This window comes from Kordia sp., from assembly GCF_022447245.1.
In the GTDB taxonomy this organism is placed as follows: domain Bacteria; phylum Bacteroidota; class Bacteroidia; order Flavobacteriales; family Flavobacteriaceae; genus Kordia.
The window spans coordinates 1-57,671 of the sequence record NZ_JAKVBC010000031.1 but is presented as its reverse complement, the minus strand read 5'-3'; the positions used below and the strand labels follow the sequence as shown (position 1 = coordinate 57,671).

58 protein-coding genes (1 of these 58 running past the window's edge) are annotated in these 57,671 nt (G+C 33.5%); 22 read left to right on the top strand and 36 right to left on the bottom strand.

Annotation, left to right across the window (positions count from 1 at the left end; genetic code table 11):
* The 3 genes in view from MK119_RS18355 to MK119_RS18345 are tightly spaced (at most 19 nt apart) and all read left to right on the top strand, a layout consistent with a single transcriptional unit that may run on beyond the window.
* Nucleotides 1-1,519, top strand: partial view of a YfhO family protein gene (locus MK119_RS18355; RefSeq protein WP_290681821.1) — the 3' portion only. 959 nt of this gene lie to the left of the window's left edge; 1,519 of the gene's 2,478 nt are visible here — the last part of the coding sequence; its start codon lies off the left edge, out of view; its stop codon occupies nucleotides 1,517-1,519.
* Nucleotides 1,520-1,534: 15 nt separating this feature from the next.
* On the top strand, nucleotides 1,535-2,818 hold the full coding sequence (locus MK119_RS18350; RefSeq protein ID WP_290681818.1) for a glycosyltransferase: 1,284 nt from the start codon (nucleotides 1,535-1,537) through the stop codon (nucleotides 2,816-2,818).
* A gap of 19 nt (nucleotides 2,819-2,837) precedes the next feature.
* Nucleotides 2,838-3,431, top strand: a complete 594-nt coding sequence (locus MK119_RS18345) for a hypothetical protein (protein WP_290681817.1) — start codon at nucleotides 2,838-2,840, stop codon at nucleotides 3,429-3,431.
* A gap of 58 nt (nucleotides 3,432-3,489) precedes the next feature.
* Here the strand turns inward: MK119_RS18345 and MK119_RS18340 are convergent, their stop codons facing one another.
* Both MK119_RS18340 and MK119_RS18335 read right to left on the bottom strand, forming a co-directional pair.
* Complete coding sequence (locus MK119_RS18340) at nucleotides 3,490-4,716, bottom strand: hypothetical protein (protein WP_290681815.1); 1,227 nt, start codon at nucleotides 4,714-4,716, stop codon at nucleotides 3,490-3,492.
* Between the two features lie 397 nt (nucleotides 4,717-5,113).
* A complete protein-coding gene (locus MK119_RS18335; protein ID WP_290681813.1) occupies nucleotides 5,114-5,758 on the bottom strand; it encodes a hypothetical protein in 645 nt (214 codons plus the stop codon).
* 404 nt (nucleotides 5,759-6,162) lie between these two features.
* On the opposite strand from MK119_RS18335, the gene MK119_RS18330 reads away from it, so the two are divergent.
* Genes MK119_RS18330 through MK119_RS18320 form a run of 3 tightly spaced genes read left to right on the top strand, consistent with a single transcriptional unit; the run spans nucleotide 6,163 to nucleotide 7,831 of the window.
* Nucleotides 6,163-6,351 carry a hypothetical protein gene (locus MK119_RS18330; protein ID WP_290681811.1) on the top strand — a complete coding sequence of 63 codons (189 nt, stop codon included), beginning with the start codon at nucleotides 6,163-6,165 and terminating at the stop codon, nucleotides 6,349-6,351.
* A 30-nt stretch (nucleotides 6,352-6,381) separates the two neighbouring features.
* The gene (locus tag MK119_RS18325) at nucleotides 6,382-6,669 is read left to right on the top strand and encodes a hypothetical protein (RefSeq protein WP_290681810.1); all 288 of its coding nucleotides are present in this window, start codon (nucleotides 6,382-6,384) and stop codon (nucleotides 6,667-6,669) included.
* Between the two features lie 43 nt (nucleotides 6,670-6,712).
* A complete protein-coding gene (locus MK119_RS18320) occupies nucleotides 6,713-7,831 on the top strand; it encodes a DUF3667 domain-containing protein (RefSeq protein ID WP_290681809.1) in 1,119 nt (372 codons plus the stop codon).
* Between the two features lie 45 nt (nucleotides 7,832-7,876).
* On the opposite strand, the gene MK119_RS18315 is transcribed toward MK119_RS18320, so the two are convergent.
* On the bottom strand, nucleotides 7,877-8,011 hold the full coding sequence (locus tag MK119_RS18315; RefSeq protein WP_290681808.1) for a hypothetical protein: 135 nt from the start codon (nucleotides 8,009-8,011) through the stop codon (nucleotides 7,877-7,879).
* Between the two features lie 259 nt (nucleotides 8,012-8,270).
* Nucleotides 8,271-11,051 (bottom strand): excinuclease ABC subunit UvrA, encoded by a 2,781-nt coding sequence (gene uvrA, locus MK119_RS18310; RefSeq protein WP_290681807.1) that lies wholly within the window; start codon nucleotides 11,049-11,051, stop codon nucleotides 8,271-8,273.
* Between the two features lie 305 nt (nucleotides 11,052-11,356).
* Here uvrA and MK119_RS18305 point away from each other — a divergent pair, with 305 nt between their 5' ends.
* Nucleotides 11,357-11,938, top strand: coding sequence for a sigma-70 family RNA polymerase sigma factor (locus tag MK119_RS18305; RefSeq protein WP_290681806.1), 582 nt, complete (start codon nucleotides 11,357-11,359; stop codon nucleotides 11,936-11,938).
* A gap of 214 nt (nucleotides 11,939-12,152) precedes the next feature.
* Here MK119_RS18305 and nth read toward each other — a convergent pair whose 3' ends face one another.
* On the bottom strand, nucleotides 12,153-12,818 hold the full coding sequence (gene nth / locus MK119_RS18300; protein WP_290681805.1) for an endonuclease III: 666 nt from the start codon (nucleotides 12,816-12,818) through the stop codon (nucleotides 12,153-12,155).
* Nucleotides 12,819-12,865: 47 nt separating this feature from the next.
* Between nth and bcp the strand changes: the two genes are divergently transcribed.
* Nucleotides 12,866-13,327 (top strand): thioredoxin-dependent thiol peroxidase, encoded by a 462-nt coding sequence (bcp, locus tag MK119_RS18295; protein WP_290681804.1) that lies wholly within the window; start codon nucleotides 12,866-12,868, stop codon nucleotides 13,325-13,327.
* A gap of 256 nt (nucleotides 13,328-13,583) precedes the next feature.
* On the opposite strand, the gene MK119_RS18290 is transcribed toward bcp, so the two are convergent.
* The 4 genes from MK119_RS18290 to MK119_RS18275 all read right to left on the bottom strand — a co-directional run bounded on the left by MK119_RS18290 (nucleotide 13,584) and on the right by MK119_RS18275 (nucleotide 15,887).
* Nucleotides 13,584-13,853: a hypothetical protein gene (locus MK119_RS18290; RefSeq protein WP_290681803.1), complete on the bottom strand. Its 270-nt coding sequence runs from the start codon at nucleotides 13,851-13,853 to the stop codon at nucleotides 13,584-13,586.
* Complete coding sequence (locus MK119_RS18285; protein ID WP_290681802.1) at nucleotides 13,834-14,094, bottom strand: hypothetical protein; 261 nt, start codon at nucleotides 14,092-14,094, stop codon at nucleotides 13,834-13,836. The genes MK119_RS18290 and MK119_RS18285 overlap by 20 nt, the downstream gene beginning before the upstream one ends.
* Nucleotides 14,095-14,214: 120 nt before the next feature.
* The gene (locus MK119_RS18280; RefSeq protein WP_290681799.1) at nucleotides 14,215-14,343 is read right to left on the bottom strand and encodes a hypothetical protein; all 129 of its coding nucleotides are present in this window, start codon (nucleotides 14,341-14,343) and stop codon (nucleotides 14,215-14,217) included.
* Between the two features lie 80 nt (nucleotides 14,344-14,423).
* Entirely contained in the window at nucleotides 14,424-15,887 is a 1,464-nt protein-coding gene (locus MK119_RS18275; protein ID WP_290681796.1) for a TonB-dependent receptor, read from the bottom strand.
* Between the two features lie 165 nt (nucleotides 15,888-16,052).
* Here MK119_RS18275 and MK119_RS18270 point away from each other — a divergent pair, with 165 nt between their 5' ends.
* The 3 genes from MK119_RS18270 to MK119_RS18260 all read left to right on the top strand — a co-directional run bounded on the left by MK119_RS18270 (nucleotide 16,053) and on the right by MK119_RS18260 (nucleotide 18,409).
* Nucleotides 16,053-16,817 carry an MBL fold metallo-hydrolase gene (locus MK119_RS18270; protein WP_290681793.1) on the top strand — a complete coding sequence of 255 codons (765 nt, stop codon included), beginning with the start codon at nucleotides 16,053-16,055 and terminating at the stop codon, nucleotides 16,815-16,817.
* Nucleotides 16,818-16,830: 13 nt separating this feature from the next.
* Nucleotides 16,831-17,361 (top strand): hydrolase, encoded by a 531-nt coding sequence (locus MK119_RS18265; RefSeq protein ID WP_290681790.1) that lies wholly within the window; start codon nucleotides 16,831-16,833, stop codon nucleotides 17,359-17,361.
* A gap of 850 nt (nucleotides 17,362-18,211) precedes the next feature.
* The gene (locus MK119_RS18260) at nucleotides 18,212-18,409 is read left to right on the top strand and encodes a hypothetical protein (RefSeq protein WP_290681787.1); all 198 of its coding nucleotides are present in this window, start codon (nucleotides 18,212-18,214) and stop codon (nucleotides 18,407-18,409) included.
* Between the two features lie 243 nt (nucleotides 18,410-18,652).
* On the opposite strand, the gene MK119_RS18255 is transcribed toward MK119_RS18260, so the two are convergent.
* The 5 genes from MK119_RS18255 to MK119_RS18235 form a co-directional block, all read right to left on the bottom strand.
* Nucleotides 18,653-19,306, bottom strand: coding sequence for an alpha/beta hydrolase-fold protein (locus MK119_RS18255; RefSeq protein ID WP_290681784.1), 654 nt, complete (start codon nucleotides 19,304-19,306; stop codon nucleotides 18,653-18,655).
* Nucleotides 19,307-19,317: 11 nt separating this feature from the next.
* Nucleotides 19,318-19,644, bottom strand: coding sequence for a hypothetical protein (locus tag MK119_RS18250; RefSeq protein ID WP_290681781.1), 327 nt, complete (start codon nucleotides 19,642-19,644; stop codon nucleotides 19,318-19,320).
* Nucleotides 19,644-20,897, bottom strand: a complete 1,254-nt coding sequence (locus MK119_RS18245; RefSeq protein ID WP_290681777.1) for a dihydroorotase — start codon at nucleotides 20,895-20,897, stop codon at nucleotides 19,644-19,646. Before MK119_RS18245 ends, MK119_RS18250 begins: the two co-directional genes overlap by 1 nt.
* Nucleotides 20,894-22,840 carry a BatA and WFA domain-containing protein gene (locus MK119_RS18240; RefSeq protein ID WP_290681774.1) on the bottom strand — a complete coding sequence of 649 codons (1,947 nt, stop codon included), beginning with the start codon at nucleotides 22,838-22,840 and terminating at the stop codon, nucleotides 20,894-20,896. Before MK119_RS18240 ends, MK119_RS18245 begins: the two co-directional genes overlap by 4 nt.
* Before the next feature lie 175 nt (nucleotides 22,841-23,015).
* Nucleotides 23,016-23,390, bottom strand: coding sequence for a hypothetical protein (locus MK119_RS18235; RefSeq protein ID WP_290681771.1), 375 nt, complete (start codon nucleotides 23,388-23,390; stop codon nucleotides 23,016-23,018).
* Between the two features lie 391 nt (nucleotides 23,391-23,781).
* Between MK119_RS18235 and MK119_RS18230 the strand changes: the two genes are divergently transcribed.
* On the top strand, nucleotides 23,782-25,899 hold the full coding sequence (locus tag MK119_RS18230) for a LodA/GoxA family CTQ-dependent oxidase (protein WP_290681768.1): 2,118 nt from the start codon (nucleotides 23,782-23,784) through the stop codon (nucleotides 25,897-25,899).
* 174 nt (nucleotides 25,900-26,073) lie between these two features.
* Nucleotides 26,074-27,168, top strand: coding sequence for an FAD-dependent monooxygenase (locus MK119_RS18225; protein WP_290681765.1), 1,095 nt, complete (start codon nucleotides 26,074-26,076; stop codon nucleotides 27,166-27,168).
* A 606-nt stretch (nucleotides 27,169-27,774) separates the two neighbouring features.
* Here MK119_RS18225 and MK119_RS18220 read toward each other — a convergent pair.
* On the bottom strand, nucleotides 27,775-28,917 hold the full coding sequence (locus MK119_RS18220; RefSeq protein ID WP_290681762.1) for an alpha/beta hydrolase-fold protein: 1,143 nt from the start codon (nucleotides 28,915-28,917) through the stop codon (nucleotides 27,775-27,777).
* Nucleotides 28,918-29,064: 147 nt separating this feature from the next.
* Between MK119_RS18220 and MK119_RS18215 the strand changes: the two genes are divergently transcribed.
* The 3 genes from MK119_RS18215 (at nucleotide 29,065) to MK119_RS18205 (ending at nucleotide 31,847) form a co-directional block, all read left to right on the top strand.
* Nucleotides 29,065-30,621, top strand: coding sequence for an FAD-dependent protein (locus MK119_RS18215; protein ID WP_290681759.1), 1,557 nt, complete (start codon nucleotides 29,065-29,067; stop codon nucleotides 30,619-30,621).
* A gap of 326 nt (nucleotides 30,622-30,947) precedes the next feature.
* Nucleotides 30,948-31,370 (top strand): hypothetical protein, encoded by a 423-nt coding sequence (locus tag MK119_RS18210; RefSeq protein ID WP_290681756.1) that lies wholly within the window; start codon nucleotides 30,948-30,950, stop codon nucleotides 31,368-31,370.
* Nucleotides 31,371-31,586: 216 nt separating this feature from the next.
* Entirely contained in the window at nucleotides 31,587-31,847 is a 261-nt protein-coding gene (locus MK119_RS18205; RefSeq protein ID WP_290681753.1) for a hypothetical protein, read from the top strand.
* Between the two features lie 418 nt (nucleotides 31,848-32,265).
* On the opposite strand, the gene MK119_RS18200 is transcribed toward MK119_RS18205, so the two are convergent.
* Nucleotides 32,266-33,027 (bottom strand): TIGR02757 family protein, encoded by a 762-nt coding sequence (locus tag MK119_RS18200; RefSeq protein ID WP_290681751.1) that lies wholly within the window; start codon nucleotides 33,025-33,027, stop codon nucleotides 32,266-32,268.
* 63 nt (nucleotides 33,028-33,090) lie between these two features.
* On the opposite strand from MK119_RS18200, the gene MK119_RS18195 reads away from it, so the two are divergent.
* On the top strand, nucleotides 33,091-34,101 hold the full coding sequence (locus tag MK119_RS18195) for a carboxypeptidase-like regulatory domain-containing protein (RefSeq protein ID WP_290681749.1): 1,011 nt from the start codon (nucleotides 33,091-33,093) through the stop codon (nucleotides 34,099-34,101).
* On the opposite strand, the gene MK119_RS18190 is transcribed toward MK119_RS18195, so the two are convergent.
* The 6 genes from MK119_RS18190 to MK119_RS18165 all read right to left on the bottom strand — a co-directional run bounded on the left by MK119_RS18190 (nucleotide 34,096) and on the right by MK119_RS18165 (nucleotide 41,787).
* Nucleotides 34,096-35,943: a cytochrome c peroxidase gene (locus MK119_RS18190; RefSeq protein WP_290681747.1), complete on the bottom strand. Its 1,848-nt coding sequence runs from the start codon at nucleotides 35,941-35,943 to the stop codon at nucleotides 34,096-34,098. The genes MK119_RS18195 and MK119_RS18190 overlap by 6 nt on opposite strands.
* Before the next feature lie 3 nt (nucleotides 35,944-35,946).
* Nucleotides 35,947-37,416, bottom strand: a complete 1,470-nt coding sequence (locus MK119_RS18185) for an alkaline phosphatase PhoX (RefSeq protein WP_290681745.1) — start codon at nucleotides 37,414-37,416, stop codon at nucleotides 35,947-35,949.
* A 231-nt stretch (nucleotides 37,417-37,647) separates the two neighbouring features.
* Nucleotides 37,648-37,896 carry a hypothetical protein gene (locus MK119_RS18180; protein WP_290681742.1) on the bottom strand — a complete coding sequence of 83 codons (249 nt, stop codon included), beginning with the start codon at nucleotides 37,894-37,896 and terminating at the stop codon, nucleotides 37,648-37,650.
* 263 nt (nucleotides 37,897-38,159) lie between these two features.
* A complete protein-coding gene (locus MK119_RS18175; RefSeq protein ID WP_290681740.1) occupies nucleotides 38,160-38,525 on the bottom strand; it encodes a hypothetical protein in 366 nt (121 codons plus the stop codon).
* Between the two features lie 61 nt (nucleotides 38,526-38,586).
* Nucleotides 38,587-39,255, bottom strand: coding sequence for an ABC transporter ATP-binding protein (locus tag MK119_RS18170; protein ID WP_290681737.1), 669 nt, complete (start codon nucleotides 39,253-39,255; stop codon nucleotides 38,587-38,589).
* A gap of 51 nt (nucleotides 39,256-39,306) precedes the next feature.
* Entirely contained in the window at nucleotides 39,307-41,787 is a 2,481-nt protein-coding gene (locus MK119_RS18165) for a DUF5916 domain-containing protein (RefSeq protein ID WP_290681734.1), read from the bottom strand.
* Between the two features lie 219 nt (nucleotides 41,788-42,006).
* Here MK119_RS18165 and folE point away from each other — a divergent pair, with 219 nt between their 5' ends.
* Entirely contained in the window at nucleotides 42,007-42,603 is a 597-nt protein-coding gene (gene folE / locus MK119_RS18160) for a GTP cyclohydrolase I FolE (RefSeq protein WP_290681731.1), read from the top strand.
* A 9-nt stretch (nucleotides 42,604-42,612) separates the two neighbouring features.
* Nucleotides 42,613-43,926 (top strand): DUF885 domain-containing protein, encoded by a 1,314-nt coding sequence (locus MK119_RS18155; RefSeq protein WP_290681728.1) that lies wholly within the window; start codon nucleotides 42,613-42,615, stop codon nucleotides 43,924-43,926.
* A 130-nt stretch (nucleotides 43,927-44,056) separates the two neighbouring features.
* Here MK119_RS18155 and MK119_RS18150 read toward each other — a convergent pair whose 3' ends face one another.
* The 5 genes from MK119_RS18150 to MK119_RS18130 all read right to left on the bottom strand — a co-directional run bounded on the left by MK119_RS18150 (nucleotide 44,057) and on the right by MK119_RS18130 (nucleotide 46,662).
* Nucleotides 44,057-44,575, bottom strand: a complete 519-nt coding sequence (locus MK119_RS18150) for a hypothetical protein (RefSeq protein WP_290681725.1) — start codon at nucleotides 44,573-44,575, stop codon at nucleotides 44,057-44,059.
* Nucleotides 44,576-44,672: 97 nt separating this feature from the next.
* Entirely contained in the window at nucleotides 44,673-45,335 is a 663-nt protein-coding gene (locus MK119_RS18145; protein WP_290681721.1) for a pyridoxamine 5'-phosphate oxidase family protein, read from the bottom strand.
* A gap of 172 nt (nucleotides 45,336-45,507) precedes the next feature.
* Entirely contained in the window at nucleotides 45,508-45,837 is a 330-nt protein-coding gene (locus tag MK119_RS18140; protein ID WP_290681717.1) for a hypothetical protein, read from the bottom strand.
* Nucleotides 45,838-45,850: 13 nt separating this feature from the next.
* Nucleotides 45,851-46,141, bottom strand: a complete 291-nt coding sequence (locus MK119_RS18135) for a DUF1272 domain-containing protein (protein ID WP_290681714.1) — start codon at nucleotides 46,139-46,141, stop codon at nucleotides 45,851-45,853.
* 2 nt (nucleotides 46,142-46,143) lie between these two features.
* A complete protein-coding gene (locus MK119_RS18130; RefSeq protein WP_290681711.1) occupies nucleotides 46,144-46,662 on the bottom strand; it encodes a DinB family protein in 519 nt (172 codons plus the stop codon).
* A gap of 80 nt (nucleotides 46,663-46,742) precedes the next feature.
* On the opposite strand from MK119_RS18130, the gene MK119_RS18125 reads away from it, so the two are divergent.
* The gene (locus MK119_RS18125; RefSeq protein WP_290681708.1) at nucleotides 46,743-48,227 is read left to right on the top strand and encodes a PLP-dependent aminotransferase family protein; all 1,485 of its coding nucleotides are present in this window, start codon (nucleotides 46,743-46,745) and stop codon (nucleotides 48,225-48,227) included.
* A 60-nt stretch (nucleotides 48,228-48,287) separates the two neighbouring features.
* On the opposite strand, the gene MK119_RS18120 is transcribed toward MK119_RS18125, so the two are convergent.
* Complete coding sequence (locus MK119_RS18120) at nucleotides 48,288-48,662, bottom strand: GNAT family N-acetyltransferase (protein WP_290681705.1); 375 nt, start codon at nucleotides 48,660-48,662, stop codon at nucleotides 48,288-48,290.
* A 5-nt stretch (nucleotides 48,663-48,667) separates the two neighbouring features.
* Nucleotides 48,668-49,450 carry a hypothetical protein gene (locus tag MK119_RS18115; protein WP_290681702.1) on the bottom strand — a complete coding sequence of 261 codons (783 nt, stop codon included), beginning with the start codon at nucleotides 49,448-49,450 and terminating at the stop codon, nucleotides 48,668-48,670.
* Nucleotides 49,451-49,614: 164 nt separating this feature from the next.
* Between MK119_RS18115 and MK119_RS18110 the strand changes: the two genes are divergently transcribed.
* Nucleotides 49,615-50,298: a hypothetical protein gene (locus MK119_RS18110; protein ID WP_290681699.1), complete on the top strand. Its 684-nt coding sequence runs from the start codon at nucleotides 49,615-49,617 to the stop codon at nucleotides 50,296-50,298.
* A gap of 142 nt (nucleotides 50,299-50,440) precedes the next feature.
* On the opposite strand, the gene MK119_RS18105 is transcribed toward MK119_RS18110, so the two are convergent.
* A complete protein-coding gene (locus MK119_RS18105; RefSeq protein WP_290681696.1) occupies nucleotides 50,441-51,592 on the bottom strand; it encodes a DUF6438 domain-containing protein in 1,152 nt (383 codons plus the stop codon).
* A gap of 178 nt (nucleotides 51,593-51,770) precedes the next feature.
* Here MK119_RS18105 and MK119_RS18100 point away from each other — a divergent pair, with 178 nt between their 5' ends.
* Nucleotides 51,771-51,977, top strand: a complete 207-nt coding sequence (locus MK119_RS18100) for a hypothetical protein (RefSeq protein ID WP_290681693.1) — start codon at nucleotides 51,771-51,773, stop codon at nucleotides 51,975-51,977.
* Nucleotides 51,978-52,049: 72 nt separating this feature from the next.
* Here the strand turns inward: MK119_RS18100 and MK119_RS18095 are convergent, their stop codons facing one another.
* The 6 genes from MK119_RS18095 to MK119_RS18070 form a co-directional block, all read right to left on the bottom strand.
* Nucleotides 52,050-52,613 (bottom strand): type 1 periplasmic binding fold superfamily protein, encoded by a 564-nt coding sequence (locus MK119_RS18095; protein WP_290681690.1) that lies wholly within the window; start codon nucleotides 52,611-52,613, stop codon nucleotides 52,050-52,052.
* A 15-nt stretch (nucleotides 52,614-52,628) separates the two neighbouring features.
* Complete coding sequence (locus tag MK119_RS18090; protein WP_290681687.1) at nucleotides 52,629-55,031, bottom strand: TonB-dependent receptor; 2,403 nt, start codon at nucleotides 55,029-55,031, stop codon at nucleotides 52,629-52,631.
* Between the two features lie 40 nt (nucleotides 55,032-55,071).
* On the bottom strand, nucleotides 55,072-55,404 hold the full coding sequence (locus tag MK119_RS18085) for a hypothetical protein (protein ID WP_290681684.1): 333 nt from the start codon (nucleotides 55,402-55,404) through the stop codon (nucleotides 55,072-55,074).
* A 145-nt stretch (nucleotides 55,405-55,549) separates the two neighbouring features.
* Entirely contained in the window at nucleotides 55,550-56,644 is a 1,095-nt protein-coding gene (locus tag MK119_RS18080; RefSeq protein WP_290681681.1) for a DUF695 domain-containing protein, read from the bottom strand.
* 20 nt (nucleotides 56,645-56,664) lie between these two features.
* Entirely contained in the window at nucleotides 56,665-57,192 is a 528-nt protein-coding gene (locus MK119_RS18075; RefSeq protein ID WP_290681677.1) for a DUF6787 family protein, read from the bottom strand.
* Between the two features lie 40 nt (nucleotides 57,193-57,232).
* Nucleotides 57,233-57,671, bottom strand: a 439-nt coding sequence (locus MK119_RS18070; protein ID WP_366512842.1) for a DUF6146 family protein, incomplete at its 5' end; no start/stop codon positions are given.

Below are 57,671 nucleotides of genomic sequence, written 5' to 3'. Positions count from 1 at the left end.
AGTTGCTAAAGCTCGAGAAACAGTTCGAAGATTGCCAGGATATTGGGGAGACCAACCAATTTTAGCAGCACCAGCGTATGTTGGCGCAGTAATTATTTTCTTAGCATTATTGGCGTTATTCTTGGTCAAAGACAGAACAAAATGGTGGCTTGTTGGAGGGATTTTAATGTCATTATTGTTGTCATGGGGGAAAAACTTGAACTTTTTGACTGACTTTATGATTGATTACTTCCCGTTTTACAATAAATTCAGAGCAGTTTCGTCGATACAAGTAATTTTAGAATTATGCATTCCTATCTTAGGAATATTAGGATTGGCAGCCTTGTTCCGAAAAGAAAGAAATACAACTGAAGAGAAACAAAAAGCACTGTACATCAGTACAGGAATTATTGCCGGAATCATTTTATTTTTCCTGTTATTCAAATCTAGCTTATTCAATTTTGAAGGCCCTGGGGATAAAGGGATAAATCCTGTGTTTTTAGAGATTTTAAAAGAAGATAGATCGGCTATTTTTTCACAAGACGCAATTCGTTCTTTACTTTTAATACTGGCTACGGCAGGTGTTTTATGGGCACTTATACATAAAAAAATAAAAGAAAATATTGTCATTGTGATCATAGGTGGTTTGCTATTGTTTGATTTGGTAGGTGTAGCACAACGTTATGTATATGATGACGGTGATCGATATGTAACAAAAGCAGAATTTGATAATCCGTTTGAAACATACGAGGTAGATAGAAATATTTTAAAAGATAAAGGACATTACAGAGTATTTGAACCAAGATTGCGACTAGCACATTCGCGTACAGCATATTTTCATAATTCTTTAGGTGGATATCATGCGGCAAAACCTAGACAGTTTCAAGAACTGTATGATTTCTATTTAGATTACGGAAGAAAGTTTGAATTTAATGCTAGAAACGTCAACATCTTAAACATGTTGAATGTAAAGTATACTATTGATGAAAAGAGAGATGAACAAGGAAGAACCATCGGGCTAGTAAAAATTAAAAATCCGTACCCAAATGGAAATGCTTGGTTTATTGAAAAAGTAAATTTTGTGGAGACAGCAGATGAGGAATTACTTTCACTTTATGGTTTTGATACAAAAAACGAAGTACTTTTCAGGAAAAAACAAGAAGGAGCCACAACGATCAAAAACGTATATGGAAAAGATTCTTTGGCCAGTGTAACACTAACAAACTATAAACCAGATAATTTAGAGTATACTACGGAAAACTCAAAACAAGGATTTGCAGTATTCTCAGAGATGCATTATCCTCATGGATGGAATGCATATATTGATGGAAAATTGGTGCCTCATTATCGTGTGAATTATGTGTTAAGAGGTTTGGAAGTACCAGCAGGAAAACAGACTGTTCAATTTAAGTTTGAACCTGAAGTTGTTAAAAATGGAATAACTGTTTCGTTGACAAGCAGCATTATTTTGATGCTATTAATTCTCGGAGGAATCTATTATGAATTTAGGCGAAAAAAACAAACGTTAGCAAAAGATTAATTGGTTTCTAAGTGTATGGCAAAAAAGGTAGTAATTATTACATACTACTGGATACCTGCGGGTGGACCAGGCGTGCAACGATGGTTGAAATTCGTAAAATATTTGCGAAATTTTGATATAGAGCCCATACTTTTTGTTCCAAAAAATCCTAGTTACCCGATGATTGACGAAACTTTCTCAGCAGATATTCCTGAAGACGTCACAATTATCAAACAACCTATTTTTGAGCCTTATAAATTTGCAGAAATATTCTCCAAAAAGAAATCCAAAACCATTAGTAAAGGAATTATAGCAAATGAAAAGCAATCGTTTGTAGAAAAGTTATTGCTGTACATTAGAGGAAACTTTTTTATTCCTGATGCGCGAAAATATTGGGTGAAACCTTCTGTAAAGTTTTTGAAAAAATATTTAAAAGATAACAATATAGACGCTGTGGTAACTACTGGTCCGCCACATAGTTTGCATTTGATTGGACTCCAACTTCGAAGAGAACTGAATATAAAATGGTTGGCAGATTTTAGAGATCCGTGGACAAGTATTGGCTATCATGAAAAGTTACGATTGACAAAAAAGTCACATCAAAAACATCTTCAATTTGAATCGGAAGTACTACAAACTGCCGATCAGGTTGTGACCACAAGTTTTACAACTAAAGAAGAGTTTTCAGCACTTACAAATCAACCTATAGAAGTTATTACCAATGGATATGACGTTGAAAAATATACTCCAACTCCAATGGATGAAAAATTCACCATCTCACATATAGGTTCGCTGCTTTCTGAACGAAATCCTTTGATTTTATGGGAAGTTGTAGAAGAATTGGTTCAAGAAGATCAAGATTTTGCAAAAGATGTTCAGTTACAGTTTGCGGGTGTAGTTAGTGAAGATATTCAATCTGTCATTCGTGAGACAGGACTGGAAAAGTATACTACTTATTTTGGATACGTTTCGCATCAAAGAGCATTACAATTACAACGTGCATCGCAACTTTTATTAGTTATTGAAATTGACGCAGAAAAAACCAAAGGAATCATTGCAGGAAAGCTATTTGAATGTATGGCTGCAGAACGTCCAATTATTGGATTAGGTCCAAAAGATGCAGATATTGCAAAGATCATTCAAGAGACCAATACAGGCACTTATTTTTTATATACTGAAAAAGAGAAACTGAAAACACAAATTGCAGCTTATTACGAAGCATATAAGCAGCAAAAATTAAACGTTTCTGCAATTGGACTGCAACAGTATTCGCGCAAAGCGTTGACACAAAAATTAGCGGAAGTTCTGCATTCACTTTAATGTTATAAATAGATTTCAATTGAAAAAAATCGACTTCGTATTCTATTCATATCCTATTCAAGAAGAATTTAAAGATACTGCTTTATATAAGAAAGCTGCAGGACTGGGCGCACTGATCAATTTTGATACATACAACAATGTACTTTCAATATCAAAGGTAACAGATGAATTGATCAAGGCTACTATTGATTCGCATATTGAAGATACTGAGCCAAAAAACTATGAAGAAGAATTACCTCCTTTTGATGGAGGTTTGCGAATAGAAAAAGACGATTTAAGTATAGATTATCAGTGTTGTACAGATTTGGGAGATGCTGTAGAATGGGAAAAAGTCATTTCGAAAAAATCACAAACTTGGAAACAAATCTGGATTGGACATCCATGGATATTTTATCGATATAATGGTGTCAATATAGAATTGTCTGAGTATTATGATGATATACCAGATGATGATGATATTCAAGGAAAAATGACATGGAGTAGAGGTGCGTTTGCAACGGAATTAAATCAAGCGCTTGCAGACTTAGAAGTATTTAAAGAAAGACTTTACAAAGTCATTGATGCTGGTAACTACGACAATAAAGAAGTATTAAAAAGAAAATTGATTCCATAAAAAAAACCTTACTCAATTTTTACATCAAGTAAGGTGCAGTAGAAATTGAACAACTATATTAGTTTCTACTTCTTGAACTTCTTTTTCTGCTATTGCTGGTTGCCTTTTTTGAAGAACGATTTGAGCGTGATGTTGCAGATTTTCGCTGAGAAGAACGATTTGATCTTGTAGCTCCAGAAGAATTGCTTCTTTGTGGCTTTGCTATGGTTCTTCTGCTAGAACTTCTATTGTTTCTTGCTGAGCTATTATTACGTGTACTTCTTGTTGCTCTTACATCTCTCGACGTTCGTGAGTTGCTACGTGTAGCTCTTGTATTATTTCTTGTTGTATTAGAACTAACACTACTATTATTATTTCGAGTTGTTCTTGTGTTTCCGCGTTCAATGCGTGCATTATTACTATTACTGCTACGAACGCCACCTATTCTTGTGTTGTTGTTACGTGTAGTTCTTGTATTAACACTTCTTGTATTGTTACGTGTTGTTGAACGTGTTGTTGTTGCTTGACGTGTGTTGCGTGTATTTGTACGCGTTACAGTTCCACGTGTGTTGTATATTGCAGCATCATTTCTACGAGATACTCTACGATCGTTTCTGTAAATACTTCTTCTATTAGTATTCGCACGAGCAGCACTGTGGTAAATATGTCCAACTCTAGCTCTTGAATATCTATATCTGAAGTTGTTTCTATACGGACTGCAATACGTGTAACGAACTGGCGTATAAAATCTTCTATATGGATTAACGCTTACCAAACAAAAGTTAACTCTTGGACGGAAAAATACGGTATTGTAATAAGCCGTTCGTCTGTAAATTCGGTTATATGGGTTTATAAAGCCTCTGGTATGCGAGAATCTTGAAAACGAATCATAGTAAATAAACAATCCACCAACTTGTACTAAATTTCCAAAATGATTATAATTAAAGTTAACATCTCCAATTCTGTAGACCCTTCCGTAATAATCGTAAAAGATAGGTGTGTTTTCTATTTGAATAATTGCTCCGTAATCATCATACTGAACAAATGGATTATAATCGTATCCAGAATTAAAAGAAATTTGTAAACCGCCAACGTTTACATTAGCGCTAACATTAGAGTGTAAGCGATTGATGAAAAAATCAAACTCTCCATCATTATATACTGAAAACGTAATTCCATTTTCAACGAAAGTAAATGCTTCGTTAGATAATAAAGAATTCGCTACTGTAGTGTCCATCCGTTTTGCCTCAGCAGTACTAACCGCTAAGAAAAACAATCCTGTGAGTGTAATGAGTACTTTTTTCATAACATAAGGTTTTAATATTCAATTAATAGTAACCAAACAGCGTGCCAAAAATTAAAGAATCCTTTTTAGAAAAAAGTAAAGAGCGTAAAACGAGTTTATTAACTGATGTAAAGTATGGTTTTGCCATACTATAAAGTAGTTGCAAATAATTACTTTAGTCAGCGAAAATATAGTAGTGCTGTAGCCGTACATAAAGTTACATGAAGAATTTAGTTATAATCGTTTGATATGATAAATTTTGTAGTTTAGTTGGCTCCTTCTTTATGTTTATAAAAATACGAACGCAGCGAAGAAATAATTGGAGCGTTTTCTTTATACTATAAAAAAATAACCTCGTGAAGCGTAACACACTTCACGAGGTTTTATGTTTTAAAAAACTAATTAAGATTAGTCTTTTTTATTTCTTTTGTTTTCCTCCTTTTCTTCTATAATAATATAAATCTTCATCATCTGCTGGCACATTGTGTCCATCTTGATACTCGTCATCTATATAAATGTCTCCACCATCCACTCCACAAGAACCACCAACTACAATTGGTTTTACCGATCCAGTCTGTCTGATCAATCTTCCCCAACGGTTGTACTTTAAACGCAATCCACCAATTTGTCTTAGTTTCCCATGTCTGTCGTGGTAACGCATGTAAATAGATCCAATTCTTTTTACTCTACCAAAACGATCATAGTTGATGAATAAATTTCCAATTCTTCGAACTCTTCCGTTGTGATCGTGCTCTACGCGTACACCAACATTTCTGGTGTTGTAACGATTTGCCCTTGTCCTCACTCTTGGTGCACCATACGTTGTATTTACATAGCTTCTTCGTCCTCGTCTGTAGTTTACAGGATGTGTGTTAAAATCGAATTCTCCATTTAAGAAAACAAAAAATTCTACACCTCGCTCTACAAACTGAATTGGTTGTGCATAACGATAGCGATTGGTTAACCCATTTTCGCTTCCGTATGTTTGGTCGCTCATTACATTTGCCTGTGTAGAAGTTACACTCAGTAACAATCCTACGAATAAAAGATAAAAGTTTTTCATATTCTGTACTTTTAGGGTTATGCCTACTCTTTAGCTTTTCGGCGTGCGCTATTTGCTTTTAGTAAAACCAATTTCGTGCCAAAAATGTAATATGTTGATAATTAGAATTTTAAACGTAGTTTTTGATAAGTATTTTTTAAAGTATATTCATAAGCGATAGTTGAAATCTGTAACAATTTGAAGTTTCTTTAGACAGTTGTTGACAATTATATATACTCAAATGCTATACGGGAAATAAAAAATTAAACTTGAATAATCCATGGTTGGTCACAATAATTTCTACCATAGTAGGTGTTATAGTCGGATTGTATATTACAAGTCATTTTCAGGAAAGAAAGTTGTATCAAGCTAAAGAAAAGGCATTGATACAAGTGAAAGGTTAACTAAACTTTAATTATGTCTTGTTGAAGGATTTTCAAGAAAAATTAGATGAAAAATATGCACCAATGGCTATTATAACGTCAAGTTTGAATGCAAATATGAAATTAGTGATTCCTAAAGATTCATTGCAAGTATTTATTGATAAAACAAACAAAGCGTTTACCTATGAAGGATTCACTGCTGTAAATGATACTATGATTCAATTGCGCTGAGATTTGAATATTGAGTTAGAATCTAAACCAATGGCAAAAAACTTATCAAGCTTGGTGTGGGATTCATATAAGCAAACAGATTTCTTATCGATTACAAATTTTAAATGTATGACCAATGTAGAAACATTTTACATTTTACAAAAAGAAGCCAATACCATTAAAGAAACATGGAAAAATAAGTTGTTTCACATGGGTTCTGTGAAAAGTACAGAAAGCACTCAAGATTTTGTAAACAATTGGAGAGTATTATTGGTGAAACAGAATCTATTATTAAGTTATTACGAATCAATAGAGATGGTTTTGAATAATTGTGAATAGATTTTAGCATATTTGTACTACTGAATATAGCCAACCAAAGTATATGTCTGTCAAAAGTAAACATTGTCCCAACTGTGATTATCAACTAACACGTTATCATAACTATTGTCCTAATTGTGGGCAAAAGGTAGATGATAAACTCAATATGCTTGTGTTATTTCATAATACAGTGATGAACTATTTTTCGGTAGATGCACGTTTTTTTAGAAGCTTTATTCCTTTATTAACCAGACCAGGTTATTTGGCTAAGAAATTTGTATCTGGAAAGCGACTCATGTATTTGCATCCAGCACAATTTTACTTGTTTGCGTCTATTGTCTTTTTCTTTATTTTTTCGGTATCTACAAGAGCTACACAAGAACGTATTGAAGATGGTTTTGTAAACTCCTTTGGAAAAGAAAATGCATTAGTAAAAAAAGCAGAGCGGATTCGTGATTCTATTGTACAAGTACTAGAGAATGATTTGGTTGAAACCAAGGGAAAAGATAGTATATCGATTCAAAAACTTACCAATTTCCTTACAACCGGATATGTAGAGCCACATGATAGCATTCTAAATGATACTACACGTATTAAGCTACGTAAAAAAAGCAATCCTACATATGAAAACAATACTGTTTTTGGTTTTAATTTTGATACTAAAAAGCTCGATTCGTTATACCTAGCAGGTGCTACTATGGATGAAAAACTTAAAGCAATAGGTTATGTAGAATCCGATGGATTATTTGCCAGATTTTTTGGAAAACAATTTATTAAACTTCGTGAAAAAAAAGGAGATGGAATTTTAAAAGCATTTATGGATACTATTCCAATTTCCATGTTTTTTCTAATTCCAATTTTTGCGTTATTACTAAAGTTATCCTACAGAAAACGCGGATGCTTTGCGCATCACATGGTATTTAGTTTTTACTTTTTTGCTTTTATATTCTTAGCATCGAGTATTATTATTACCACGAATTTGATTTTAGAAATTCCTGATTGGATTGATATTACGTTACTTCTTTCAATGCTGATTTACTTAATCTTAAGCTTGAAGCATTTTTACGAACAAGGATACTTTAAAACGTTTTTTAAAACCCTTTTGTTGACGTCTATCTATTTGATTTTTGTGGTGCCGCTGACATTTGTAATACTTTCAATAGTATCATTTTTATTATACTAGCATTATTGATATTGTTTTTTGATAATATCAATGAGTTTTGCATATTTAGCCAATGTACACAATTCCATTCTCTATGTTCAGAGCAATTCTAATTGCTTCAAGAGCATTGTTAACTCTAAATTCTAATGACTTTTGATCTAAATGTTGTGTTGCTCCAATAGTGATACTATTTTCTTTCACTAACTCTAGTTTACTTTTAAGTTGCACTAATTCTTTACCATGAGCCTAAATGTCCTCAAAAGCTAATGAATTTAATAAGCGACAACTAAGTTTTTGTAAAATAGGAGCATTCCAAATAGTTTTCCGCCAACTTTCAAAACCAAATAAATCATTAAAAGGTGCTTTGGCCTTCCCGTTTATGTTTAATCCTTTTATTTACAGTTGGGTCAATTCTGTATGCATAAACGATTAGACTCATTTTTTAATTCGTAAATAGCTTTCAGAGTTTTTCCTTTAAATACTTTCCAGTAAAAGAGTTTTTATGTTTTGCAATTTCCTCTGGAGTTCCTGAAGCAAGTAATGTTCCACCGTTTTTTCCTCCTTCTGGACCTAAATCAATGATATGATCGGCACATTTAATCAATTCAATATTATGTTCAACCACAATGATAGAATGTCCTTTTTCAATTAATGCATCAAAAGAAGCGAGTAGTTTTTTGATATCGTGAAAATGTAGTCCCGTTGTTGGCTCATCAAAAATAAACAAGGCTTTTTCTTTTGTGTTTCCTTTTACCAAAAATGATGCAAGCTTGATTCGTTGTGCTTCTCCACCAGAAAGGGTAGAAGAGCTTTGCCCAAGTGTTACATAGCCTAAACCAACATCTTGTAAAGGTTTCAGCTTTCGGTAAATCTTCTTTTGATCGTGCTTTGTAAAGAAATCCATTGCATCATCAATCGTCATGGTCAAAATATCATCAATATTTTTCCCTTCATAAGTAACCTCTAGAATTTCTTTCTTAAAACGTTTTCCTCCACAAGTTTCACATTCCAAGTGTACATCGGCCATAAACTGCATTTCAATGGTTACTTGTCCTTCACCTTTACAAGTTTCACAACGTCCGCCATCTACATTAAAAGAGAAATGCTTTGTTTTATAACCGCGTATGTTTGATAACTTCTGACTTGCATACAAGGCTCTATTATCATCATAAGCTTTGATATAGGTTACCGGATTAGAACGTGAAGAACGTCCAATCGGATTCTGATCAACAAACTCAATATGTTTTACAGTACTATATTTTCCATCCAATTTGGTAAATTGACCTGGTTTTTCTCCATAACCGCCAGTTTCTTTCAACATAGAAGGATATAATATCTTTTTAACCAACGAACTTTTCCCACTTCCAGAAACACCTGTTACTACGGTGAGCATGTTTAATGGAAATGTTACATTGATATTTTTTAGATTATTTTCGCGAGCGCCAATAATCTCAATATACTGATTGGAAGTTCTACGTTTTTTTGGAACTTCAATCTCCATGGACTTGTTGAGGTATTTTGCAGTCAGCGAATCCGCTTTTAAAATGGTTTTGTAATCCCCAAAGGCTACTACATTTCCTCCGTGTGTTCCTGCTTCTGGACCAATATCGATAATTTCATCGGCTGCATGCATGATATCTTCGTCGTGTTCTACAACGATTACCGTATTTCCTAAATCGCGCAATGATAGTAACACTTGTATCAAACGTTCACTGTCTTTTGGATGCAGTCCAATACTAGGTTCGTCTAAAATATACATGGAACCAACTAAACTACTTCCCAACGAAGTTGCCAAGTTAATACGTTGCGATTCTCCACCAGAAAGTGAATTCGATTTACGATTCAGTGTCAAATAATCCAATCCGACATTGGTTAAAAACTGCAAACGATTTTTGATTTCTTTCAATAAACGTGTAGCGATTTGCTCATCATGCTCGCTCAATTTCAAAGCATCAAAAAACTGTACTAACTCTTTTAGTGGCAATACAACTAAATCAGTAATGGTTTTTCCTCCAATTTTCACATAATTCGCTTCTGGGCGCAAACGTTTCCCATCACAAACTGTGCATTTTGTTTTTCCACGGTAACGCGAAAGCATCACACGATTTTGAATTTTATAACTTTTCTCTTCTAAGAAAGCAAAAAACTGATGCAATCCTTCAAAGTATTCATTTCCGTCCCAAACTAGTTTCTTTTGCGCGTCTGTTAACTCAAACCAAGGCTTGTGAATTGGAAAATCAAATTGATATGCATTATTTACCAATTGATCTCTGTACCAACTCATACTTTCGCCACGCCAAGGGAAAATAGCATTTTCATACACTGAAAGTCCAGTGTTTGGGATTACCAAATCTTCATCAATTCCAATCACATCTCCATAACCTTCACACTTTGGGCAAGCTCCATACGGGTTATTAAAACTGAACAAATGCACATTAGGTTCTAAAAATTTCATACCATCAAGCTCGAACTTGTTACTAAAATGCATCATTTTTTTATCGCTAACAGTTTCAATATAGCATTCGCCTTTGCCTTCAAAGAAAGCAGTTTGTATAGCGTCTCCTAAGCGATTGTAAAAATCTTCATCATGAGCAACCACAATACGATCCACGACTAATGAGAAATCTTCCGAGAAGTCTTCATTGATCTCATCAATACGTATAATTTCATCATTTTTCTTAATTCTGGCATATCCTTGTTGCGTTAAGACTTTAATGGTATGAAATGCGCTACGATCTTCAGGAATCGTTACAGGCGCCAATAATAGCAACTTACTGCGTTCTTCGAATGTTTTTACGCAGTTGATAACATCGGTTACCGTATGTTTTTTTACTTCTTCACCCGAAATGGGAGAGTAGGTTTTTCCAATACGTGCATACAATAACTTTAAATAATCATAAATCTCGGTTGTTGTTCCTACTGACGAACGCGGATTGGTAGAATTTACCTTTTGCTCAATGGCGATAGCAGGAGCAATTCCTTTGATATAATCCACTTTTGGTTTGTGCAAACGACCTAAAAACTGTCGCGCATACGATGATAAGCTCTCTACATAACGCCGTTGTCCTTCAGCATATAAGGTGTCAAAAGCCAGACTTGATTTTCCTGAACCTGAAAGTCCAGTAATCACAACCAATTTATTTCGTGGAATCACCACATCAATATTTTTAAGGTTGTGCAGTTTTGCACCTTTAATGATGATATTTTCTTTTGGATTTATAGTTGCGAGATCTTGTGTCATTGGAAAAAAATAATTGCAAAGATACTGCTTTTACACCTTGAAATAAAATCATTTTATAGTAAAGCAACTTTTTAAGTATTTACTTTTTCTATAAATAAATCTTTTAAAATGACCGTTTTAGCGCGATAAATTCAGTGAAAATGTTAAAATATTGGAATTTATTTGCATTTTTTTAACGAATGTTGTTATATTTGAGAATCATTAATCAAACTCTACAAAACATCTGCGTATAACGAAAAACTACTTTTTTTAAAAATTCGGACAAATTATCAGCCTCGATAATTATTATGTAAAAAAGTAGTGTTATGGGACAGATCCTGCAAGATTCAGTAATGGTATCTAATTACATCAAAGGTGACGAATGCGCTTTAGGCGTGTTAATAGAGCGTCACAAACAACGTATATACAGCTTTATATACTCTAAAGTGTTAGATAGAGATATCACAGAAGACATTTTTCAAGACACTTTTATCAAAGTCATCAGAACTTTGAAAAAAGGAAATTATAATGAAGAGGGAAAATTTTTGCCTTGGGTAATGCGTATTTCACATAATTTGGTCATTGACCATTTTAGAAAAAATAACAGAATGCCTAAGTACGATAATAATGGAGATTTTAATATTTTCTCAGTGTTGAGCGATACAAATTTAAACGCGGAAAACAGAATTATTAAATCTCAGGTGGAAAATGATGTACGTCGTTTGGTTGAGGAATTACCAGCAGACCAAAAAGAAGTGTTGTTAATGCGTATGTATCAAGATTTAAGTTTCAAAGAAATTTCAGAAAAAACAGGCGTTAGTATTAATACCGCTTTAGGAAGAATGCGTTATGCACTTATCAATTTGCGAAAAGTGATTGATAAACATAACATAGTTTTAACAAACTAATACAATAAAGTAATAAATCATACGTTGTTGTTTAAAATATAAACACCGACGTATGGCAAAAAATTACACTAGGAGTTCACCAGAAATGAAAAAAATGCTTCCTAAGAAGGAAACCATCAGTTTCTTATTGAACTATTCGAAAGCTTTAAGTGTTATTAATTACAAAAGGATGAAGTTTGAAACACTTCTCAACTAAACTTTGGAAAAAGACTCGTTAGCTGCGAGTCTTTTTCGCTTTTAAATAGTCATTTATTACAGTTTTTCTACCGATGGTTTTGGTAATAATATCTTTTTCTAAATCCCAACCGCGTGCAGGAGAATATTCTCTACCGTACCAAATAATTTGTAAATGTAAATCGTTCCATTTTTCTCTTGGAAACAAACGCTTTGCATCTCTTTCGGTCTGTACTACATTTTTTCCATTAGATAGATTCCAACGATACATCAATCTGTGAATGTGTGTATCTACTGGAAATGCAGGAATACCGAAGGCTTGACTAATTACAACGCTTGCCGTTTTATGACCAACCGCAGGCAATTGTTCTAATTCTTCTAAGGTTTTAGGAACTTCTCCGTTATGTTTATCAATCAAGATTTGTGACAAACCGTGAATTCCTTTCGATTTCATTGGCGATAAACCAACAGGCTTGATGATTTCTCGGATTTCTTCTACGGTCAATTTTACCATATCGTGCGGATTATCTGCTCTTTCAAAAAGTAACGGTGTAATTTGATTTACACGAACATCGGTACTTTGTGCGGACATTAATACGGCAATTAATAAAGTATAAGGATCTTTGTGATCGAGTGGAACTGGAATATCAGGATAAAATTCTTCTAAAGTGTCAATTACAAACTGAACTTTTTCTTGTTTAGTCATTTTTCAGTATTTTTGAACAAAAATAATCAATAATAAAATTGAAAGCTATGAATACCTTAAAAAGTGGAGATAAAGTACCTGATTTTACTGTAAATGATCAAGATGGAAATGCAGTTTCGTTATCAGATTATGCAGGAAAAAAATTAATTGTCTTCTTTTATCCAAAAGCGAGTACGCCAGGTTGTACTGCAGAAGCTTGTAATTTGAGAGATAATTATGCAGAATTGCAAAGCCAAGGTTTTGAGTTGTTAGGTGTAAGTGCCGATTCAGAGAAAAGACAAACCAATTTTAAAAATAAATACGAATTTCCTTTTCCTTTACTAGCCGACGAAAACAAAGAAGTCATTGAAGCTTTTGGTGTTTGGGGCGAAAAGAAATTTATGGGAAGAATTTATGATGGAATTCACCGTAAAACCTTCTTAGTAAATGAAAACGGAGTTGTAGACCATGTGATTGATAAAGTGAAAACCAAAGATCATGCAGCTCAGATTTTGGCACTTTTGAATTAATGGGATTGATTTGATGATTTGAAAATATTTTTTTCACATCGGACGCAGTCGAGATGATTGTGAAGTTGTTATTTTCTCAGTAATTTTCGATTGAAGTGATATTTTAAAATATACTAACAGACTTTACTAAATTGTAGAGTCTGTTTTTTTATAACTAGTTTTTCGTCTTTTGAGCCTTTTGTTTTTGCTTTTCTTTTGCCTTGTCAATTCGTTCTATCATTTTTTCATAAGCTTCCTTAGTCATAGAAATAAGTCGTTAACTTCTTAGGTGTAGCACGCTCAAATAATCTTTAGAAACCACCATGTGTGTTTCCCAATTTGAATATTTCCAATGCATCAATAAGGTAAAAACATCCGTTACTGTCATTGCATCTCCAGCATATTTTGTGTGTATATGAATAGCGTTATATTCTTTGTTGTCATTTTGATATTCAATAGGAGTAACTTCTGCTTGAAGTCGTTTTACACCAACTATTTTATTGTCTTTGTCAAAATCAATACAATAATCATTTCCAAAAACAGCCATGCCAGTTTTTTTTAGAACCTGTTACGATATACGCTTTCTTTTTTCCTTTATAGATTAATGGAAGAATCTTTAACTGGATATTATTATACGTTTTAAAAAGCTTATCAGTTCTGATACGTTGCTCCGATTTAGAACGAATTTCGCATAAATCAGTTTCGTAAGCATTAAAGTTACGTTCAGTGACGTCAATTCCAGTTTCTGTTAAATTGTGAGAAGCATCAAGTGTAATTCCTGCAATCACTTTTGCATTTTTTGCTTTTGAGTAGAATATGAACTTTGAAACGGAATCTTGCTTATAAGAGATATATCCACCAATATTATCACGGTTTTTATATTTCTTTAAATATAAATCGGCTCCTTTTTATGCTATAACTTGTAACTCATAAAGCTTGGTAGCTTCCTTCATGATTTCTGCATTAATAGTATCAAAATCTTGAGAAAAGCCTTGAAAAGAAACACTTAACAAAAATAGAACGAGTAGTTTTTTCACGTAATTGTTTTGGAAGAAACCAAGGTACATTATTTCAATTGAAAATCTAAAAAAAGCTCCTAAAAAAGGAGCTTCTCATATTATTTGTTTTCTATCAATTCACTTTTACCTTGTTGCAAATAACCGAATAAGTTTTTCTCTTTAATGATTTCGGCAACACCATCTGGAAGCATTTCTTCCCAACCTTCTTCATTGTCAGCAATCATTTTTAATACTTTTCTAGAGAAAATGTGGAGAATGTCGTTTTCAAAATCAAAGATATCAACTACTTTACCATTGTATTTAAAGAACTTGTACAGCTCTTTCATACGTGGATGTACTTTTAAGTTGTTACTATTTACCAATTCACCAGTTTCCTTTCGCTTCATTGGATACAAGTATACTTTTAAGTCTTTGTAGAAGAGTTTTCCAAATGCTTCTAGAATTCCTCCACTTACATGACGATAGTATTTTTCATCAAAAATATCGACTAAATTATTAACTCCCATAGTCAATGCCATACGCTCTTTGGTGTAGTTAGAGAAGTAATCAACCAAACGGTAATATTCTTTGAAGTTTGAAATCATAACCGTTTGTCCAAGCGAACCGAGTAATTGTGCTCTGTCCATAAAATCTTGTTCATCAATTTCACCTTCTGCACGAAGATTAGATAACGTGATTTCAAAAAGTACAACTGTTTTTTCTTCTTCAACTTTATTTTCACGAATAAAAATTTCGTACGACTTTTTAAACATATCCATATTTACCTTAGTCACAGGTCTATAGCTTCCGCGAAGTGCCAATACATTTTTTTTGTACAATAAACGTGCTGGAAGTATATTGTTACCGTCAGGACCAAAAATAACGGCTTCCGTCATACCATTTTTCAAGAGTTGTAAACTCATCAAACGGTTATCAACTTCGTCAAATTGCGGGCCAGAAAAGTTAATCGTATCAATTTCAATCTTATCCTTGTCAATATGATCATACAAGCTTTTGAGTAACTGTTTAGGATTATCATATTTATAAAACGCACCAAAAATTAGGTTAACACCCATAATTCCCAGGGTTTCTTGCTGTAATTTTGCATCAATTTCGTGGAAACGTACGTGTAAAACGATTTCGTTGTATTCTTGAGATGGGTCAATTTGGTACTTGATTCCCATCCATCCGTGACCTTTGTATTTCTTAGCAAAGTCAATTGTAGCAACGGTATTTGCAAAACTGAAAAACATTTTATCAGGATGTTTCTCGCGAGTAATACGTGCTTCAATTAGCGACATTTCATGCGATAACATTTTCTTTAAACGTGCTTCGGTTACATAACGGCGATCGTTTTCAACACCATATATGGCGTCACTAAAATCTTTATCATACGCACTCATTGCCTTTGCAATAGTACCGGAAGCACCACCTGACCTAAAAAAGTGACGGACAGTTTCTTGCCCAGCACCAATTTCTGCAAATGTTCCGTAGATTTGACTGTTTAAGTTAATTCGTAATGCTTTCGCTTTGATGGAAGGTACATTCTCTATCACCTTATCACCTTTGTAGACAATAGCCATGCGTGGATAAATTTGTTTAGTACAAAAATAAACATTCAGATTTTTTTTGAACTAAATATTTAAGGTTTTTTGTTAAATAATCAGTTAAATTTGAAGAATGATTGGTAAAATACACAGATATGTATTTAAAATTGTCTAATTCTTAACAATTTATCAAATTTTGCTATGCAAATAACTTTTTTAGGAACTGGAACTTCTCAAGGGATTCCCATTATAGGAAGCGATCATCCTGTCTGCTTAAGTGATGATCCTCGTGACAAACGCCTGCGAGTTTCTATTTTGATTTCTTGGGCAAACGCAACTTATGTGGTGGATTGTGGACCTGATTTTCGCCAGCAAATGTTGCGTGCCAATTGTCGTCATATTGATGGTATTTTGTTTACACACGAACATGCTGATCATACGGCTGGTTTGGATGATATTAGACCTTTTTATTTTCGCCAAGGCGATATTCATACCTATGCTCATAAACGTGTATTTGGAGAATTACAACGACGTTTTGATTATATTTTTGCTACTGAAAATAAATATCCGGGCGCACCAGGCGTGATTCAACATGAAGTAAAAAATAATCATTCTTTTGAACTCGAAGGTGTACGAATAACACCAATTAATGCGTTTCATTATAAGTTACAAGTCTTTGGTTATCGCTTTGATGATTTTGCGTATTTGACAGATGTAAAAACGATGGAACAAGCGGAAAAGGATAAGTTGAAAGGTTTAAAAGTATTAGTAGTCAATGCGTTGCGAATTCAAGAACATATATCACATTTTTCGTTGCAGGAAGCGTTGGATTTTATTGCAGAAATTAAACCAGAACGTGCGTATTTAACACATATCAGTCATTTGTTAGGTTTTCATGCAGAAGTTTCCAAAGAATTGCCAGAAAATGTATTTTTGGCATACGATACCTTAACAATCACGATTTAAAAATAGCAGTACCATGAAAAAGAGAATCTTATTATATGCAGTCATTTTTTTGATATTATTAGCCATATACCAATATGTGAGTATGAATAAAATGTACGAGCAGCAGAATTCTAAAATTGAAGACTTGCGTGGAAAGACAGAAACTCTACAAAATAATATAAAAGCATATAAGGATACAACGAATATGTTGTATAATGAGAATTTAGATTTGCGCTATTTTTCTTTTGAAAATAACGGTGAAGCTAAAGAATATTTTGAAGGATCAGGTGTTAACACAGAGAACCTTACCCAAAGAATTACAGATGCCATTTACGATCAAAATTCGGCTTCGGCAAACAATCCTTTGGTTCCTTTTGATGGTACTGGTGGAAAATTCATGTCCGTTGATAAGGTAAAAGTAATTAACCATAAGTGGATTTTATGTAGTTTTACTGATGGCGATTTTTGGGGAGAAATGATTTTACGCTACGACGTAAATGATACAACTAAAGAACTAACTTTTGAGTTGATAAGAGAAGTGTTGTATCCTAAGTATAAAGAATAATTTATTTCTTAACGTAAATAGTATAAGTAAAAAGCGCTAAACTCAATATTTAGCGCTTTTTTTGTTTGATCCGAATGGTCTTACATAAAGATTCTATTTCTACACTGTGTTTTCCATGAGCATCTTATGTGGTAACTGTATTTTCTATGTGTACTATTCCTTTTCCAGAAGTGATTTGAGCACTTAAGTAGGTTTTTAATCCGAGGGAAACTACAGAATTGTTTTGGATTTGGTTATATTCACCATCTTTCGCAGCTCAAAGATATAAGTGTACTTCTGTAGTTGGGTAATAATAATCATTCGCGAGAATGAATAACACTTTAGAGTTTCCAAGTTATAGTCTTACAAAAGCCTTAAAATGTAGTCTTTAGTATTTACTATAATAGGTTTGTCAAAATCTTTGAACTTTGGAGCAGTTTCCTCTAACTTTTTCTTTTCTTCTGGTGTTTTCATGGTTGCAGATTCTAATTTGTTGTTGTATAAATATACTACGCAATCGAAAAGCATTTTAACGTATAAATACTTGATTCTAAATATAAGTGTTTTAGCTGTAGTATTAATTTCTTTTAGAACTCATGATCAAAATGAGTACACCCGTAGTCAAAAAAATGACAGTTAAGGTAATTTCAATGCAATATATCTGTAAAATTTCAACATTTGTATTGTAATTAAGTGTTTGATATTTAATTCAGTAGCTACTATCTATTCTTAATTGCACAATTAAATATGAACAATTAAAACTTTAGATTATATGTACAATTAAATTACAAGCAGATGACAGCACATTTACCGATAATCAAGGAGAGAATCCAACGAAATTAGTAGCTTTAGAACAGAGGAATCAACTGCTTTGGAACTTGTTGTAATAAAGACAGGAGGACATGGTACTCCAGATCCGACAAAAATGATGTTCCAAGCGGGAAATGATTTTGTTTCCTCAGATGGAGAAGATATTATAATGAGTGCTAATAGTAAGGTAAGTAACAGAGAATTTATAGTTGTTTGGGTAGGTTGCAATAAAATTGCTTTAAAAGCAGAAAATAATTAGTATGTATCTCGAGAAATATTGGGAGGTAATACATTACAAGCTAATCGCGATCAAATTGGTCCTTGGGAAACATTTACAGTTATTGAGGTGTTATAAACTAACTAACTAACTAGACTGTTTAGCGTCGTGTGGATTTACACATTTTATTTTAGGTTAATGAGAAGATACTGTTTAAAAAAGCAGTCTCTTTTTTATGAAAAATTCAACGTCTTTTGCGTAATATTTTAAGTAATTAATTTAGAATTAAATGCGCTTCTCCAACCAAGCTTTAAAAGAATAGAAGTTTTGTGGTGCCACACCATGTCCTACAGGATATTCTTGGTATACGTGACTCAGATTGTTTAATTCCATAAAAGGTGTGATTTCTCGAGCTGCTTGTACAGGAATCACTTGATCTACGCTACCATGAGAACAATAAAAGTTTAAATGATCGTATTTTTTGTCGTCACTAACTTCAAAGATTTTGTGATTCAAATAACCGCTCAATGCCACTACATTTTTTATTTTTTCAGGATAGGTAAACGCTACTGCATAACTCAAAATGGTTCCTTGACTGAATCCTAACAAACTTACATTATTGGCATCTACAGGATAGTTGGCAACGACTTCATCAATAAATGTAGCCACCAAATCTCTAGATTCAATAGCTTGTTCATCATTACTTATTTTTTCAGTAGTAGTGTAATGAATATCATACCAAGAATATCCATACGGTTGTAAATCTCTTGGTGCACGTGCAGATACTACAAATAAATGATCTGGCAATTCTGCTGCAAACGAAAATAAATCTTCTTCATTACTTCCATAACCGTGTAATAAGATTATAACAGGCGCGTTTTCAGTGGCAGTTTTTGGAGTTCTGATTAAATGGTGTAATGATAATTTTTGAGTTTCCATGGAGTAATTTGTTAAATAGATTTAAACCATTCTTGAAAGTAATCGCCAACTAGTGGAATAGGTGTGTATTCACGTTGTATGGCATTGGTAAGCCCAAATGCCCAAAGGACAATAAAAAAGACATAAAACGGAGTTGCAACCATCCAACCAGTAAAATAACCTGTAAGAAATGCAATTGCATAGAATAGAATATTTAAACCTAAAGATTGACGGATATGCATGGCAGCGTATTTATTTTTAGGATCCATATTCATTACAAATGCAATGATTAATCCGAGCGTTAACAGGTACGAAATAATGGCAATTTGTCTCCCGTTTTCTATAGTTTTTGAGTCCATTACGAAATAACTTTTTGTTGGTTATGAATGATTCCGTAAACAGTTCCTTTCAATTCTTTGCCTAAAAAAGCACTGTTTTGAGAGCTACTGTGAATATGTTCTTTGGTAAAAGTATAGTTTCCTTCAGGATTAAAAAGTGTCAGATTTGCTTGTTGTCCAACTGCAATTGTTGAGGTTTCAATTCCAAATCGTTCTTTCCCTGAAGTAATAAGTTGAATGCTAGTTTCGGTATCAAAAATAGTTTGCAAGGTACCAAAAGCACTTTCTAAACCGATAGTTCCGTACATGGCATTGTCAAATTCTACTTTTTTATGTTCTATATCAATCGGGTTATGATCGCTTGTTACCATATCAATTGTACCGTCTTTTAAACCTTCAATCAAAGCGTTTCGATCGTTTTCGGTACGTAATGGTGGTAGTACTTTATATTGCGTGTCAAACGTTTCTAATTCGTCATCTGTCATCATCAAATTATGAATAGCAACAGAACAACTCACATTCAAACCTTTGGATTTGGCTTCACGAATCAATTGCACTGATGTTGCTGTAGAAATCGTTGGAATGTGCAATTTTCCTTTGGTATAAGCTAGCAAAAATAAATCGCGCGCAATATGTAATTCTTCCGCTAAGGATGGAATTCCTTTTAAGCCCAATCGTGTACTGTTTGGTCCTTCGTTGACAATTCCTTTTCCAACAATTTGATTCTCTTGTGGGAATGACATCACTAAGCCATCAAAATTATCAGCATACAGTAGAGCAATCTTTAGTAAATTCGGATTTCTAATAGCTTTTTGATAATCGCCAAAGGCAATCGCTCCGGCATTTTTCATATCAAACAACTCTGCCAAATCCATACTTTTACTGGCATTTGTCAACGCACCAATAGGATGGAGATTGACTGCATTTCCAAAAGCTTTACTTTTTAAAAAAGCAATATCAGCTTTGGTATCAGCAATTGGATTTGCGTTCGGATTCACCGCAATGGCAGTAAAACCACTTTTTGCAGCCGTTTTCAAACCATTCTCTATGGTTTCACGTTCTTCAAATCCTGGTTCTCCCAAACTCACACTACTGTCAAACCAACCTTGTGAGATATGAAGGTTTTCTAGCGAAATAGTGTCGTAATTATGAGAATTTTCAATGGAAGTGGCAATCTGAGTAATGACTCCGTTTTCTATCAAAATATCGTTTATAGCCTGATGATATTCACTTGCTGCATCAATGATAGTAGCGGATTTTATAAGGAGATTCATTTAACGAATTTTAAAATCAAAATTTCAATACCTAAAAATACTAGCGCAAAAATAATAAACCATTTCCAAAGCGAAGCTACGGACTGTTCATTTTTTAAATCTTCAAAAAACTGCGCTACAGTTGTATGTGTGTTTTCAGGATATAAATTGGCAATATTATGGTATTGTAGTGTACTTTCTTTTCGATCAAAATTATAGCTAATCTGCTGTAATTCTGTGTTTTGATTTTTAATACTATAAATTCCTGCGTTTGAAGGAAATTCATCAGTTGTCAAACGCACTTTCGTATTTGTAGTTCGCTGTAGCGGAATAAACTCTTCTTCTCCTTTGGCAATCGTCAAAACGGCATCTTGACCAAGGGAAGTTTGCACATCAAAAGAATTTTCTCTTCCTAAGGTATAATATAAGTCGGTCAATTTTAGACTGTTCTTCCCAATGTTGTATAAGATAGGAACAATTAATGGCGAGTTTTTAAAGTTGGAATTTTCAGTATTAATTGGCGCCGTAAACATGTATGTTTCGTTATTCGCTATTAAAAACGGCAAGTTATTTTCAAATCGTAATATAGCAGCAGTACTCACAATTCCGAAATAGTGATTCACTTTCGGGTATTGGAAATTGGTCACTTCTTTTTCAAATACATTTGTAAATAACGGATGCGAGAAGTTGATCTTTGTGATTTTCTTTTCTGTAACTTCCTTAACTTCTTGTAAAGAGCTGAAATTGTTGTTTTTTAAAAGTTCACTGTAATTAGCTAGATTGCTTTCTTTGGCGGGAATGATGACGAGTGAACCTCCATTTTGTTTGAAACTTCTCAATGCTGTTAACAATGGATTCGGAATGTTTTTCAATTCATTCAAAATGATCAATTGTTGTGTGGCAATATCATTATAATTCAATTGATTTAATGGAGTAGAAACTAAGTTAAACTCGTCTTCTGTGTACAATTTTTTAAGGAATTCATCATCTGCTTCATTTACGGCAAGCACATTAATTTTTTCTGGCGAATTGATGTTGAAAAATAGCGTATTGTCAAATTGTAGTGTGTTGTCATCGATACGAATTTCTCCTTCAATTACTTTGTTAGAAGGAATCGAAAAGTTGACTTCCGAACTTTTTTGCGAATCTAAATTCACCGACGATTTGGCAATCAAGCTTCCTCCATCGTACAATGAAACTGGCACATCTTGTACAGGAACACCAGAGTTTTTAACGACAACAGCTATCTTTACCGAATTTACATCTTGTTCAGCAATATACAGACTGTCAAGAGCAATATTATTGGAATTTGCAGGTTTCAGTTGAATATAATTTGTAGTAAATGTGCTGTCTGTTTGCGTTGAAAGCTGTCCGTTTTGCTGAAAATCTGAGATTAAAATTAGATTCTTTACTGAATTCTTTTGCTTTGAAAACAACTTACGTCCTTTCAATAAAACTGCAGGAATGGCTTCTTGCTGATGCGAATATTCCAAACGTAGCAAGTCATTTCGAATACTCTTAACAGTTGTGTTTTTATATGTGTCTGTATTTGTGAAAATAGAAACTTCTTCATCTTCAGGAACGGTATTCAGTAACTCTTGAACTGCACGTTTTAGCAAATCGCCCTTTTCTCCTTTGCTTTGCATGCTAAACGAATTGTCTAGATAAATCACTGTTTCTTTCTCCGTTTTTACAATATCTCTATTTGCAAAATACGGTTGCGCAAAGGCAAATACTAATCCTGCCATTGCTAAGAGTCGCGCACAAAGAATCAACCATTTTTTTAACTGAGAACTTTTTCGAGTTTGTAAAATTACATTTTGTAGAAACTTTACATTTGTAAAAGCTGTTTTCTCAAAGCGTCGTAGTTGAAATAGGTGGACTAGAATAGGAATGAGGAGTAATAATAAGGCGTAAAGTACTTCTGGGTGTTTGAATTGCATTCCTAAATAATCGTTTGTCAAATATAAACGTTTATATTTATTTAACCATAGGTTGAGGTTTATAAAGAAGTGTTAATTTTGGCTTGTCGTTTTTACCAATGTTAATATTGTGTATAGTTGAAGAGTGATAATAATTATATCGTTATTTAATCATTCTACATACTACATAAGATTAGATCGTGTAAATAATTAGTAGTTAACTTATAACCACGCAATAATCTTCTGAATAAATCATCAGATATAATTGAGAGTTTTCATTATACTTCCATTCTGAATTATCTATCGAAATAGATTCAAGAGAAACTTTTTGAGTAAAAACATAGTCTCCACCTGATCCTTTATAGCAGTTAACATAATGATCATTCCATTCTTTTCTCATCTCAACTGATTTTTGCGAATCATATGTGACATAAAAATCTGCTTGTACGATATTGTTGATATACATTTGTAATCTGTAAATATATCCTGAAGATCCTCCACTAATTTTTGTTGTGCGAATAACAGGATTAGATCTTCCTTCAGATTCATAAGTAGTCCAATGATCTGGCCATTCTCCCCGTGTATTATTCATTCTAAAAACCTGTTTGTATGCAGTGGCTATTATTTCACTAGATTGTCCATATATACTATGACTGAACATAAAAAGAGAGATGAAAATGATTGCTTTTTTCATAGTTAACTTAACTATGAATACCTTTTATTGACAATACTCATGGAGTATGATTAGTTTACATTAAATAGTGATAATAAAATCAGTATTTTATTATTACTTACGGTTTCCCCATGAGACACTCTAAAAACGTAGCTCTTAAACCCATAAACTTCAAATATTGACAGATTGTCACTTATTATAGTTATTGATCCTTACGCATGTAAATACATAAACTATAAAAACAGGTAAAATTACGCTAGTATAAAATGCCTTTGACCGATATCTTTAAGCAACTTAAAAAATCAACCAGATGGCAAACTCAAATCCAAAATTTAGAATTTATCCTTCTATAGGAATTGCGCGACTTGGAAATGGTCCTGCAAGGAAAGAAGATGTAATTTTTAGTCCAGAAATCCCTTGGGCAAACTTATACGAAACAGAACAAAATTATCTTACAGAAGATGGGCGTTTAAAGAAGCAAGCACAACGTTTCTATATTTATGAATGTGATGAAAACGGAAATCCATTTCGTCAAATTAATACGGATGATTACGAAATTGAATGGTCAGTGGAAGTTGCCAATAAAAAACCGTTTTGGTACGACTTCAACAACAGTTTAGACTTATCTGTAATGATAGAAGATCATCAAAATTTATCACCAAATTTTGCAAAAGATAAATTGGCTCCAGGCATTAGCGCAGAATATAGAAACCCAAATGTGTTAGATCAAGGATTGCGTGTGCCGAATGGTTATAATTATCGTAAAGACTTGGTAAATCATCCAGGAATGGTAAGTGTTCATGAAGGTGAAAAACACAAAGAAATCAGAGGGCAATTTCCTTCTTCAAGATTTTCAAAGGATGGAGTGAGTATGTTGGCAAAATTGATGAAAGTTGATGCTAAAGACGTGAATCTTGGGACAGTTGAATTTGACGATGATGGAACAATGATATTTTATGGAGCAGACGGAATTTCTGCAGCATTGAATCCGTCTGACTTAAATACAGATTTCGCAGATAATTCCAATTGGTATGATGATATTTGTGATGGAAGAGTAACTGCAAACATTCGTAGAAGAGATACAGGAGAATTATATCGTTTAGACGATGCAAAATCTTCAGCTTGGGTAGCGTCTGCACCACCAGATTATGCACCACAAATTCAACCAATTTCAACAATGTTTGATTTAATTACGGGTGCAGCTGATGAATACCATCAACCAGAATTGGCAACGGTTTTCCCAATGATGTATCGTTTATATAGAATGCAATGGGTAAACTTAGGAGACTTTTTAGCGCCATCTTTCAAAGAAACAATTGATGAATTAATCGCCAAAGATCAATTTAAATATATCTATCAAAAAGAACCAAAAGCAGAAGCAGATGCGGTACGTGAACGCATTTTTAATATGTTCCGTAATCCTGCATATAATATGTCAAACGAACCTATTATTCCAAGTAAAAACAAAACAGATTTAGTCAATCGTAGTAGTGGAACAGAAGAGTTAAAGTTACCATATTATCCAGGAGATGCGATTGATTATCCAGGAAGTCCAGCACAATGGTTTGCCATTCCGCCAATGATTTATGAACAACTCAGACAATGGCGCGATGGTAATTTTTATACTCCAGATAGTTTCCATTTTGAAAATATGGATCAAATGGGAGAATTCTATCGTGAGCGATTTTTAGAATCTGCAAGAGATGAAGCACGCAAGCCGTTATTGATGACTAGAGCAGTTTTAGAAACTTTATACGGTGGAGGATTCCATCCTGGAGTAGAATTGACCTGGCCAATGCGTCACAATCAGTTATATTCCGAGAACTCAGAAACCTATAAGTTAATTGTTGATAATGCTGAATATAGAATAGGAGCTTATGGCTTACGTGAAGTTCGATTAAATGTAGCTTCTAGAGAAGAACAAGAAGAAATATTTTATAACAATTTTGGTTTCTCTATGACTTCTGATGATGTACGTAAATCTATGATACCTGGCAGTGAAGATGCTTGGTTTTGGAAAGTTACACCAGGAGATATGACCAAATGGATGGGAATTCCATGGCAGTCAGACGCAGGAAGTTGTCAGGCAGTATATGTGGAAGAACAATATCCAGTACCGTCTTGGTGGGCAGCAAACTTACCAGTGTTTGTTTTGCCAGCTGCGAGTTTTGAAAAACTAAAAGATCCAAATATTTTACCGGATACTAAGCGTAATATTTATGCCAATCGTTTGGCTTGGTTGCATACTGCAGATACTGGATTTATTGGATATCATGCAGAAGGAGGCTATATGAATGGCTTGATCAATATGGTATATCAGTGGAAAGATATTGGTGTAGTTACCGGAAGGTGGCTAGAAGAAGATATTGATGGCATTCCAAAACTTTTATATGTAGCGTATGATTCTAAAGATATGAAGAAACATTAGACCGTAATTCTTTTGTGAAAGTCATTCCGAGAAGCTTGCGACTTAGTAATCTGTTTGATAATGAAATTTATCTGCTTTTTGAAGTCACAGATTGCTTTATCATACTTCCACGCAAAGACGTTTCATAGATAGAGCCTTAGTTTGATTTTTATAACAAATTCGTCATAAAATTACATGCGAAAAGAAGTAATTATAATAGGCAACGGCATTGCTGGCATAACGCTGGCAGTGCTTTTGCAACGTAAAGGAATATCGTTTTCACTGTTACATAGAAAAGGAGAGAAGCCACCTTTTGCACTAGGAGAAACGCTTCCACCTTCGGCAATGCCTTTCTTACAGAAGTTACAGTTGTTAAACACTTTTGAAGAGAATGCGTATCGAAAAACCTATGGATATCATTCCATGTGGGGAAGTTCGCGAGTAACAGATATCAATTTTTACCATCACAATCCATTTAAGAATGGTTTGAAGATCAATAAGTATCAAACCTTAGAGTATATGCGAGACTTGATTCGCGATGATATGGTTTCGTATACAAAAGGTTTTGAAATTATTCATGAAGCACATGGAAATACGGTTGTTTTGGCTAAAAATGATGGCGTAAAAATGGTACAAGGACAAATTCTTGTTGATGCTACAGGGAGAAATCGAGCAGTATTACAAAAACTAAAAGTTGATAGTGAAATACATGATGAATTGGTCGCTGTAAGTTGTCACGTACCAAAAATCAAACATCCAAAATTGACACATGAAGTATATGTAGAAAGTTTTGAACAAGGTTGGGGAATTGTTTCTGCATTGAATGAAACGGAGAATATCTGTACAATGTATACAAATAAAGGACACGAAATCTTGTCCAAACTTAAAGATATTTCGCAATGTAAATCTGCTTTATCAGAAACGATCTATTTAAAAGATTTCATAGCACAAGTCAATCAAGCTAAATTCAAAGGAGGCAATGCAAACTCTTCTGTAGCCAAACGGATTTCAGGAAGCAATTGGTTGGCACTTGGTGATGCTGCCATGTCCTTTGATCCGTTGTCTTCACATGGAATCACAAATGCTATCTATACAGCAGCGAGAGCAACAGAAACCATAGAAAAGAAATTATCAGAAGCGGATCCAGATGTGTTTGCAGAATATGGAGAAGCAATGCAGACTATATATCAGCAATATCTAATTTCTAAAAACAATTTGTATCGACAAGAAACACGCTGGAAGGATTCGGAATTTTGGAAACAGTTTTTTTTGGTAAAAGACTGGTATTAAGAGTTTTGTAGCATACTATTTTAAGATTCTTGTTCGTGCGAATTTTTATGTTGTATTCTTTTTTTATCTGTAATAGTTCCAATCAAACCTCCAATAGCAGGTGCATCTGGAATTACAACCAATACATTAGGAGATTTATGAAAAAATCGGGATTATGATTTCAACAATAACGCAAATCATGGTAAGCCGTACAGATGCTGTTTGTGTTTTTTTATGGGATGTAAATCTGTATTAACTTTTTTGATTATGTAACGTTTATAAAGCTTCTTCCACCATTTTGATCAATTTATTCAACTCATTAGCAACTTTATTCTCGTATTTTTGATCATGTTCTTATGAAAAAACCTTAAAGTTCCTAATTCAAATTTTAGGTCATCATCGTGTCGTATTAAATCAAATGATTCTCTATATGTAAAATTCCGTATGGTATTGTGAAGTATTTCTTTATTATTTACACTTGATTTTTTTCATATGTTAAATTCTACTGTATGGTACTTAAGATTTTGGTGAAATCAAAAGAGTGGTTTTGAATTATATATGTAAAGAAACTCAGTTATTTGTTAGAATTAATAGCATATCGTTTTTATACTTTTTGTTTTTGGTAGATTATGCTTTCTTACTTTTTGCTTCAATCAATCCTTCCTTCATCTGCTTTTCAAATCTTGAGTTTGGGTATTTGGTAAGTCCAGCATTAAAATATTTTATTGCATTAGTATAGTCTTTATGCTTTAGATAGAATTGTCCAAAACGATACTGCCAATATGCAGAATCATATCTTTTCGTTTTTAAAACATCTTTGAATTCATTCACAAAGAATTTAAAATACTCAAAATTATCTCTGTTCCAAGCCAACCAAATTAAAGAGTTTTTTGTGCTATTATCTATACTGCTGTCGAAGCCAAACCGTTTTCCTCGTTCTTTAAAATAAGTCTTCAAGTAGTCCATTTCGCCCAAATCAATATATTGTTGTATACTTTCAAAAACGAGCGAATTGTAGTTGTGATAATAAAATTTTAATCCTTTGTATAAAGCCAAATGCGCAAGACTTTCATGTATTTCATCATTGAACAAATCATACTTCCAAATAAGATGTTCAGGACTATGTTTTTTCAAAGTTTCATGGAATTCCTGAGTATAACTTATATTATAAATATCCCTTTTTGAATTCGCCATGTATAAATACTTAGCTTTATTGGCGTCAAAAGCGTTTAGCATATCCTTAGAAGCATAACCTCCATTACTTAAGATAGCTCCATTAAAGACCTCAGGATGCTTTAAGAGCAATTCACTGGCATAATAAGCTGCGCCTTCCCATCCAAAAATGATACATTCTTTATTAGTTCTGTAGTTTGAGTTGATAAAAGGAATAAGTTCATCTATCAAAAAACTTGAGAATTTCTCTTTTTTATCTGCAAACCAAGTCCATCTGGATGCTTCGTTATCACTGATACCTACTATAATCATTTCTGGAATAGCACGCGGTGTACGCATCGATTTTAGCAAACCAACACCACTTAAAAAATATTGTTGTCCATCTAAAATATATAATACAGGATATTTTTGTGTTGATTCTGAGTATCCATCAGGAGTGTATATTTGAATTACTCTTTCCTCCTGTAAGACAGATGAGTTAATAATATGCTTTTTTCCAATAGTAATATGAGAGTCATTTTTTTGTGCGAGTGATATTGTGCTCAGAAATGCACAGGTAATAAAAATAAATAATAGTTTCGTTGGGCAGTTTTTCATACGAATGTTTTGGAGTATATGTGAAATCGAGATTTTTTTATGCTGTATAAATGTAAACTAAAGAATATATATGCGCAATGTGCTTTTTCATAATGAATGTTAAAATAAGCATTAACCAACTCTCAATAAATTTAATACCTTCGCAGCATGATCAAAGAAATCCAAATACGCATTACGCTAGAGGAAGAAAGAATTGAAGATATTTTGCTACAAAAAACCAAGCAAAAACTTGGCGCATTGGCAGATGGTATCACGGGAATAAAAGTACTGCGAAAATCAATTGATGCACGTAAACCATTGATTATTTTTAACTATAAAGTCGCGGTGTATATTAATGAAGCACTTCCTGAAGCTAGCGAATATAAATTTGATTATAAAGATGTGTCTAATGCCAAAGAAATTCATATTGTAGGTTTTGGACCTGCAGGAATGTATGCTGCATTGCGTTGTGTAGAATTGGGTTATAAACCTGTAGTATTAGAACGTGGAAAGAAAGTGCAAGAACGTCGTCGTGATTTACGAGCCATTAACCAAGAACATTTTGTGAATGAAGATTCTAATTATTGTTTTGGGGAAGGTGGTGCAGGGACCTATTCTGATGGAAAACTGTATACACGAAGTTTGAAACGTGGCGATGTACGCAGAATCTTTGAAAATCTAGTATATCATGGTGCTACGGATCAAATTTTAGTAGATGCGCATCCGCATATTGGAACAAATAAATTACCTAATGTTGTCAAAAATATTCGTGAAACTATTATAAAATATGGGGGAGAAGTACATTTTGAAACACGTGTAACTGATTTGATCATTAAGGAAGATAAAATACGAGCGATACAATTACTTGATGGACGTGAAATGTCAGTAAACCGCGTGATTTTAGCCACAGGACATTCAGCCCGAGATATTTATGAGCTATTGCATAAAAAAGAAGTAGCTTTAAAAGCAAAATCATTTGCTATGGGAGTTCGTGTGGAACATCCACAAGAAATCATAGATAATATTCAATATCATTGTACAGGTGAGCGTAATGAACTGTTACCAGCTGCTGCGTATAGTTTGGTGCATCAAGTGCGCGATCGTGGAGTGTATTCATTTTGTATGTGTCCGGGAGGATTTATCGTGCCAGCGGCAACTGCGAATGGAGAAGTTGTAGTCAACGGAATGTCACCATCAAGACGTAATAATAAATTTGCCAATTCTGGAATTGTCGTAGAGATCAATGCAGAGAAAGATTTATTCAAATATGAACAACATGGTGTATTAAAAGGTCTGGAATTTCAAAAAGATTTGGAACGTTTGTCATTTACGGCAGGAGGTAGGAGTCAAGTAGCACCTGCACAACGATTGACAGATTTTGTGGAAGGAAGATTATCAACGGATTTGAATCCAACTTCCTATCAACCTGGTTTAAAATCTTCGCCATTACATTCATTACTACCCAAAGCTATTGGAGGCCGTTTACGAAAAGGATTTGCTGCGTTTGGACAAAAAATGAACGGATATTACACAGACCAAGCGAATATTGTTGGCGTGGAATCACGTACATCTTCACCTGTCAACATTCCTAGAAAAGAAAACTTAGAGCATCCAGAAGTGACAGGATTATTTCCTTGTGGAGAAGGTGGTGGTTATGCTGGTGGAATTGTTTCTGCAGCTATGGATGGTGAGCGTTGTGCCGAAGCAGCAATTATTGGACTTTAAACCTGAGTTTTATCCCTTGCCAATATGGTGTAATCCCTTAGCATCATCTTTTGAGCTGATACTTTAGTATTTATAATGGTCAAAATAACGTTTTGTAGCGTTAGATAAAAGCTTACCAGTATTAAAATGATGTTTATAATGATTAAAATAACGCTTGAAAGTATTACATCAATGCTTCCAATGATTAAAATAATACTTAAAAAGATTAAAACAACTCTAAGAAACAATAATAACATCTCCATTACTAGTCAATTTGAAAAACAATTGTTTGTGTTAAAATATTGATATATATTGTGTAACGCTAAAACATATTAAAAATCCCGATTATGAAAATTTTGAAAAAACTGTCGTTTGCACTTGTTACTTTACTATTATTATTTTCTTTTACAGCACCAGACGATCATGTTGGAAAGTGGAAAGGACAAGATAAAGGAGATATAGGATATTTAACCTTAACAAGTGATGGTTATGCTGTTTTTGAATTTAATGGACAAACTTTAGGAGGAAAATCTTATGATCATAATGGTACAAAAGCTGCTATGAAGTATACCATAAATAGTGGTACTTCGCCAAAAGCAATTGATTTTATGATTATAGATAATGGTTCAAAGCGAGAATTAGGACGTCTAAAAGGTATTATCAAAATGAAATCTAGAGACGAAATGCAAATGGCATTACGATTTGGAGGTACTGCAGGAAGACCAACAGATTTTTCAGAAGATGCTATTGTCTTTAGACGTGTCAAATAACTTGAAAACACTAAAATTTATATAAAAATTAGCCTCATCTGTTGATGAGGTTTTTTTATGATCTGATTTTTTATTTTCATATGTAAGTATTTGTTTATGAGTTTTTTAACTCGGTTTTTTTTAAGCCTAGAATTGTCGTATTCTAGCTTACTTTTGTTGTTTTGTCTGTTTTTTCAGGATAGATTTGCTTCAATAATAATTATTAAAACTTGTATTATGAAAAAACAAAAATTAAACAGTTTAACATTAAACAAAACATCAATTTCCAATTTACATCTTAACAATATTCTTGGGGGAGATTGGTTAACAATTACAATTGATGAAGATCATACATGTAACAAAGACTGTAATTTACTTAGCCAAAGAGGAAGATGTGGTACTCCAAATGCAACGGAAGCTCTTAATTGTACAGTAGATTCAGTAGCTATGTCTAACTGTGCACTTCCGCAGTGTCAATCGGCTACTGCATGTGCTTAATGAAGTAATAAGTTAAATTTTGATCTAAACATTGGCTGGAAGTTAGCTTCTGGCCATGTTTTTATTTTGCAAAGAGAAAAAAGTGAAGCCTATTTTTTGAGTGAGAAATTAAAAGTAAATATCTTTTTTACGTTTCAATATGCATGCGATTTCTACACTATTAATACCTTTTTCAGGTTCATTGAGTAAAGGATTGGTCTCTTGAATAAGTTATAATACTTTAATCTCATGATGGTTACAGCTCACTTTCAGTCAATGCAAGCCCCAAAAATTCTAGATGTTGATTATGCGTATCAATTAAATCATGGAAATACAATCAAACTAATTCAAGATCATTTTCTGGTATCGCTTCAAACATTGCTTGGCTTTTCAATTTTTTCCAGTCATATAAGGGTTTCTGAAAGCGTATTTAACTATTTTAAAACTTCTCAAAAACACCCAAACCAAACAGCGCAAAATCATACTTCACAGGATCATTAGAATCTAATTTTCTCAGTCTAGTATCCAATTCTCGTAAGGCTTTGGCATCATTCTGTTTGCGTTTTAATAAACCTAATTTTCGCGCTACATTTCCTGAATGTACATCTAGTGGACATGATAATTGAGAAGGAGAAAGTGTTTTCCAAATACCAAAATCAACACCTGTTTGGTCATTGCGAACCATCCATCGAAGAAACATATTAATACGCTTAGCTGCACTTCCTTTTTTGGGATCAGATACATGCTTTCGAGTACGTTCTGGATGCGGAATGCTAAAGAAAGTTTCTTTAAAAGTAGAAATCACATTTTGCATGCGTTCTTCTTCGGTATTAGCAAAAACCACTTCCAATCCACCATGATGATTATAGATATTTTGTAAAGCCTTTATGAAGAACACAAAATCAGTCCCATTGAAGGTTCTGTGCACAAAGTTTTCTAAAGATTCTAGGTTTTCTTCTGAATGATTTAGTACAAAATCATACGGAGAATTTCCTAACAACTCCATCATTTTTTTGGCATTATTATTGATCATCTTTCGATTACCCCATGCAATGGTAGCCGTTAAAAAAGCAGCAATTTCAATGTCTTCTTTTCGGTTAAATTTATGTGGAATTTGTATCGGGTCACTTTCTACGAATTTTGGTTGATTGTATTCAATTACTTTTTCGTCTAGAAAGGATTTAAGTTCAGTTAAATTCATAAGATGTGGCAATCTTTTGACAAAAATAATTATTATTTTTAGTACTAATCAATCAAAAAATGCATGAAAAAAAATTACACACTACTTTTTCTTTATGTAAGTCTGCTATTTACAAGCATTTCATACACACAAACCCTTGAAGCATCTGTATTTGATGGAAAAACACAAGAGCCATTATTTGGTGTATCTGTTTATTTTGATGGAACTACCATTGGAACTACCACGAACGAAAATGGGAAGTTCTCTATCGATTATAAGGCTTCTACACAATCACCTTTGGTTATTAGTTACATAGGATATGAAACTTTGTTATTTGATGTGCGAAAGTTAGAAAGTGGAGCCAAGATTTATATGAAATTGAAGCCACAAGCTTTAGGAACCGTATATTTAGAAAACGATCCTTGGTCGCGCCGAAAAAAAATGGAAATCTTTAAACGAGAATTTATAGGAAAAACGGTTGAACCGTATATGTGTAGAATTGTCAATTTGGACGCTATTGAATTAGTGTACAATCCTACCACACAAAAACTCAACGCATATGCAGATAAACCAATTATTATTAGAAATAAGTACTTAGGATATACCGTTGAGTATACACTAGAATCGTTTGAAGCTGATTTGCGATTAACAAAAAGAGGCGATGTTTTGACTAGAAGCGTATATGTAGCTGGTTCTACTTTTTATACCGAACGACATAAAAGAGTCCGTAGAAGACATCGAAAAGCAAGAGAAAAGGAATATGGCGAGTCTGTTTTGTATTTTATGCGTTCTTTAGCAAAAAAACAATTGAAAGAGAATGGATTTCAAATCTTTCGTAAAGGATTTATTGTACCACCATACAAATACTTTAAAATCACACCGATGGGAGAAGATACCAAAGTAAAGCTTACTGCAGATCGGTTGGTGATTGTGTATGATCGTTTTCAAAAATCATTCTTAACGATTTTGGAAGACGATAAAGAATTTGTGATTGATAAGTATGGAAATTATACACCTCCGAGAAGATTGTCTTTCGGAGGCGTGTTAGGAGACAAGCGCATTGCGAATACCTTGCCGTTGAATTATAATTTATAAGCTTTGTTCGTTTAACTGATCTTCAAGAGAATTCATAAACGCAATGATTGCTTTTATTTCTTCTGGAGAAAGTTCTAAAGGATCTGGTGGCAATGTTTGGTTTTCCAATTCAATTCCAATACCAGCGCCACCTCCAAGATTGTAAAACTTTAAGACTTCTTCCAAAGTATCATATACACCATTGTGCATGTACGGAGCTGTTTTGGAGATATTTCGAACCGTTGGTGTTTTAAAAGCATGTTTTTTTAATTCAGCTTTCGCAACATAATAACGTCCTAAATCTTCATCTACCATAGCGTTTTCCCATACTTTGGTATTTGGAACGCCTAAAACTTCCAATTCACTTTCGGCAAAATATGGCGGAACTGTTCCGTTAAACGTTGGGGCAAAGTGACAAGTAGCACATTTTGCCTTTCCCATAAAAAGATTAAAACCAAGTGTCTCTTCCGCGGTAAATGTATCTTCCTTTCCAGAAATATTTCGATCAAATTTTGAATTGAAAGGCGTCAATGTTCGGATATACATCGCAATAGCATTACGAACCGATTTATGATCAATTCCCTGCTTGTATAACTCTTGAAAACGTTTTGTGTAGGTTTCGGATTTTTTTAGTTTTTCAACGATCATTTCAGTGTTAGCGTGAAACTCTTTTTCATTATTGATGACGTCCAAAATCTGATTTTCTAAGTTTTCTACACGTCCATCATAAAATTGTGATTGTTGAATGCTCGAATAGAGTAGTGTAGGAGAGTTGCGTTGCACAAAGTTTCCTTGGTTGTCTTTTGAAAAACGCATTCCATCAGTAAACGCTTTTTCTGGTTGATGGCAACTTGCGCAATTCATCGTACCAGATTTAGAAAGTGAAGCGTCAAAGAATAAATCTTTACCTAATGCTGCTAATTCTGGGGATATTTCTGGACTATAACTCGGTTTAAATGCATTTGGATTGAACGTATTAGCATCATAGAACGAATCTATTCCATAGTTTAATTTTTGTTTCAATGGAAATTGTACTTGCCAATCTGTTACGGTTTGATTCCATAACGAAAGCATTAGTTGTAGTTGATCTTTAATAAAACTATAACGATCAAAATCATTAAAATTTTCAGCTTCATCAAGGGCCTCTTGCGCAGCTTTCAACGCAGCAATCCAGTCTTTAAATAATTGCTCGCTTTTAAAATGCGACTTGTAGATATGGAAATATTTTTCCAAACTCGCAAAAACTTCTTTGTTTTCAGGAATCGAAAGTAATAGTACAGGTGAATCAAATCCTGAAATTCCCATCGACATGACTCTGACTAATGCTTGGCGTGTAAGCCACAAAAACTTATAATCTGTATGTTTTAAGATGGAATTGTACTTTTGTTCGAGCTTCAACTTACTGTAAATGTCATTTGCATATCCATGAATTGCAACTGTATCTATTTTAGTTTCTGCAATGGCTTCTTCCAAAGCTTGAAAACCTGATGCTTCTATCACTTTTTCAGCATTATCACCTTCATCAACTTTTGGTAAATTGGCTTTATTTAACCCGTAATAATTTGAACTATTGTAAAATGACATGATTGGCTCCATACGTTTAAAATCGATACGAGCAGCTTTAAAATAGTACAGAATACTATCTTTTATAATGGCTTTGCTTAAGGCTTTTACATCGGCAATGCAATTCTTTAAGTCGTCTTCATATTGCGCTTTAATAGCAGCAGTAATGGTTTCATTTTCAGGTACAGGAATCGGAATTGTATCAGCTGTATTTTTGCATGAAACCAGTAAATTTATAGATACGAGAAAGAGGCTTACCACACCATAAGCCTCTTTAGGTAGATTAATTTTTTTTAGCATGGTTTATCTAGCAAGTCCTTTTACTACTAATAAAATACTACCTTCGTTTCTACTATTTTCAGCAGTTCCGGCACCATCAGGATTTAAGAAAGCGTCGTCTTTCCACGAATGTGCTTGTTGAATTAGTAAGAACGTATCTGGCTCTCCAATGATATCAGAAATATCAATCATTCCAGTTAATTCCCATTTTCCCCAACGATCGTCAAAACTTGCATATCCATTATCTACTGCTTCTACAGTTCTATGAGCAGATTCTAACACAACTTTTAATGCTCCTGTATTTAAATCATATTGGTATAAGTATGCATCGTGTTGTTTTACCATATCATCTACATATCCGTTAGGATCTTCTTGAATGTATGCGTAGTTTTCAGTGACTAAGATGTTATCAGGACTGTGGAAAGTTTTTGCTTTACTAGTTAAATCATCTCCATCTAATACTAAAGTCAATTTTCCAGCTAAAGGATTTCCTTCGTCTAATACTAGTTTGTACACACGACCATATTTTGTACGCGTATCTGAGTTTGAAGTGTGACCTGTAGCATTGAAATAGATTTCTCTGTTTGCCGCAGCAGAACCTTTTCTATAGTCGATATCTTCTACACGGTTGAAAGCCATCACACCTTTGGCGATGCTTTCGTTATTTAACTCGTTGTACGTAGTTTGATCTAATTGAACAAACTCAATATCATACTCATTCCCAATAATTAAATCTTTATCCGTAACGCTACCGTCACCAACTTTTAATCCGTATAAGTTTCCTCCGTGTAAGTCACCAACAGTGTTAGATACATACATTGCTAACTGTCCTCCAGCGTCTCCACGGCTATCATCACCAATCATTACCACTGTTTTCCCTGGGAATGCATCTTTTCCAATTGGCACTGCATTTTCAATAGTCCATTGTCCCATGGCAGGTAAAATTTCAGCAACGCTTGCATCATCAGCAGATTTATAAGGATCAACCACAAATACATTGTTTGTTGGCATTGCTCCCCATTCTCCACCACTTAAATATATAGGTCCATAACCGTGCTCTTCTGGCGTAGCTAAACTTCCTGAACATTGTGCAGTATTTCCAGTGGCATCAGAGTTTAAAATGTATTCACCTTTAATTGGCTTAAAAGTAGCATCTAAAGTAACACGTGCAATGGCATAATCAGCCTCAATATTATTGATTAGGGTGTACGTTCCGTCATCATTTTTTAAAAGCCCACAACCGTCAGCCATACTTCCATACACAAAGTTTGGAGATTCTGGCAAGGCATCTTCTGAGCTTAAAATACTGTATACTTCTACGTTTTCAAAACCAGCTTGCTTTGTAACAAAAGCAGGAGTCATAGAGTGGTTTTTAAGGTCAATAACACTAGTGTTGCCTCCAGGAGTTGTAGTTGTACCGTTGTTGTCATCATTATTACAAGACGCTAAAGAAATAAGTCCTGCTAATGCAAAAATTTTTGAAATGGTTTTCATCGATTATTAGTTTGCGAATTTTTAGTTGCACAAAACTATCGATGTTGTGTTAGTGAATTTTTAGCCAAATATTGTTTTACGATTATGCGTATATTAAGGAAACGTTTCGAGTTTAAGTTTGTATAAACTTACTGTAAAGACGTTTTTTTAAGTGTGGATTTTTTTATTTTATAGAGATGCTTTTGTATAGATTTTACTGATTATTAACAACTTAATACGATACGAATTCATCTATTCCGTTTCAGTCATTTTAGCTTGTTCCTTAAACCATGGATCAGTTAACTCTATGGCTTTCAATACATAATCGACAATAGGTTTTGGTGGTCCCATAGATTCAAAGCCATACGTATATCGAACGCCTTTGGTTTCTTTTCCATCAGAAAGTGTAATTTCTAACATGCATGTTTTTCCTTTTTTGTCAGGATCTTCATAAACGCCGTTCAATAACGATTCAAAATCTGGTGTAATTGTTTTTGTCAATTTTGTGAATATGCTGTCTTGCTGAATTCCGATGTAGAAGTTAGGATCAATTTCTTGCGTTCCATCTCCTTTGCGGTTAATTGTACCGTCTTTGTGAAGTAATATGACTAAGGAAGATTCATCATCAATATTGAGCTCTATCGTTGTTGCTTCATATTTTTTTTGAAGATTATTAGTTGCTTTTTGCGATTTGTTTTGTTCACATCCAAAAAGTGATAGTACAAATATGAAGATGAAAATTCTATTCGTTGAAAATTTTGTATTTAAAAGTCAGCCATAAATGCTAATTTAGAAATGGTATATCCGATATCATTTGTATAGCCTTTTATGATGTTTCCGTTTACTTTTATTCGTTTGGTTTCGTTGTTCTTTGTCACGAATACAATATAAAAATTGGGTTTAAATTTAATAATACCAGCTTTTTTTGAGTTCTTGATGGCTGCTAGTAACTCAACAATTTCACTTTCTTTGAGCTTTTTTATTTCAGCAAACTTCCCATTCGATTTTTCATCAGGTCTTACTAATTCTACACTTTTGATCTCATGAATATCTTTCGGATAATCAATTTGTATTTCCTCTTTTTTACAGGAAACAAATGATACAATAAGAAGTACGTATATTAGTCTCATGTTTGTTTTAGTTATTCGATTGTATACTTATCTAATTTATAATTTACGATTTTCCTAAAACCTAATTCGAAGTCACAATATTCCCATCACGCATCTCAATAGTCCTATCAGCCATATCAGCAAGTTCTTTGTTATGGGTAACGATGACAAAGGTTTGCCCAAATTCTTCTCGAAGTTTAAAGAATAAGTTGTGTAAGTTTTCTGCGGATTCTGAATCTAAATTTCCACTCGGTTCATCGGCAAAAATGATCGCAGGTTTGTTCATCAATGCTCTTGCAACCGCGACACGTTGTTGTTCTCCACCAGAAAGTTCATTGGGTTTGTGATGGTAACGACCAGACAATCCTAAAAAGTCCAGCAATTCCTTCGCTCTTTTTTCTGCAGCAACCTTGTCTGTTTTTTGAATGAACGCTGGAATACATACATTTTCAATAGCTGTAAACTCAGGAAGTAATTGGTGAAACTGAAAAATAAATCCAATATGATGATTGCGAAATTTTGCGAGTTCTTTTTCAGAAAGTTCTTCTGTTTTTACATTGTTGATTACAAGCGAACTGCCTTTTGATGGAGACATTTTATCTAAGGTTCCTAATATTTGTAATAAGGTGGTTTTTCCAGCACCAGAAGCACCTATGATAGAGACAACTTCACCTTTTTTTATTTCTAAATCAATGCCTTTTAAGACCTCTAAATTTCCGTATTGCTTGCGTATATTCTTAGCTGTAATCATGCAAAATATCTAATAATGCCACAATGTACTATATAAACCTGTCATGTACAATTATGAATTGATATTCCCGCTTCTTTTTTTGCTTCTAAAGAGGTTTTTTACATTGTTGTAATCAATAAAGTATACCAAACGAATCGATAAGGTATGATCAATAGGTTCGTCAAAAAGTCGATTCAAACTATCAAAATACGTTGCTTCAGATTCTTCAGTTTGGTTAAAGATTTGATTTCTATACAATGCTGTTAAGAAACTACCAGGACCAAATTGCCATGTATAGCTAAAGTCTAAATTCCATGTGCTAAAGTTGATATTTGAGTTTCCTAAACTTAAATCTTCAAAGGAACTTTGCGATTGCTCTAAGCGACCATTCTCTTGAAGAAAGTATGGAGTATCATCATAATCTACCGTTGTCCAATAATTTCTAAAGGTTAAATTCAGTGTATGGAAAGGATTAAAGCTATAATTACCCGAAATACGATTCACCAATTCAATTTGATCACGTTGGCCAAAGATAATTTCGTCTTCAAGATCGTTCGAATTATTTGCATAGCCTCTGCGATTGTTTTGAACATTCAGAGAAGAACTATAACTTAAAATGAACTTATCATTCACGCGAACTCTAGGTTCTATGTTCACGCGATATCTTGTAAAACCTTGTTCTTTTTCAAAGAAAGTAGCAAAGTTTGCATTGACATCTATTGCAAATGTTTTGTTATAATCCGTGGAAATAAATCCTCTGACATTAAAACGATTTTCTGTAATAAAGAAGCGTCTGTTATCAAAATCACGTGGTTCAAAGTAATCAAATTGCTTCCCTGGTGCAAAACTTGCATTTGCTCCAAAAGCCATTAAACTCTTCTTAGCAACGGCAAACATATTTACTCCAAAATTTGCACCTGTATATACATTAGGATCGTACAAACGACGATAATTTATCCACGTATTGATTCTAAAGTTATTTAGTTTTTCTGTAGGTTCAAATATTTGGTATGAAGCGTCCAAACCAAAGTTGTTAAAGTTATTTCGTAAATTTAACCCTAAGTCGTTGATATCAAATGTAGTATTGGAAAAACTGTGATCGAAACTGTATCTAAATTTTCCGCTAATCTTACGAATCGCAAAGAACGAATTGAATCCAGTTTCTGTTCCTGTGGTTAAATTTCTGTTGCTCAATTTTAATTGCGCATCAATATTAACTGTATTCTTTTTATTCACGATATCAGCTACAAGTGCAGTAACATTAGCATCTCTAAATCGACTTCCGTTTCTAGTTACGTTGGTGTTAATTAAACTAACAGAAGAGTTTTTGTTGAACTGTTGATCAACAACCATTATATTATAGTTTGTCAACGGTTCTACAACTTCTTCTCGGAATTCACTTGTATCATTATTTCGAACTGTAGCTATAGTCTTTTCAGTAATCGCATTAAAAAATCCAATTCCCAAACCATTTTTAGTTCTACCAGAAACTTTCACAGCATTGATGAGTTTTACTTCACTTGGAAAATCAACTACTTCCTCATTGTCAGCAGTATCGACACTTCCCGAAGGAGCATTTCCAATGCGGCGCGAGAAGAATAAATTCCCTTTGTTGAACAAATCGACACCTTCGGTAAAGAATTGTCGTTGCTCCGAAAATGTTTGTTCAAATGGACCGAGGTTTAATTGCAAATTGTCAAATCCAGCTTGACTGAAATCAGGAACTAAAGTAGCATCAAGTGTAAAATTTTCGGTAATTCCATATTTTACATCCATTCCAAAATTATATTCATCGGTTGTTTCTCCATCTCTAGAACGAATTACCGTAGAGGCAAACGGATAAAAAATCAAACGAGTTGGTGGTTGAATGTCGCGTAAACCTTTCAACTCGCCAGCATATAATCCAATATACCCTTTTGTAGGATCAAACGGGTTCCATGTATATTGTTTTCTTGTTTTTCTGAATTGTCTGTGAAATTGAATTCCCCAAGTTGGTTCTTTTTGATTGGTAAAACGAAGTGTTCTATAAGGAATTTTTACTTCGGCAATCCAACCATCATCTACTAGTTTAGAAGCATTTTGCCAAACGGCATTCCAACTAAAATCTTCTCCAACACTAGGATTGGCTATGGCATCTGCTTGATTTCCACTTGGAAAAACCACAAAATTTGTATCGTTTTGACCATCGTTATTTGGATTGATGGAAATAATAAAAAAATCGTTAATTCCAAAATTATCACGACTCGTAAACTGTCGCATGATGTTTTCAGGCTTATCACGCAAATAGGCAGCTACATAAATAGCTTCATCGTCATACGTCATTCTAACAATCGTTTTTTGATCTTCAGGTAAAGTATTCCCAATTGATGGACGAAACTGTACAAAATCAGTAGCTATATCAGTATCTTTCCAAACGTCATCATCTAACACTCCATCTATTATTGGAGGTGTTGTTGTACGCTTTATGTTATATACTTTTTTGGGTATGCTATCTTGAGCAAAACTGCTTACTGTAAAAGAAAGAAGTAGTACGAATACTAAAAAACGGCTCATTATTTTTAATTTTTTTTGATTGATTGACGTCTTAAAGAGATTGGGAATCAATGATTATTACAGTAAGACTGTCGCAAAACTACTCGGATACTTTGCTTTTTTATCCTAAAAAAAAGTTAAATATCCTTTAAAAATGTTAACATTTATAGTCATTTACGATGTTTTGATAGTCCTTTTTTTGAGTATCTTTAACAACAATGAAAATGAAATTATTGAGCAATGCCTTACAGAAAATTAGAAGAATACAACATACAAGTAACTAATGAAGTAAAAGATCGTTATAAGACTATTATAGAGGAACTTGGAGAAGATACAACACGTGAAGGTTTGTTAAAAACGCCAGAGCGTGCAGCCAAAGCTATGCAGTTTTTGACACAAGGATACGAAATGGATGCTGCAGAAATATTGAAAGGAGCGATGTTTTCGGAGGATTATGATGATATGGTCATTGTAAAAGATATTGAGTTGTATTCGTTGTGTGAACATCATATTTTACCATTCTTCGGGAAAGCGCATATTGCTTATATTCCAAATGGACATATTGTAGGATTGAGCAAATTGCCTCGTATTGTAGATGTTTTTGCGAGAAGATTGCAAGTGCAAGAACGTTTAACGCACGATATTTTAGAATGTATCAATAATACGTTGAAGCCTAAAGGTGTAGCCGTGGTGATTGAAGCATCGCACATGTGCATGATGATGCGTGGTGTACAAAAACAAAACTCAGTGACAACGACATCAGGTTTTAGAGGTGCTTTTGAAAAAATAGAAACCCGAACGGAGTTTTTAAAACTTATTAGTTCAGATTTATCTTAGTTTGCTCTTTTGAAGATTTACAACTACATATTACTGCTATTCTTTTTTGGCAATTTTGCTTTTGGACAAGAAAAGTTTTCCGATTGGAATACTTTTGAAAAGTCGTTTGTTAAGAGCTATAATCGTTTGCATATTGCGGATTTACAAATTTACTATGTAGATAATTTGGAGTTAATAAAGAGCAAGCGGAATGTGGAGAAGCAAGAAAAGATGTTTCAACAATATCAAAAAGCATTGCAATCCATTGATAAAACAAAGCTTACCCAAGAACAACAATTGGATTATGCTTTGGTTTCTTATGAAATTAAGTTACACCTAGAACGAATTGCTCTTGAAAAAAAATGGTTGAACATAAAGCCTAGAAAGATTTCCCAAGAAGGTTTGAGAAATGTTCCAATGGGAAAGGAATGGTATGCCTATTTCTTAAAAAAATGGGTAGATGCAGAAGTGACGCCTGATACTTTGTTTCAATTTGGTTTATCAGAAATTGAACGTGCTAAAAAAGCCATGAAAGCGATAGAAAAAGCTTCTGGTTTGGATAGTTTGGAATATCAAAAATATATCAATAGTGATATTTTTTTTTTAAATGATGTCAAAACGGTTCAATATGTATTTGAAAGTTATAAAAAAGCAATTTATCCAAATTTGATTGGCTTTTTTCCAAAAATAGATCAATTACCTGATGTAAAAATTGAACGAGGAACAAATAAAGCCTATGCACAAGTTCCTGCGTACTATGCAGAAGTTAGAAACACTTTTTATTATAACTTTTTTGATAAACCTTTCAACAAACGTCAAGTAGCTTGGATTTACATGCATGAAGCTATGCCGGGACATCATTATCAAATTAAATATGAACAGCAACTAGAACAATCTGCTATTCGAAGCTTATTTACAAGCAATGGCTATCGTGAAGGTTGGGCAGCGTATGTAGAAGAATTAATCTATGATTTTGGACCTGAAACAACCAAATACGATGAATTAGGAAAGTGGGAATGGGATATTATTCGTTCTGTACGTGTTTCTATGGATGTTGGCTTGAATTATTATGGTTGGAGCGACGAAAAAGCATTGGAATTTTGGCAACAACATATTCAAGGTCAAGATGATATTGCAAAACGTGAAATTGGACGTATGAAACGTTGGCCAGCACAAGTTATTACTTATAAATATGGTGCAAATAAAATTTCAAAATGGAAAGCAAAGCTTAAAAAAATGTTGCCATCTGGGGAAGCTTTTCCGTGGTTACAGTTCCATACAAAGATTTTAGAAAATGGAGCATTGCCTTTTTCCGTAATGGATTCTGAGATTTTTTGGAAGTAGATTTTTAGATCGCTGACGCCATGAATTAAGATCGCTAAGCTACTAGATTTTAGACATGTTAGATACACTTACTTTTGAATCAGTCCCGCATGTTAGTATTTAGATGAATTTGTATGTTTCTAAAACTCTATCATGCTACTGCATTAATTTCTATTTCTAATTTCGCTACTTCAGATGCTATAATAGGTTTTAATTTATACGTGCGAGTCTTAATAATAAACTCTTTAGCTTCTTTAAAATTCTTTTGCTCAAATGCAGTACTCGCTAAATTTAACAAGACTATTGAGGTATCGTTTTTTGTTCTTAAACCAATTTCCAAAGCCTTGTTAAATTCAGTAAAGCTCTTTTCCCATTCTTGTTTGTTTGAAAAAATATATCCAAGAGTAAAATGGTAATAACTTTTATGACTTTTACTGAGTCGCATAGGATTTTTAATTGTTGAAATTAATTTTTCAGCCTTGTCAAATCTTCCTTTTTTAATCTCTTCAAATGCAATGTAAACAGTTCCATATCTGTAATATCCATACACAAAAAGAAGTGATGAAAATAGTATTATACCTACGCTTATATATTCGTCTTTTGGGTAAAGATAGAATGCGAAAACTATGGATAGAATTATTAATAAGATTCGCGAGAATGGAGTAAACATAAGTTATAAGCTTTTTTATACTTTCTGTGACTTGAATTTTCAAACTTAAACTTTTCAAGTACATTAAGTTATAAAACTATAAGAATTTTAGTTAGTATCAAATTCTATTTTCCTCATAATATTCCAAAATATGCTTTGGAATGTTCATTTTCTGAGGTAAACCTTCATCTGGAATAGGATATTCAGCTATCTGTCTTATAGGAATCAAACCTGCCCAAACATCTAAATTATAATCTTCAGGTTCATCATTTACACCAACATCTCTAATTTTTGCGGAAGCAGTTTCAATGGTCATTTCTACCACAAGTGTTCTGTCTAATTCTTCTTTAGTCATTTCTCTAATTCCGTCCCAACGACCTTTCATCATGTGTTCCATAAAACAAAATAAAGCAGCATCTTTTTCTTTTGGATCTTCTACTTTTTTTAGGGAACCAAATAGTGTTGCCGAACGATAGTTTACCGAATGATGCAGTCCAGAACGCGCCAAAACCAAGGCATCTAAATGCATGACGGTCATGCTCATTTTTTTGGCTTTAAGCAAAGCAAGTAACATTCTATTAGCTTGTGAGCCATGTAAGTAAATTTTATTGTCTTTTCTTCCATACGCCATAGGTAAACTAATCGCTTGGTCTTCATAGATATAGTTTACATATCCGATAAAACCTGAATCTAAGATGGTATTGATGGTAGCTATATCATACGTTGCTCTATTTTGCCCACGTTTTACTCTGTTCGTTTTTGATTTTGAATATTCTTGCATATTTATATGTTTTTTGAGAATACTATATTTTCGTAAATAGTACCATTGACTAGAAAATTTAGTGTTCCCACGTTTTTAAATTGATTTCGTTGGTAAAATTTGATAGCTCTATCATTTTTATTATGGATAGAAAGCCATATCTGTATCCATTTGTGCTATTTTTGCTTTGTCTTCAATTAAATCTAGAAATTGCTGCCCGATTTTTAAAGGAATAAATTCGTTCCAAGCGACACACATTATCAGAAGCCACACTTTCATGTGTAGCATTCAATATGAATTTTGCATAACCAATAGGATAATCATTTGAATAGATCAGAAAGAAAATATTGTTAGTATTCTTTAAATCATTTCTGGTTTTTGCAACTGAAAAAGCACCGTCACAATACTTTGATAAATTGTTTTTATTCGGAATAAAATGTCCATGCGATTCTACATAAGTAATTCTTCCCAATACAGTCAAAACACTTGTGTCAGCTTCATTTACTATTTTTATGGTAATCATTTGTATTTAGACTTTATCTTTTTTCTGGAGGAATATTTTTATGCACATCAGAATGTAGCTTGGCTTTCTCCAAATCTTTTGGTTTTAATACTTCTATAGTAGAAGCTGGATATTTCTCAATGATTTTTTTGAGGCGAATAGGACGAGTTACAAAATTTCCAGAGCAACTTGGACAAACATTTTCAAAGACTTCTAGCGCACAACTTTTACAATAAGTACATTCAAAAGTGCATATCATTGCTTCGGTAGAGGTGTTTGGTAATTCTTTATTACAATGTTCGCAATTAGGTCTTATTTCTAACATAATTATAAATATTTATTTGTAATTACATCTATGTGCCAAATATCATGTCCTAAAATGGTAAAAGCAGCAGCTCTAGCTGACATAGCGCCTCCATTAGAATTTCCTATAAATGCTAAATCGTCATCGGATACACTGTTTAGTAAAGCAATGAAATTGTTACGGTTTATAATGAATTCATTCAATAAATCTTGAATAGATTTATCATGCGCTTTTGAAGGTTCAACATAAATATTTTGATCAAAGCCTGTTAACGCGGTAGTATCTCTTCGGGCAATTCGAAAGCAACGATACATAAAAATACGTTCTGTATCAATCAGATGTTGCAGTACTTCTTTAACGCTCCATTTAGTTGGTTGATAACGGAAGCTTAGCTTTTCTTCAGGAATAGATGTAAAGAAATTGACCACCGATTTTTTTCCAACTTCAAAACCTTTTCGCAGTTGTGTATCGTTGGCTAATTTATCAATATATCTTTTGTAATACTCATCAAATTCTGAGGAGTTTAAATCTGATTTTGTCATGTGTTTCAGTTTTATAATTCAAAAATACTATATTTATGGACTCTTAAAGTGATCCAGAATTTATATAATAAGTAGTCCAGATGTTTCCATATAAAACCAGTATTCAGTTTGATAGAAAGGGAAATCAGCCTTTGTATTTACAATTGTCGAATCAAATTATTCAATTCATCAAAAATCAGCAACTTCCGTCTAATACAAAGTTGCCAGGAAGCAGAACACTTGCGGAGCAATTGAATGTACATCGAAAAACAATTGTTGCTTGTTATGAAGAGTTGTTACTACAAGGTTGGGTAGAGAGTATTCCTAAAAAAGGAACATTTGTGCATCACAATTTGCCAGAATTGGAACAACAAAAACTAGACGATGGAGTTGTGTTAAATTCTAAAACAACGACTGGTTTTTCTTTTTATAAAAATGACATCTTGCCGCATAAACCAAATGAAAAACTAGCAGATTTTATATATCTGAATGATGGTATTTCTGATGGAAGATTGACTCCACTAGATGAAATTGCCAGAACCTACAGGAGAATTTCTGCCAAGAAAAATGTATTCAAACACTTGTCGTATGGAACAACGTATGGAAATGCTTCATTGCGCGAAGTATTAGTAGATTATTTGAATTCAACCAGAGGGTTACATATTACAAAAGATAACATACTTATTACGCGTGGAAGTCAGATGGGAATTTGGTTGTCATCACAACTATTACTTGAAAAAGAAGATGTGATTATTGTAGGAAATACAAATTATGGATCTGCAGATTCCACTTTTTTGAATCGCAATGCAATTATAAAACGGGTTTCTGTTGATATGGACGGAATTGTCACTGAAGAAATAGAAAAATTATGCAAGCAGCAACCTATAAAAGCTGTTTATGTTACTTCACATCATCATCATCCAACTACGGTAACACTTTCTGCCAAAAGGCGAATACATCTTTTAAATCTTGCCAAGCGTTATCATTTTGCAATTATTGAAGATGATTACGATTATGATTTTAATTACAATCATGCGCCAATTTTACCGCTTGCGAGTCATGACGCTAATGGCAATGTAATTTACATTGGTTCAGTATGTAAAACAGTTGCACCTGTGTTTAGAGTAGGATATTTGATTGCTTCCAAAGAGTTTGTGGCAGAAGCTGCCAAGTTGAGAGGATTTGTAGATAGGCAAGGAGATGCCCTGTTGGAATTGACTTTTGCTAGTTTTATTAAATCTGGCGATTTAGACAGACATATTCGGAAAGTATTGAAAACTTACAAGCAACGTCGCGATCTGTTTTGTAAGCTTTTGAAAGAAGAATTGAGTGATTTTTTCGAATTTGAAATTCCCAAAGGCGGTATGGCAGTTTGGGCAAAACTGGATACAAGATATGATTGGTCAATTGTGTCAGAAATTGCAAAAAAGCATCAATTAGAAATAGGCGAATGGGAACGTTATGACTTGGCGAATGTTGGACATAATTATATACGAATCGGTTTTGCTTCTTACAATGCAGTAGAGATTCATGAATTAATTAGAAGGCTAAAAAATACACTTTATGAAGTGAGAGTGAAGGAATAGATTTTTATTTCTTCTCCAAATAGATTGTATCCTTTAGCAAAAAAAATCCATCCGCTTTTTTCATAGAAGTTTTTTTAAATCTGTAGAAAGATATACCGTTTTAAAACCTTTGTTTTTACATTCGTTTATAGCATTTGTTATCAATTTTTTGGCAATTCCTTGATTTTTGAAGTTTTCATCCACAAACAGGCAAGCGAACCAAGGAAATATATCTTGTCTGCTAATAATATCATTGATTAATAATGCATAACTGGCTATGATTTCATCGTTATGTAACAATAGATAAAATTTAGGCAACGCGTTATTTTCAGAAACTGAATTTTTAATACAATCTCTATAAAAGTCGAAATTGGAATCGCTTCCCCATTGTTTCCAAAAGTAGGCGATTCCTTTTTCGAGTAAATGATTATTTTTTGTGATTACTTCTATTTTCACAATACTTATTTCATTAATGCTATTTGGAATTTTGTTGCGTTAAACGCCACTTCTAAGCCTTTAAGATTAGATTCAAGTGCGCCAATTTCAAACAAACTGTTCAGATGTTTTGTTTGTTTTTCGATATTATCAGTATCTCTTTGAAAGATTAGATATTTTAAAAGAATTAAATTACCCATAATTTCATCTGATAGATTGATATCTTTTTCTTTCAAAGCTGCATCAATAGCAATTTTAATTTTAGCATCATTTTCAGGTAATTCATCAAAAAGATACGCATTGGCCAAATCAGACTTGTTTATGCTAGCATAATCATTTTGATCAGACATGTCTTTTCGATAGATCATTTTGTTTCTATTTAAAAAATACCATCTTGTGTAGGAGTCGTTCTCCATTTTTATTTCCTTTTCAAACTCTCTTTTCTGAGGGCTCCAGTTGGTAAACGCAATTAAAAGCTCTGTACCATCATCTTTCTTGAGGATGGCAAACTTGATCAAATAATTTCGGTCTCCAGGTTTTTCAATTTCAACATCCAATCTGTTTTCTATAGAAACATATTTTTTTACTGCTTTAAATATAGCGGAAACATCTTCGGGAGTTGCTTCAGGAAATAGATTCTCTCTCAAAAACACATCGATATATAAATAATGTGTTAAGTAGAAATCATGTATTTTGAGGTAATTCACTTCTTTAAGGTGTTCAGACTTTATGTTGATTTTTTCAGATTGTGTATACCCGAAACTTGTAACTAAAGCAAGTAACGAAGTGATTAAGAATTTTTTGTACATTTTATCTTTCTGTAAAAAAGGAAGATATTTTTGAGATAGAGGAGTGGACTACAAACGATCAAGGAAAGTCTTGGAAGGCAAAACAAATTACAATAAATTCTACCAAAGTTAATGTACGTCCTTTTGCGGTTCGAGGCGTTTAGAAAGGCAATCCTGTACAAGTATTGTGGTTACAGAATACTAATTATATTTATTATACGCATGTTACACGTGGAAAAGAAACTTCGTTAGATTTTAAAGATCGATATCAAACGGCAGTGAAAATGAATTTGAAGAAAACAACTCTAAATTCAGAATTCACTTTAGCTAATTTAAAAGAGCTGTTACGTCAAATTACGGAGCGTTTATTAGAAAACCCTGATTGTGATTTGGCTCAAAACGATTGGCGTTATGGAATACGATTTGCTGGAATTGATGCCTTTTATCAAATTTCTAAGGAAGAACGCTATAAAAACGAATTGCGAAATATTCAACAATATCAAACTGAAGAAAACGATGATATAGATGAAGAAGAAATTGATTTGTGTGACTTAATTTGGTCATATAGAATAGAAAATGATCTGAATGCACTTCAAAAAATAGAATCTTTAACCTTAGAGGATTTTGATGATTACGAAGTGAGTTTAGCATTTGCCTCGCAAATATATGCCGTTAAAAACTACGAGAATTATATGCTTGCGATAGATCAAGTGAAAGCGAATTATACAAAATCAATAGGATATTTGTTAGAAGTATTACAATCTCAATATTTTGGCAAAACATCAAGGATAAAGGCACTTATGATTTACTGTGTAACAGCAGGTTTACGAAATGGATATTTGAAAAAAAGCATTTTGATACAGTTTTAGCTGCTTGGAAGCAACTTCAAATAAAACTTCTTAAAAAGAATCGTTTTCAAAAACTGGATGCAGACACGAGTGCAGCAATCTTACTTGCAAGAACAGAAATTTATGCTCTGCTAAAATCTAACACTTAACACCAAATACCCATTTAGTTTAAAGTTCTAAAATCAGCTTCCGAAAAGTTATCTTCCATAAAGTTATATCCAATATCATATGTAGTTATGTGCCCATTTTTTAGATAGATTGTATACAAGTGTCCGTTAGATTCTATTCTTTTTATATCTGAATTAAAATAACCGCCATGAAACACATATTTCTTTTCAAAATCTGATGGTATAATGGTTGCACTTTGAAGTGCTTTCCATAGTAGAAAAGTTTCTGATTTGCTTAGAAATAATCGTTTGTTATCCTTTTCAAAATAGATAAGATCTAAATTTGATATTTTTTCATTGAATGGAATTGCAGCAAGTTGTATTTGTTGATCTAAATTCAAAGTTGCACAATATGCCCAGAGCAATTCCTTTGTGCCAGCTTGTCCGTAATCACTAATGGTTTTTACAATTGTACCATTATTCAGGAATGTAGAAGAAACAGTTTCGTCATCTGTATGACCAACACTATAGGACGTTTTTACTTTTGAAATTTGAATGTCTTCTAATTTTTTGAAAATATATTTGGTAAATTCTGGCGAAATTTTTCCTTTATATAATCCGATGTTGTTAGTAAACTTTTCTCCATAATACGTAACGGAACCGTCTCTTTTAATAGAAATATTCATGATAGGACATCTGCCAAAACAACCAGAACGCGACAATACAACTTGATCGAAGTAAAGCGGATCTTTTTCTTTTTTTTCCAATGGTACTAGCCTAAGGTATGTGCCATCCTTTCGTTTTAAAATGAGTGTATCTTTCAGAGAAGCATCAATCGTACACTTAAACACAAGTTTTTGCTGCAAAGGATGCTGTACAAATAAACTATCCGTTTTTAATTGATACGGAACAAATCCCACGAAAGTGTTATAGCTTCTTTTTCCAGTAATAGTATCAAAGTTATATTCAATAAATTGCCTGAAATATTCTAGTTTGTTTTCTTGAAAGTTGATTCCAATTGGGATTCTAAAAATAGATGGTTTGACAGATTCTATAATTAAATCAGTATCTTTTTTCTTTTCACTTTCAGCATATCTAGCGTATATCCATGTGCCTTGTATTTTATTTTGTAATGAAATTTGCTGTTTCGACTCTGTACAATTCCATAGTAAAAGGGCACTACAAAATATCAAAATACTATTTTTCATATAGAAGTAATTGGGTTGCTTAAATATACTAGCTTTACAGAAAATGTCTTGACAAAGCATATTAAATAATAGGAGTTTATTTCTTACTTAATACGATGTGAAAACTAACAATTTTTATTGTAAAATTATTGAATGTATTCTCATATAGTCTGTAATTTAGAATTCTTAATCAAAAAAATTGATCAAGTTAAAAAAGGTAGTAGAACTCAAAGGTGTTGAAAAACTCACAAAAGAAAATCAAAAAACAATTAACGCCAGTATCATAGGAGAGGGTTTTGGAGGTCCTTGTGTAGATAGTAACGATTGTGCAGCAACGAATACAATACCATCTATTTGTTGTTCAGGAATTTGTGTGTACACCTTTAATTGGCGAGACGTTTGCTAACAAATAGTATGAATAAAAAAAATCCCATAGTTGAATGCTAAGGGATTTTTTATGTTCGGTAGTAGGTTTACTTTATTGAATAGTTACATCAAAAGTTACTTCGATATCCGTAGATCCTCCAGCATTTGCCAAACCAGTATTTGGTTTTGTTGGCTCATGACGTAAGGTAAACGTAATTGTACCTGTGCCAGCAGCTCCAGCAGCGGCATCAAACGTAGTTCCTAATGGATTGTTGTTTCCATCAAAGTTTGTGTACGTTGTTGTTAAGTCAAGTCCGCCACCGATTGTGTAGAAAAATTGGTGCTCATCATCTTCTTCTTCTACTTCTTCAGTAACATTTTCAGCAGGATCCTCTGTTTCGTTTAACAATACTATAGCTCCGTTGTATGTTGTGTTAGCAACTAAGTTTCCAGAAACAGTTACTACAGGAGCATTTGGTCCGTCACCATCTAAATCTCTAGATTGTAAGGTAACTGCTGTTCCTCCTCCATTAGGGGTCAAAGTTACAGTAATCGTTGTAATTACCTCTTCTTCATTTACTGGCACTGGCGCTGCATCATCGTCATTAGAACAACTTGTAAAAAGTGTTCCTGTAATAGCAATTGCTGTTAAAATTGAAATTTTGAATTTTCTCATGTTCGAATTTTTAATTTAATAAGTGAATTTTAGATTTAATAAAAAGTTTCTTCCTAAATCGTCTGCATAATATCGTAAACGATTTAAGTAGTTTCGATAATTTGTATCGAATATATTAGTCATTGATAACCCTAGATGTAGCGTTGATTTTTTACTCAATGAAAAATCAACATTTGTATGTAAATGCAATAAGTGATACGCACTTGGAGGTTCGCTTATACGCACTGTTTCTTCTGAATCTAATTCTGGAATAAATGATTGAAAATCATTATCAGGATACTCATTTTGTGCAAATGTATACTCGCTTTGCAGTTCAATTCGTAGGTTTTTTAATTTTTTGTTTTGGTATACTAAGCCGTTCATTGTGTTTACTGGCGGCATGTTTATTAAGGGAATATCAAGTTTTTCATCATATCCTTTTACTAGAGAAAATTGATGGTAAAAATTAAAATATTCATTTAATGTAACTGATGCATCAATATCAACACCTACAAGCGTTGCATCGGTTTGTCGGTATTCCCAAACAGGGAAAATCCCTCTATTAGTTTGGTTGTCACCTGTAGGTTCAATGAGTATAAAGTCATTGATAAAATTTATGTATGGATTTACAGAGAATCCGAAAATAGATCCTTGCTTCTGTAAAGTAATCGACATCTTGTGTGCAATTTCCGAGTCAAAACGTAAATCGCCTAATTCAATTCTTGAAGCAGAATGATGTAAGCCTTCGCTAAATAATTCAGATGGATTCGGAGCGCGGGAAGCCATCGAATAATTTGCGAATATTTTATAATTTTCATTCAGTGTATAGCGTGCTCCCAAGGTTGCGGAGACGTTTGAATAATCCAATTTAGGGTTGGTAAGTACTTGAGTTCCTAAATCTTCCACAACGAGTTCAGGAAAAAGTATATCATAGTTTCTATTTTGCCAAAAAGAACTTCTATAAAACTTTTGGGCATCTATATTAAAATAATCAAATCTACCACCAACTTCGACCAAAAAGTTGTCCGTTATTGAAAAGTCAGCAATACCGTAAATTCCAAAATTATATCTTTCATAATCAGGAATAAGTCTTCGTACACCTGTACTTGGATCCGCCACATTTTTTTGATATTGTGCCATGATTCCAGTTTTCAAGTTATAAAGCTTGGTATTATCTGTCTCTAAATCCAAACGAATTGTTTGTGAGCTTAATGCTAAATCCACTGCTGCTCTGTCATCATCTTCACTGTTTCTACGAACATCAAATTCGAGGCGTTCGTTTTGTTGAAAGTCATATTGGAGCGTTATCTTTCCAAAATTCTTAAAGTTTTTGAACGCACGTACTTTGAACAAATGATGTGTTACATCTTGCTTTGGAGCGTTAATGTCATACGTGAAATCCCTAACAACTATCGGAAAACCACTGTTGATAGCGCGAACTAAATCGCCAGCATTACCAACATGTGAAGCACGCAAAATGCCGATTTCATTTTTAAAGAAAGAATAATAAGCTTCAAGACCGTAATCAAAACGATTGATCCCTATTCTTGCTGAAATACTACGTTCAAAAACCCCTGTATTACTTAATACATAATCTGGTGCTTCATAATCACCAAATCGTTTGAGGTTGCCTTGAATAGAACCATACCAGCCATTTACATAGCTTTTGGTAAGGGACGAAGTAATATTTCCGCCGCGACCATTGGTTGCAGCTGTGACATGCGTTTTGCCGTAGATGGTATCTTTGACAGGAATTTTGGAAGCTTCAGTAACGATAATTCCACCAATGGCATCACCACTATATTTCAATGCACCAGCGCCTTTGATAAGTGTGATATTTCCAATAGCGTTTACATCGATACTTGGAGCGTGTTCAGCTCCCCATTCCTGATCTTCCATTCGGACTCCGTTGTTCATGACAACGACGCGACTACTGTGTAATCCATTTATAATTGGCTTCACTACAGCATTTCCTGTATTTAATGATGAAACCCCACTTAAGGTGTTGAGTACATCTCCAAATGAGGCACTGCTATAGCGATCTAATTGCTGTTCCGTTATTTTCTGCTCAAAATTCGTCTTAGTTTTACTACCATAAACCGAAGCATTTAACGTAATTGCATTTAGCTCTTCTAAATGATGTTCGAGGCGAAAGGTTTTTTGTATGTTACCTTTAACTTTCACTTTAAAAGCTTGTGTTGCACAATTTGGATGTGACACTTGAATCGTATAATTTCCTTCGCATAGATTTGAAAATGTATAATTTCCATTGATATCTGATTGTGAAATTTTCTCTAGTCCTGCAATGATTAATGTAGCTCCTGGGAGTACAGAATCATCGTGTAAATCGATAACCTTACCAGATAGTGTATAGTTGCAGTTTTGACTTTGCATAACCATAGCACTAAAGAGCATTAACATAAATAAATATGTTCGCATGTAAATTCTTTAATTAAAAATAATGTGTTTTTTCTTGCATTCAAGACAACACCGGAGGTGCACGAAGTTGTGTATTCGTTAAAGGTGAGTAGTAGCACAAAGGAGTTGTAGTACCAAGTGCTATTTTTGATATAAATGGAGTTATTACTGTTTCAGGGTAACTAGTAAACTCAAAAATAAATGTTGAGAATTGACAGTCACACATTTCACAATGCACTACATTTTCATGAACATGATCTTCTTGTTCGTGACATATAGTGTATCCGTGATCTTCTTCTAATTGATGCGAAAACTGTATATATGCAGGAAGCGCCATTGTTACAAGTAACAAAGAAGCAATAAGTATTTCCTTTATGTTAATTACGGTTTTCATTGGGTTTATCATCAATTACAGCATTGAAAATTATCAAACAAAAGTAGAAAAAGCTTTCCAGTAAAAAAAATTAGTATCGATAGAATTACTAAATTATAACAAAGTTGGTAGGGTTTGTAGGAAATGAATAAGTAAAAGTTTGTACTTAATTCACCTTGAAACGATTAAAAGATTGCCAGTATTTGTCTTTATAAATATCAAAATCAATTTGAATACGATTTTTGTATTTCTGTTGAATGCTGTATAGAATTTTTGATGGTTTTCTAAAATCGATGCATGCAAAGTATATTTCTCTCAGACCATTCGCTGTTTGCCTTCCAATATTGATATAACCATCTTCATCTTTTAAAACAGCCATTATCTTTTCTTCTATTTCAGAAAGTAGTTGATAGGTAGTTTCATCAGGCATTCCATTGGTGTTTGTTCCGTCGTATTTGAGTTCTACCACAACAACCCATGGATGTGAAGCTTTGCTATCCCAATGTAATACATCTGTATTTACAACAGCCAATAGTGGCAGTCCATTTTCGAGTGTTGCTTCAAGTCCTGCATAACTGTCGTTTTCGGTATTGTGTCGCAATCCTTTGTATTTTTCTACGAATTCTTTTTCTCTCCAGATTAAAAAATCTTTTAGCTTTTCTATAGGAACTAATTCTTGCGCAGCATCTTTTGTGTTGATGATGTTTATATTATCTATAGTGGTAACAGTATTCAATTCGCCAAAAAAATTATCTAAGGTAAGGTATACGCCATTGATAATAATGTTTTTGTTTTCGTCATTAAAATCTTGATGCGTTATGGTAATATCAATTTCATCTGGCAATTCTGAATGATCATTTGAATAGAAATGCATTGTATTTACACCAAATACATACCCATTCATCTCTAGTTTATATTCAGCAATGTTAGAAGCTTGTTTGAGTGCTGTTATTTTCCAACGTTTCATATTTGGTGCAGCGGCTACCATTTCTTCTACAAAAGCAATGTTTTTAGTAATACCATCTGCTGTTAAAATGAGTTCTGCTGTATCATCATCAAACATACCAGCAACATACCAAAAGCCTTCCTTTAATTGCTTTAGTTTTGGAGCAATTTTATCAAAAAAGGCATGTTGAATATCACCGTTATTTTTTACAACTTTATAGAATCTACCTTCATTTTTTTCAAACCATTTCCAAAAATCAGCATAGGAGTGTATGGTTTCTTCTTTTGAACCAAATAGTGATTTGAAAAAATTCATGCTTAATTGCTTTTAAAGTTTTATTTGATAATGCGCATGCGCTTGAGCATTTTCTTTTCAAATTCCCAGAAAAATTTGAATTGACCTAAGAGTGCTCCAAAAACAATTAATAAAACTTGATAAATAGGAAGAATAATAATGATACGAGTCGTCCAATATAAAAAACTTCCAAAAAAGCCTTCAGGAAAGATCGAAGGTGTAAAACCAACCCATTCTAACAAAGGTTTAGCAATCCGCACAGAGCTTGTTCCTGTTAGGGCAAATACCAAAAATATGGCAATGATTTCCCAACGGTAGTTGGTAACCCATTTGCTTTCAAGCTTTTTAAAACACCATAAAAAGAAGCGCAACATGATGTAGTAAAAAAGTAATACACCAACAGCGACTAGCGCATAATAGAGAATTTTGTCTTCATGACGATCCACAAAAGAACGAATGATATTTTTTGAAAAAAGATATGCAGTATAGAGTAACGAAAGGATTCCTAAAAAAGGAAAGATTAGTTGCCAGTTGTGTTTAATTTCCCAACGTTTTTTAAATGAGGTCATGTGTATTTTTTTGCGCATGCAAATATACATAACTTCTGCATTATATCCGAGCAGGAAAGGCTGCTAACTGTTGCTTGTATTTTTGTTGAAAGAATACAAAATAATAATACAGTTGGTAGTTGACTTCATACCCATAATCTACATTTGATCGGTAATTGATTTGCTGTTGATACAAGGTATTGTCGTAACGAGCTGGTTCAATGACGCGCTGATTCCATTCAGTAACATAAATAATATTCTTATTTTCTAAGAATTGTTGCGAATAGTAATCTCTTGGTCGCGCATATCCTTGTAACCAAGCACTAAAACCAGGCTCAAAGATGATGATTTCGTGTTCTAGTTCATCACTAGCAATACGAATGGTATCAGACACTTTTTGGATGTCGTCTTTTTTTTGGGTCATTGTTTTTTGTGGACTCGAACATGAATAGACGACAATTCCTGCTAAGGCCAATACTGCGAATACTTTTTTCATAAAA

Bases quoted from the DNA above. Each gene is read 5' to 3' on its own strand.
- MK119_RS18205 (WP_290681753.1), top strand. From the start codon at position 31,587: ATGAAAAAACAAAAATTAAACAGTTTAACATTAAACAAAACATCAATT.
- MK119_RS18125 (WP_290681708.1), top strand. From the start codon at position 46,743: ATGTTTCCATATAAAACCAGTATTCAGTTTGATAGAAAGGGAAATCAG.
- MK119_RS18325 (WP_290681810.1), top strand. From the start codon at position 6,382: ATGGCAAAAAACTTATCAAGCTTGGTGTGGGATTCATATAAGCAAACA.
- bcp (WP_290681804.1), top strand. From the start codon at position 12,866: ATGAATACCTTAAAAAGTGGAGATAAAGTACCTGATTTTACTGTAAAT.
- MK119_RS18140 (WP_290681717.1), bottom strand. From the start codon at position 45,837: ATGATTACCATAAAAATAGTAAATGAAGCTGACACAAGTGTTTTGACT.
- MK119_RS18255 (WP_290681784.1), bottom strand. From the start codon at position 19,306: ATGGAAACTCAAAAATTATCATTACACCATTTAATCAGAACTCCAAAA.
- MK119_RS18145 (WP_290681721.1), bottom strand. From the start codon at position 45,335: ATGCAAGAATATTCAAAATCAAAAACGAACAGAGTAAAACGTGGGCAA.
- MK119_RS18290 (WP_290681803.1), bottom strand. From the start codon at position 13,853: ATGGCTGTTTTTGGAAATGATTATTGTATTGATTTTGACAAAGACAAT.
- MK119_RS18190 (WP_290681747.1), bottom strand. From the start codon at position 35,943: ATGCTAAAAAAAATTAATCTACCTAAAGAGGCTTATGGTGTGGTAAGC.
- MK119_RS18195 (WP_290681749.1), top strand. From the start codon at position 33,091: ATGAAAAAAAATTACACACTACTTTTTCTTTATGTAAGTCTGCTATTT.
- MK119_RS18085 (WP_290681684.1), bottom strand. From the start codon at position 55,404: ATGAAAACCGTAATTAACATAAAGGAAATACTTATTGCTTCTTTGTTA.
- MK119_RS18115 (WP_290681702.1), bottom strand. From the start codon at position 49,450: ATGTACAAAAAATTCTTAATCACTTCGTTACTTGCTTTAGTTACAAGT.
- MK119_RS18305 (WP_290681806.1), top strand. From the start codon at position 11,357: ATGGGACAGATCCTGCAAGATTCAGTAATGGTATCTAATTACATCAAA.
- MK119_RS18135 (WP_290681714.1), bottom strand. From the start codon at position 46,141: ATGTTAGAAATAAGACCTAATTGCGAACATTGTAATAAAGAATTACCA.
- MK119_RS18170 (WP_290681737.1), bottom strand. From the start codon at position 39,255: ATGATTACAGCTAAGAATATACGCAAGCAATACGGAAATTTAGAGGTC.
- MK119_RS18335 (WP_290681813.1), bottom strand. From the start codon at position 5,758: ATGAAAAACTTTTATCTTTTATTCGTAGGATTGTTACTGAGTGTAACT.
- MK119_RS18265 (WP_290681790.1), top strand. From the start codon at position 16,831: ATGAAAAAGAGAATCTTATTATATGCAGTCATTTTTTTGATATTATTA.
- MK119_RS18340 (WP_290681815.1), bottom strand. From the start codon at position 4,716: ATGAAAAAAGTACTCATTACACTCACAGGATTGTTTTTCTTAGCGGTT.
- MK119_RS18175 (WP_290681740.1), bottom strand. From the start codon at position 38,525: ATGAGACTAATATACGTACTTCTTATTGTATCATTTGTTTCCTGTAAA.
- MK119_RS18350 (WP_290681818.1), top strand. From the start codon at position 1,535: ATGGCAAAAAAGGTAGTAATTATTACATACTACTGGATACCTGCGGGT.
- MK119_RS18245 (WP_290681777.1), bottom strand. From the start codon at position 20,897: ATGAATCTCCTTATAAAATCCGCTACTATCATTGATGCAGCAAGTGAA.
- MK119_RS18095 (WP_290681690.1), bottom strand. From the start codon at position 52,613: ATGAGAAAATTCAAAATTTCAATTTTAACAGCAATTGCTATTACAGGA.
- nth (WP_290681805.1), bottom strand. From the start codon at position 12,818: ATGACTAAACAAGAAAAAGTTCAGTTTGTAATTGACACTTTAGAAGAA.
- MK119_RS18320 (WP_290681809.1), top strand. From the start codon at position 6,713: ATGTCTGTCAAAAGTAAACATTGTCCCAACTGTGATTATCAACTAACA.
- MK119_RS18200 (WP_290681751.1), bottom strand. From the start codon at position 33,027: ATGAATTTAACTGAACTTAAATCCTTTCTAGACGAAAAAGTAATTGAA.
- MK119_RS18270 (WP_290681793.1), top strand. From the start codon at position 16,053: ATGCAAATAACTTTTTTAGGAACTGGAACTTCTCAAGGGATTCCCATT.
- MK119_RS18080 (WP_290681681.1), bottom strand. From the start codon at position 56,644: ATGAATTTTTTCAAATCACTATTTGGTTCAAAAGAAGAAACCATACAC.
- MK119_RS18275 (WP_290681796.1), bottom strand. From the start codon at position 15,887: ATGGCTATTGTCTACAAAGGTGATAAGGTGATAGAGAATGTACCTTCC.
- MK119_RS18235 (WP_290681771.1), bottom strand. From the start codon at position 23,390: ATGAATAATACACGGGGAGAATGGCCAGATCATTGGACTACTTATGAA.
- MK119_RS18150 (WP_290681725.1), bottom strand. From the start codon at position 44,575: ATGTTTACTCCATTCTCGCGAATCTTATTAATAATTCTATCCATAGTT.
- MK119_RS18230 (WP_290681768.1), top strand. From the start codon at position 23,782: ATGGCAAACTCAAATCCAAAATTTAGAATTTATCCTTCTATAGGAATT.
- MK119_RS18090 (WP_290681687.1), bottom strand. From the start codon at position 55,031: ATGCGAACATATTTATTTATGTTAATGCTCTTTAGTGCTATGGTTATG.
- MK119_RS18220 (WP_290681762.1), bottom strand. From the start codon at position 28,917: ATGAAAAACTGCCCAACGAAACTATTATTTATTTTTATTACCTGTGCA.
- MK119_RS18130 (WP_290681711.1), bottom strand. From the start codon at position 46,662: ATGACAAAATCAGATTTAAACTCCTCAGAATTTGATGAGTATTACAAA.
- folE (WP_290681731.1), top strand. From the start codon at position 42,007: ATGCCTTACAGAAAATTAGAAGAATACAACATACAAGTAACTAATGAA.
- MK119_RS18165 (WP_290681734.1), bottom strand. From the start codon at position 41,787: ATGAGCCGTTTTTTAGTATTCGTACTACTTCTTTCTTTTACAGTAAGC.
- MK119_RS18210 (WP_290681756.1), top strand. From the start codon at position 30,948: ATGAAAATTTTGAAAAAACTGTCGTTTGCACTTGTTACTTTACTATTA.
- MK119_RS18185 (WP_290681745.1), bottom strand. From the start codon at position 37,416: ATGAAAACCATTTCAAAAATTTTTGCATTAGCAGGACTTATTTCTTTA.
- MK119_RS18105 (WP_290681696.1), bottom strand. From the start codon at position 51,592: ATGAAAAATAGTATTTTGATATTTTGTAGTGCCCTTTTACTATGGAAT.
- MK119_RS18075 (WP_290681677.1), bottom strand. From the start codon at position 57,192: ATGACCTCATTTAAAAAACGTTGGGAAATTAAACACAACTGGCAACTA.
- MK119_RS18225 (WP_290681765.1), top strand. From the start codon at position 26,074: ATGCGAAAAGAAGTAATTATAATAGGCAACGGCATTGCTGGCATAACG.
- MK119_RS18250 (WP_290681781.1), bottom strand. From the start codon at position 19,644: ATGGACTCAAAAACTATAGAAAACGGGAGACAAATTGCCATTATTTCG.
- uvrA (WP_290681807.1), bottom strand. From the start codon at position 11,051: ATGACACAAGATCTCGCAACTATAAATCCAAAAGAAAATATCATCATT.
- MK119_RS18215 (WP_290681759.1), top strand. From the start codon at position 29,065: ATGATCAAAGAAATCCAAATACGCATTACGCTAGAGGAAGAAAGAATT.